Raw genomic sequence first — 44,459 nt, forward strand, 5'->3', positions numbered from 1 at the left:
ACACGGAGAGCGCGGCCACGTGGCTGCGCTCCCTGTGCGACGAGGACACCACCGTCGTCGTCCTCCAGAACGGCGTCGAACAGACGGAAGGCGTCCAGGATCTCGCCCCCCGGGCCTCGCTCGTTCCGGCACTGGTGTACATCCAGGCCGAGAGGCTCGCCCCGGGCCGTATCCGGCTCGGTTACGGCGACAGCTTCCAGGTTCCGCGGGGGCCGTGGGCCGAGGAGCTGGCCGAGTTGTTCGAGGGCAGCGGCATGACAGTGGACGTGGCGGAGGACCTCACCACGGCCATGTGGCGCAAGCTGATGCTCAACATCGCCGTGAACTCCCTCACCGCGCTCACCCTGCGCCGTATGGAGGTGTTCCAGGACGCACACGTGCGTGAACTCGCCCTCGGGCTGATGCGGGAGGCGTCGGCGGTGGGCGGCGCGCTCGGCGCCCGGCTCACTGAGGAGGACGTCCAGCGCACCCTCGCCTTCACGGCGGAGTTCGCCGCGGACAACGGAACGTCCATGCTGTACGACCGGCTGGCCGGAAGGCCGCTGGAATACGACGCCCTCAACGGGGCCGTCGTCCGGCAAGCCGAGAAGCTCGGCATCGACGTCCCGTTGAACCGGGCCGTCACCGCACTCCTCCAGGCGCTGCGCCCCCTGGACACCGGCGAGGCCGGGGTGCCGCGTCTGCCACGGGCCGCGTGACCGGCCGCGCCGCCGTCCCAGGCTGGGGGCCGGCCCGCCGGGGTGCGACGCCGTCCAGGGCCCGCCGGACCACCCGGCGGCGGTGAGCCGGCCGCGCTCGGCATCGGACAGCGCCCCGGACGCCGTACGCCCGCCTCCCCGTGTGTGCCCCCATCCGGTCAGCCACCGTGGGCGTCCCCTGCCGGCACCGGCTCGTGCGGCATCTTCGGCGGAATCCGAGGCAACCCGAGGGCCACCCTTCCCTGTTCACCTGTCGGGACACATGTCCCCGCCCCTCGACCACGGGGCGCCGACAGGAGGATTGCAGTGACACGACACAGAACAGCGGCGCTGTTACTGGGCGTCGGCACGCTGACGGGAGCGCTCGTCGCTCCGGCCGGCGCGACGCCCACGGACGCCGCCGCCCGGCCGGGCACACCCGCCGCCGGACCGGTCGAACAGGTCACCCTGGTCACGGGGGACACCGTCCGCTACCGCCGCACGGGCGACACCGTGCGGGTCGTGAGCGCCACGGCCGGCACGGAACGGCGCCAGACGGCGTTCGCGAACTACACCGAGGGTGGCCACACCTACGTCGTGCCCCGGGACGCATGGGGTGCGATGGCGCGCGGCCAGGTGGACAAGGCGCTGTTCGACATCACCGAACTCGCGCGGCAGCACCTCGACGACCGGCACACCCACGACATCAAGGTGATCGTCACCGGACGACCGGGCACCGCCCCGAAGACGGTGACGCCCTCCACCGCCAGGGTCACCCACACCCTGCCCCGGCTGGGCGTACGAGCGCTGAGCACCGGCAAGTCGCACGCCACCGCCCTGTGGCGGTCCCTGACCGGTGAGCGGGCCGGCGCGGCCGACACCGGCCGGGCCGCCCCGGCGCACGGCACGAAGATCTGGCTGGACGGCGTCGTACGGCCCACCCTGGACGTGAGTGTGCCGCTGGTCGGCGCGCCCACCGCCTGGGAGCACGGCCACACCGGCGAGGGGGTCAAGGTCGCCGTGCTCGACACCGGCATCTCCTCCACCCACCCGGATCTGAAGGGGAAGGTCGACGCGGCGGAGAACTTCTCCACCGCGGCCGACACCGACGACCACGTGGGCCACGGCACCCACGTGGCGTCCACCATCACCGGCAGCGGCGCCGCCTCCGGCGGCCGGTACCGGGGGGTGGCCCCCGGGGTGAGGCTGCTCAACGGCAAGGTCCTCGACGACGAGGGCCGCGGCACGGACTCCGGCGTCCTGGCCGGCATGGAGTGGGCCGTCCAGCAGGGTGCCGACGTGATCAACATGAGCCTGGGCGGCGACGCCCCGAGCGACGGCACCGACCTGCTGTCCACCTCGTTGAACAGGCTCTCGGCCGCGTCGGGCGCGTTGTTCGTGGTGGCCGCCGGCAACGCCGGCCAGCCGCACAGCGTGACGGCGCCCGGAGCCGCGGACGCGGCGCTGACCGTGGCGAGCACCACCAAGCAGGACACCCTCAGCCGGTTCTCCAGCCGGGGGCCGCGCGTGGGGGACTTCGGACTGAAACCGGAGATCTCGGCGCCCGGCGAGAACATCGTCGCCGCCCGCGCGCCGGGGGCGTTCCCGGACGCGCCGGGTGACGCCGACTACGTGTCGCTGTCCGGGACGTCGATGGCCACCCCGCACGTCGCGGGCGCCGCGGCGATCCTCGCCGGCGAACACCCCGACTGGAGCGGCCGGCAGATCAAGGCCGCGCTCACGGGGTCGGCGACCGTGCTGAAGGACGTCGACGTGTTCGGCAACGGCGCGGGCCGGCTGGACGTGGCGCGGGCCGACGCGCAGTCCGTGCGCGCCGTCACCCCGTCGCTCGGCCTGGGCCGCATCCCGTGGCCCCACGACCCGGCGCGGCCCACCACCGGCCGGGTCACCTACGCCAACGACGGCGACGCTCCGGTCACCCTCGCCCTGAGCATGTCCGTGACCGACGAGCGGGGACGGCCCGCGCCCGACGGCTTGTTCTCCGCCGACCCCTCCGTCACGGTTCCGGCTCACGGGACGGCCACCACCACCGTGCGGCTCGCGGCCGGCCCCGACTCCGCGGGCTCCTACGAGGGACGGCTGACGGCCACCGCCGGGGACGCCCGGGTGGTCACCCCGGTCACCGCCCAGGTCCGGGAACTCCTGCGCACGGTGACGGTCCGCGTGCGCAACCACGCGGGGGAGGCGCTGGGCCTCGACGACGCCTGGGTCGCGCTCCAGAACGAGACCACGGGCGCCGTCTACCCCGCCGACTCGGGTGACGAGAACGGCCTGCGGGCAGAGGTTCCCGACGGGGACTACCGCGTCGTGGGGCTCGGCACGATCTCCGGCCTGCTGCATGTGACGATCACCTACTACCTCCAGGGCGGACTGCACGTCGACGGCGACCGCACCCTCGCCCTCGACGGGACCAAGGCCCAACCGGTCACGGCCGACCTGGACGATCCCGCCGCGCGCCCCGATCCCTACTCGGCCCACGTCACCCTCTCGTCCACCGTCACCACCGGCGACGGCACGGACGGCATCGCCCTGGACAGCAACTACACACCCCGCTACGTGCTGTCCGACAAGGCCGTCCCCGGAACGGCGCTCTCGTACGGCGGGGCCTGGGTCCCGCCGCAGAACCGGGTGACGACGGTCGGCGAGCACCCGTTCGAGGTCAGCTATGTGGAGGACCCCCAGTCCGCCGGTTACGAGGGCGACATCACCGCGGACCTGGTCGACATCGGCGAGGAGACCGACCCGGACCAGGTCGGAGACGTCCGGGGCAAGGTGGTGCTCGTCGCGCCGGAGCACTACGCGCCGGATCCCGTCGGCACGCCGTCGCAGGAGCAGTTCGCCACCCTGGTGACGGGGCTGAAGGCCAAGGGCGCCGCGCTGGTCCTCACCTACGACTACATCGCGCGCCTGACGGAGGTGCCGATCCTGCAACTGCTGCGGTACGAGGACGTCGAGGGGCTGCGGGAGCGGCTGGCGGCCGGTGCGCGGCAGGTGCACGTGGTCGGCACACCCGCCACCCGCACGCAGTACAACCTGTTCGGCTCGGTGGGCCTGGATCTGCCCGAGGGCCATGCCTGGCACTTCCGGCGCGCCGCGCTCGCCCGGACGAAGGCCGTCTACCGCAACCCGGCGGGGGGCCGGCACGTCATCGTGCAGGGCCTGTTCTACCACGACCCGGTTTCGGGCCTGTGGGGCAGGACGGAGCAGCGGCTGGCCGTCCCGCAGACCCGCGTCGAGTACTTCACGCCCGGGGTGTCCTGGGCCGTGGACGCCGGCGCCGGGCTGAACGCGGACTGGACGTACGGGGCGTCGGAGCGGACCGCGTGGACCACCTACCGCACCGACCGGCGCACCTCGGCCGCGTGGAGCACGGCGCCCTTCGCGCCGCGGCTGCCGAACCCGCTGACCAGTGACGCGGACGGCCTGCCGGTACCCGCGGCCTACCGGTCCGGCGACCGGCTCGTGACCGCGATCCCGGTGTTCAACGACGCCGATCCGAACCACACGACCGCGGCCGGTACGGACGTCGACGGCCAGGTTCTGGAGAAGGGCACGACGGAACTGTTCCGGGACGGGACGAAGGTGGACGGCAACGGCACACCGGGAGCGGGGACCTTCGACCTGCCGTCGGCCGCGGGTACCTACCGGCTGGTCGTCAGGGCCACCCGCCCGTCCGCGCTGTCCCCGAAGGTGCGTTCGGAGTGGACCTTCACCACCGGCCGCACCGAGGACTCGGTCCGCACCCCGGTGGACCTGCTGGACCTCGGGTTCGCCCTGCCGCTCGACGGGCACAACACCGCCCCGGCCGGCAAGGAGTTCACCGGTTCGGTCACGGTACGGCACCAGCCGGGCGCTTCCGGCACGTCCCCGGTCCGCAAGGTCACCGTCGATGTGTCGTACGACGACGGCAGGACCTGGAGCCCGGCGGCGGTCACGTCCGCCGGCCGGGGCCACTGGTCGCTGGTGATACCCGCCGGCGGGCAGCCGGGCGGACACGTGTCCCTGCGGGCGAGCGCCGTCGACCGGGCGGGTGACCGGGTCCGGCAGACCGTCACCCGGGCCTACGGGCTGCGCTGAGCCGGGCATCGGGTGTCCGCCACTGAGATCGCCGGTGGCAGGCACCCGTGTCGTGACTGATCACAGAAGGGAGCGCTCGCGTTGCGCGAGCGCTCCCTGAGCGCCGGTCCGGGGAACCGGTGGGGACCGTCGGGCCACGGCGACGACGACGCCACGGGGGATGTGCACGCCGCCCGGTTCCAGGTCCTCGGCCGCGTAGCGGTTCGTCGTGCGCTCGACGGAGGTGTCGCAGCGAAGTCCGGCGTGTGCCGCGCAGTTCCCTCCCGCGTCCCGAACGCCGAGGCGAAGGGTTGCGACAGCACAGCCGTAGGCGCTGTCCGCCGTGGCCGGCCGCTGGTGCGGTTCCGTCTCGGCGGTCCGCTTCGGGGAGAAGGCACCGGAGACCGGACGCGCGCAGCCGGGTGTGCTCGGGCGGGTCCGCCTCCAGCATCCGGCCGCCGAACCCGGTGCCACGCTTGTGGCCCGGGAAGCCCGCCGCCTCCGGCATCTCCGCGGCCGGCTCCGGGTCCTTGAGCGGCGCCGGACGGGTCAGCGCCTCGCGGGCCAGGTCGTGGTCGACGACCACCCAGCCCGTGACGCCCGGAAGAACCGCGCCGGGTGGACGGGGCCCTTCGCGCGCAGCCGCGCGTACTGCCGGTGGGCGTCCGCCTCGTACTCCGGCCCCATGACCACTGTGCGTCCGCCGGGTTCACCGGGCGTCCGGTCCTGCCGGTACCCGTCCGTCCGTCGTTTCCTGCCGGGTGTGCCGAGACAGGGCGGGACCACGGCGAGGACCACGGACGTTCACGGGCGGAACCCTGCGGGCGCCCGGCAGGTGCGTGCGGCTCGCGAACGCAGTTCGTGCTGAACGGCAGACACGACCTGGCCGGCACGCTCGCCGACCGGTGCACGGACGTCCGGGACAACGGCACCCGGCTCCCGCTGTGGCCGGCTCCGGCAGCCCCGACCAGAAGGGGTCCACGTTCTGAGCTCCGGCGGGCCGCCGGGCGGCCCGCCGGAGGAGGGGGTCAGCCGTGGATGCTGACCAGGGTGCCGGTACCGTCCTGGTAGCCGACGTAGGCGGTGGCCGGAGCGGAGGTGTCCACACCGGACCACGTACCGGTGACGGGGAAGGGGACGCCCGGCTTCGTCACAGGACGCTCGGGAGACACGTTGAAGGTGCCGGTCGCCGGCGCGTCCGTGCCCACCACGTTCGCCCGAAGGGTGAACGTGATGTCGGACGAGAACGGCGCCCCCTCGTACCAGGCCGACATGACGGTCACCGCGTACTTGCCCGGCTTCAGCGTCCCCAGGCTGACGTGCGCCTGGTGCTCGTACTCGCTCAGCTGGCCGCTCGCGGCGGGCGAACCGTCCTCCCGCAAGGGCGTGACCATCAGGTACAGCCTGTCACCGGGATCGTCCCCGACGGCGAAGAACTCACCGGCCTTGCTTCCCTCCGGCACCGTGAGGACGAAGTCCTGGGCGTTGCCCGTCTCGTTGGACATCTCACCGCGCACCGGGGCGCCCACCACGGGGGCGTAGGCGGTGAGCTTCAGCTTCTCGGTTCCCGGGGTCACGGAGTACGAGACGCTTCCCGCGCTCCCGCTGCCTTCCAGCCGGCCGGGGGCCAGCAAGCTCTGCGGTGTCACCACGATCGGGCTGCGTACCGACACGTGCCCGCTGCCCGCCCAGGTCAGGGAGCCCGTGACGGGGACGTCGGAGACCGCGGTGGTGCGCGTCAGCTTGATGCTGACCTTCGCGGTCTGTCCGGTACGGGTGAAGCGCAGGGTCGAGGGCTTCACCTCGGCCTGGAAACCGGGCAGCTTGACCGACGCCCGGTACACACCCGGCCTGACCGCGGTCAGCGTGCGGGTGAGGGTACGCGAACCGAGCAGTCGGTCCACGGAGAGGGAGGGGTAGTTCAGGTCGCTGGGTTCGATGGGAGCCACGCCGGTACCGGTGTCGATCCCGAGGCCCTCCTCGTAGGCGAGCCAGTCCCGGTTCGACGAGTCGTAGACCAGACCGGGGTTGAGCATCGCGGCGGGGTCGACCTCACCGGAACCCTGCGCGTACACGTCGGTGTTGGTGCCGCCCGACGCGGTCTTGGTGTCCACGGCGGTCGTCATCAGGGCCGACTTGACAGCCATCGGGGACCACTTGGGGTGCACGCCGAAGTAGAGGGCCGCGAGGCCGGACACCTGCGGCGCGGCCATCGACGTTCCCGACATGAAGTCGAAGTCGTGCCCCTGGTTGCCGGGCGGCGCGACGGCGGCAAGCACGGCCACGCCCGGTGCGGCGAGGTCCGGTTTGATCAGCGCGCCCTTGTTGTCTTCCGAGGGTCCCCTGCTGGAGAACGGAGCGATCTGCGGGTACGGCGTCCCGGTGGAACCTCCCGGCTCCAGTGAGACGGTGGCGCCCGGCGCCGCCGCGTAGCCGCGGACCGTCGTGGCCGCCGCCCCGTTCAGGTGTACGGTCGGCACCAGGTGGATGTCGCCGTCCGTGTCCTGGTCGCTGGTGTTCACCAGGACCATGCCGACGCCCCCGGCCCGCGCGACCTCGGCGGACTTGCTCACCCGGGTGTTGACCCCCCGGTCGCACACCACGACCTTCCCGGCCGTCTTCGCCGGGTCGAGCGTCCCGTCCTGGCACAGCTGCGCTGCCGTCTCCGTCGCCGAGGCGGCCCGCACGTCGGTGGACAACGCCAGCGGTTTCGGCCCGAGTTCCGTGTCCACGGTGACGCTGGCCCCGACGAAGGTCCGGCCGTCGCCCAGCTTCACCGTGGCCTCCGGGGTCGCCATGGTGCTGGCCGCGACGGTGGTGGTCCACGGGGCGGTGTTGTCTATCCACGACCTCGACGGGCCGTTGTTGCCCGCGGACGTCGACACGAACACGCCGGCCTGTGCCGCCGCCCGGAAGGCCTGCTGGACGGGATTGTCGAGCGGGGTCTCCAGGAGCGCCCCCGCGGAGTAGTTGATGACGTCGACGCCGTCCGCCACCGCCTGGTTGATCGCCGCGACGATGTCGGAGTCGGCGCCGCCCTTGTCCTTCCACAGCGCCTTGTACACGGCGACCGCGGCGCCCGGTGCCACTCCGGAGATCCTCCCGAAGTCCTTCCCCTCCACGGTCACCCGGACGTTCGCGTTGCCCGCGGCGGTGGACGCGGTGTGGGTGCCGTGGCCCTCGCCGTCGCGCGGTGACACGTAGTCGTCCCGCTGCTCCGGGGGCGTCTCGGCGAGATAGGCGTCGCCGAAGTACCGGGCGCCGACGAGCTTGGTGTTGCAGGCGGCGGCGGTGAACTCCTCACCTGTCTGGCAGACGCCGGTGAAGGTGCTTCCGTCGGCCTTCTTCATCACGGTCACGTCGCCCTTGCGGTAAGGGCGGTAGGGGTCCTTGGCCGTGGGGGGCGCGGTGCCCAGCGCGGGGGCGGCGAACGACGCGCTCTCGGGCCAGACGCCGGTGTCGATGACACCGACCACCACGCCCTTGCCCGAGTTCGCGGTGCCGCCGAGCCTCGACCACACGCCGTGCGGCCCCGACAGGCCCATGAGGTCGGTGGACCGGGAGTCGTCCGTCGGCTTGTTCCATCCGTCCGGGCTGACCTTGAGGACGCCCGGCTGCCGGCTCAGAAGCGCCGCCTGAACGGCCGTCAGTTTCGCGGTGAAGCCGTTGGTCACCACCGTGTAGCGCCCCCGGACCTTGGCGCCGACCGAGGCGGCGACCTTGCTCTGCCGGTCCTGGAGATAGTCCTGGTAGCGGTGCGCGGCGGTGCTGGAGGTGTCGACCCTGGCGCCCGGCTTCGGTGCGGTGCCCGCGAGGCCGGCCACGCCACCCTGGTAGAGGGCGACGGGCGCGTCGGAGAGGGTCACGATGTAACGGCCGGCCGGGAGGTGCCCGGAGCGGGGGACGGGGGTCAGCGGGTCACCGGCGGCCTGCGCCGGTATGCCGGTACAGACGGCGGCCAGGGAGACGGCCAGAGCCGCCGCGCCGCAGGCGAAGGTTTTTCTTCGGAGCGTCAAACTCACACGTTCCTCCACGGGGAGTGGGCCGAGCCGGATGGTGTCTCCAGCACCTTCGGGCTGGTGCTGCACGTGCGGGGGTGGGGAGTTGACGACGGCGGGAGCCGGACACCTAAGCAACCACATCGTCCCGGCGAGAAAGTGAACGCTGTTCCTTGGAGAGGTGTCCAGATACTCTGTTGGCGCATTTGGACGGATGGCCAACCGCGCCAGGAATGTCACACACCGATCCGACGGAGGTATGCATACGTGCTGTCGGTCCTGGGCATAGCCGAGCCCGACGAAGAGGTGTACCGGTGCTTCGTGGACCGCGGTCAGGCGACCGTCGCGGAGGTCTGCGCGTCCCTGGGCCTTCCGGAGCAGCACGTTGTGCGGTGCGTCGCCCGCCTGCGGGACCTCGGGCTCCTGTACGTGACCGGCCTCAGCCGCTACCAGGCGACGAACCCGCAGACCGCGATGCTGCCCCTGCTGGCCAGACGGCAGTTGGAGACGGAGATGGCGCTGGCCTCGGCGCGCGCGGAGATCGACCGGATCGCCGAGCGCTACCGTGAGGGGCGGCTGCGGTCCGACCCGCGCAACCTGGTGGAGGTCCTCTCGGACCGCAGGCTGATCCTGGAACGGGTCGAGGAGCTCAGCAACTCCGCGACCTCCCACATGTGGGCCCTGGACCGGCCGCCCTACGTGGCCCGCCCGGACGGCCGGCACCACAGCAACGAGGACGAGTTCGGCCTCACCAAGGGGTGGCTCGAACGGGGCATCGACGTGCGGTCGATCTACTGTCCGCAGTCCATGGAACGGCCCGGACGGTTCGCGATGCTGCTGAGACTCGCCGAACTGGGCGAGCGTTCACGCATGCTGCCGTCCCTGCCGTTCAAACTCCACATCATCGACCGGCGGGTCGCGCTGGTCCCCCTGTCGGGGCCGGTCTACGACGACCTCGTCGTCATCCACCCCTCCGCCGTGCTCGACGCCCTGATGGAGTTGTACGAGGCCTACTGGATCCGCGCCGAGCCGATCACCGGGGCGGCGCCCGCCGGGGACGACGGCCTCGACGAGGACGATGTCCTGCTGCTCCGCATGCTCAAGGCCGGCCTGAAGGACCAGGCCATCGCCCGCCAGCTGGGGTGCAGTACCCGTACCGCCACCCGGCGCGTCGCAGCCGTCCTGGCCAGGCTGGGCGCCGACACCCGTTTCCAGGCGGGGGCCACGGCCGCGGCACGCGGACTGATCTGACCGCCGCTCGCCCCGCACCCCGGCTCCCGTGGGCCGGCGCCTCGTCCCGGCGAAGGGCGGGCGCCCGGACCGAAGGCGTCGCGGGTGCGGCGAAGTCGACCCGGGTCACGGACAAACGCGCAGGTCACTTCCTGGCACCGGGGGGTGACGCGGAGTGAGACAGGGGGGCGGAGTTCGCCGACGCGCTCCTACAATGGCCGGGCACGGTGGGAGATACGCATGGCACGGTTGCGCGAGGCCGGGGCCGGAGGAAGGCGGTGGCCGGTGGCGCACACCGACGTGCCGAGGATCGGCCACACCGAGCTCCTGGTGGGACGCGAGCGCGATCTGGACCACCTCTCCGAGATGCTGGAGCGGCATGCGAGCGGTTTCCTGCTGCTGTCCGGGGAGCCCGGGGTCGGCAAGTCCGCCCTGCTGGACGCCATGGCCCTGGCCGCCGTCCAGCGGGGGACCCGCGTCCTGCGGGCGGCCGGCGCCGAGTTCGAGGCCGACGTCGGCTACGCGGCACTCAACCAGATCCTGCTGCCGTTGCACGGCCTCCTCGAACGGCTCGACTCCCCCAGCCGCGAGGCCATGCGGATCGCCCTGGGATTCGGCGCCGGCCCGCTCCCCGAGCGCATGGTCGTCTGCAACGCCGCGCTGGCCCTGCTGCGGTCGGCGGCCCAGGACACTCCCGTCCTGCTGATCGTGGACGACCTGCCCTGGGTGGACCGGGCGAGCGCCGCGGTCTTCGGCTTCCTCGCCCGACGGCTGTCCGGCACCCCCGTCCGTTTCCTCGCGGCCTCCCGGACGGGCGTGCCCAGCTTCTTCGACGGCGGCGGACTGCCCGCCCACCGGTTGCCCGCCCTGGACGCGGACGCCGCCGCCCGCCTGGTCGACCTGCGCTTCCCGGACCTGGCGCACCCGGTGCGCCGACGGCTGCTGGACACCGCCCAGGGCAACCCGCTGGCCCTGCTCGAACTCCCCGACGCGCTGGGCGCGGACCAGCGCCGGGCCCGGGAAGTGCTGCCGGCCGTCCTGCCGCTGGGCGAGCGCCTCCAGTCCGTGTTCGTCTCCCGGGTGCGCTCCCTGCCCGCCACGACCCGCACCCTGCTGCTGCTCGCCACCCTGGACGGCACCGGCGACCTCGGTGTGCTGTCCGCCGCCGCACGGGAGAGCGACGCCGACGCGGACCTGCACGACCTGGACCCGGCCGAGCGGGACGGGCTGGTACGCGTGGCCGAGTCACCGCGCCGCCTGGTGTTCAGGCATCCCCTGATCATGTCGGCCGTGGTGGCGGCGGCCACCAGCAGCGCCCGCCGCGCCGCGCACCGTGCCCTGGCGCAGGTGCTGGCCGGCAAGCCGGAGCGACGGGCCTGGCACCTCGGAGAGGCGACCCTCCAGCCCGACGAGGAGGTCGCCCTGCTGCTGGAGCGCACCGCCCGGCGCATCCTGGACCGCGGGGACGCGGTGGCGGCGATCGCCGCCCTCATCCGGTCCGCCGACCTCAGCCCGCTGGACACCGACCGCGCGCGCCGCCTGTCGGAGGCCGCCTACGTGGGCGCCGAGGCGATCGGCGCGCTGAGCAGCGCCTCGGCCCTGCTGGAGGACGCCTCCCGGGCGGATCCCGGACACAGCGCGTCCCTGCGCTCCGCGACCGCCGCCGTCCAGCTCGTGCTGAACAGCGACGGCGACCTCACGACGGCCCACCGGCTGCTGGTCGGCGCCATCGAGGAGGGCGGCCACGGCTACGACGCCGAGGATCCGGCGCTCATCGACGCGCTGCACTTCCTGCTGCTGTTGTGCAACTACGGCGCGCGTGCGGACCTGTGGACGCCGTACTACACGGCCGTCTCCCGGCTGCGCCCCACTCCCCCGCGGCTGCTGTCCGTGGCCGCGCGGACATGGGGCGACCCGGCCCACGCGGACGCGGAGACGCTGCGGGAGCTGGACGAGATCATCGAGGGCACGACGCGGGAGACCGACCCCGCGCGGGTCGTCCGGGTGGGAACCGCCGCGGTGTACCCGGACCGGCTGGCGGCGGTGCGGGACGCGGCCTGGCGGCTGGTCGGGCAGGGGCGCGAGGGAGGCCCGGTACGGCGGCACATCGGCGCCCTGCTGCACCTGTGCCTGGACGACTACCACCGCGGCGAGTGGGCGGAGGTCCTGGAGCTGTCGGAGGAGGGCCTGGCCCTGTGCGCCGGCTCGGGGTACGCCGTCTGCACCTGGTTCTTCCAGTACACCAAGGGGCTCGTCACCGCGTCGCGGGGCGACACCGGGACCGCGCACGCGCTCGCCGAGGCGATGACGAACTGGGCGGCGCCGCGCGGTATCCGGGAGGCCGTCCACTGCGCGCTGCACGTGCACGCGCTCGCGGACATCGCCGACGGTGACTTCGACGGGGCGTTCGCGCGCGTCAACGCCATCAGCCCGGCCGGGAGCTTCCCGCCGTACGTCGCCCACGCGGCATGGGTGTTCTTCGAACTGGTGGAAGCAGCCGTGCGCACCGACCGGCGGGCACAGGCGGTCGCGCATGTGCGGGCCCTGCGCGGGACGAACGTCGCCGGGCTCTCGCCACGGCTCGCCATGCTGGCCACCGGAGCCGAGGCCCTCGTCGTGGAGGACGACGCGGAGGCGGCCCGGCTGTTCGCCGCGGCGCTGGCCACCCCGGACGCGGAGCGGTGGCCCTTCGCCCTGGCCAGGGTGCGTCTCGCCCAGGGCGAGCGGCTGCGCAGGTCCCGGGCGCTGTCCGGCTCCAAGGCTCCGCTGACGGCCGCGCTGGAGACCTTCCGGCAGCTGCGCTCCACGGCCTGGGCGGAGCGGGCGCGCAAGGAACTGCGGGCGGCCGGACGGGTGGTGGGCGGCCCCGGCGGCAGGGACGTGACGGCGCTCACCCCGCAGGAACGCGAGATCGCGGAACTGGCCGCGACCGGGCTGACGAACAAGCAGATCGCCGAGCGGCTGTTCCTCTCGCACCGTACCGTCGGCGCACACCTGTACCAGATCTATCCGAAGCTCGGCATCGCCTCCCGGGTGGCGCTGCGGGACGCCCTGCGCCCACCGGACACGGACTGACGGGCCTCGGGGCAGGCGGACCGGGCGCCGGTTCCGCCCCGCCGGGCCGGGCGCGCCGGGCAGCACAGTCACCGCGCCCGGCCGGCGCCGCCCGCCATGGTGTCACCGCACCTCATCCTTCCCCGCCCGGCAGCGCCGCGAGCGCTGCCTCGGGCAGGTCCTGCGGGAGGAGGGTGGTGAGCGCCTCCAGGTCGGGTGCGGGCAGGGACGCCAGCCGGCCCGCCTGCCGGGTCATCATGGTCTCCAGCAGCTGGCGGGCGAGGCGCGCGTTGCCGAAGCTCTTGGTGCGCGGCAGGCCGTCGAGGTGGAGGCGCAGGGCCTCCCTGGTCTGCGGCGCGCACACGTATCCCGCCGTCGACGCCTGCTCCTCCATGATCGACAGCAGCTCGTCGGTGGAGTAGTCCTCGAAGGTGACGTGCCGGGAGAAGCGGGAGGCCAGGCCCGGGTTGGACTCCAGGAACCGGTCCATCTCCGCCGGGTAGCCGGCGACGATCACCACGACCTCGTCGCGCCGGTCCTCCATCAGCTTCAGCAACGTGTCCACGGCCTCACGGCCGAAGTCCTGCGGCGAGTTCTCGGGCGTCAGCGTGTACGCCTCGTCGATGAAGAGGACACCGCCGACGGCCTCCTCGAACTTCTCGGTGGTGAGCTGCGCGGTGTGACCGATGTAGCGTCCGACCAGGTCGGCCCTGGCGACCTCGACGAGCTGGCCCTGCGGGAGCACTCCGAAGGACTTGAGCAGGTCCGCGTAGAGCCGGGCCACGGTGGTCTTGCCGGTGCCGGGCGGGCCGGAGAACACCGCGTGGTGGCTGACCGAGGGGGTCGGCAGTCCCAGCGCGGCACGCTGCTGGTAGTTGGTGAGCAGGTTCACGATGCCGCCGACCTCGCGCTTGACCGCCCCCAGACCGGTCATCGCGCGCAGCCGGGCCAGCACGTCGGACTCGCCGGGCTCCTTCTTCTTGACCTCCGTGCGCAGTTCCTCGGCGAGGTCGGCGCCGACGTCCTCGGGCAGCATCAGCATCAGGTCCGCCTCGCTGGCCTCGGGCAGGGTGGCCAGCCGCAGCGACTGCCGGTCGACCATCTCCTCGAAGACCTGGCGGGCGGCCCGGCCGTTGCCGAAGGTCGCGTCCCGTCGCATCCGGGAGAACCGCAGCCCCAGCGCCTGCCTGGTCAGCGGGTCCAGTACGTAGCGGTGGCCCGCACACATGGACTCGGTGATGGTGACGAGTTCGTCCACCGAGTAGTTCTCGAACTCGATGGTCCGGGTGAAACGCGAGGCCAGGCCGGGGTTGGCGGCGAGGAAGTCCTCCATCTCCCGGGGGTAGCCCGCGACGATCACGACGGTGTCGTCACGGTGGTCCTCGATCAGCTTCACCAGGGTGTCGATGGCCTCCTGGCCGAAGTCGACGCTGGAACCCTTGCTGTCGGACAGCAGGGTGTAGGCCTCGTCGATGAACAGGACGCCGCCCTGCGCCTGTTCGAACACCTCGGTGGTCTTGATCGCGGTGCCGCCGATCACCTGGGCGACCAGATCGGCGCGGGCCACCTCGACGATATGGCCGGACGACAGCATCCCGAGGCTCGCCAGGATGCCGCCGTAGAGCCGGGCCACCGTGGTCTTGCCGGTGCCGGGCGGGCCCGCGAAGACCAGGTGACGGCTCATCGGCGGGGCGGGGATGCCCAGTTGGGCCCGTCGCTGGGCGAGCTTGCCCAGGCTGACGAGCATGTTGACCTGCTCCTTGACATTGGTGAGACCGACGAGGTCGTTCAACTCGGCGACCAGGGCGTTCTCCGGCGCCCCGCCCTCCGTGCCGCCGGCGGCACCGGTCCCGGCGTGCTCGGGTACGACCGGATCGGCGGCCGGGTCGGTGCCCTCGTCCGGCGACTTGTTGTCGACGCTGGTGAGACCGGAGAGCGTGAACTCGCCCCGGGACGGCGCGCGTTTGATGCCGGCGCCACGGTTGGAGCGTACGGTGCAGTCGGTGACCTCGACGGAGCGGTCGGTGTCGATCCGGATGCCGTCCCCGGCGTTCCCGCTGAACTCACAGGACTTCAGCGCGGCCCGGCCGCCCGAGCCGACGAGGGCACCGTGGCCGCCGCTGCCCAGCACCCGGGTGCGGACGAGCGACAGGTCGCCGTCCTCCTCGACCGCGGCTCCCGAGGCGGAGCAGCCGGAGATCTCGCAGTCCCGCAGCGTGACCCGCCCGTTGCCGCCGACACAGACCCCGGACCGGCCCGCACCGCGCAGGGCGGAGGTTCCCATGTGCGGATTGCCGCCGCCCTCGACGCGCAGGGCGTGCCCGGCGCAGTCGCCCACCTCGCAGTCCTCGAACCGGCCGCGGCTGTTCCCGGCGACCAGGATGCCCGCGCCGCGCGCCTCCGTGATCCGGGCCCGGCGCAGCAGCGGATTGGCCCCGGTGGACAGCGACACCCCGTTCCCGCCGGCCCGTACGACGTCCAGCTGGTCGAACTCCGCGGCGGACTCGCCCTCCAGCAGCACGCCCACCGTCTTGCTGTTCGTCACCCGGGTCCCGGTCAGGGACGGGCTGCTGGACTCGTCGACGTACACGGCGGCCTCTTCGGCGGCGTCGAACGCGCAGTTCACGTAGTAGCCGCGGGAGCGGCCGGTGACGTACAGGCCACTGCCCCGGGTGCGGGCGGTCTCGCAGTACGACAGCTGCGGGTCGGAGCGCTCCGCGACCACGAAGCCGTGACTGCTGGAGTCGTACACCTGGACGTGGGACAGCTCGGTGCGCACGGAGCTCGCGAGATGCACGCCCACCGAGCACTCGCGCAGCGTCGTGCGCACCACCCGCAGCGACGTACCGCCCTCCAGAGCGAGTCCGGGCTTCTCCACGGCGGTGATCTCGCAGTCCTCCACGACGCCCCGGGACTGGCCGTTGGCCAGCACGCCGTTGCCGCGCGCGTCCCGGATACGGCAGTTGCGCACATCGGCGCGGCCCTGCTCGCTGATCACCACACCGGAGGTGCCCAGGTTCTCGATCAGGCAGTCCGCGATGACGCTGCCGGTCGTGCCGGCCTCCACCACGCCCGCTCCGACGGGGTTGGTGATCCGGCAGGACCGTATGGCGAGGGAGCCGCTGCCGCGGCTGAGCAGGGCCGTCCAGCCCGCTCCGAGGACCTCGCAGCCGTCCAGGGCGACCTGGCCGCGGACCGCGTCGATCACCGGCAGCTCACCCGCGCCTCCCCGCAGGAGCAGGTCGGTCAGCATCACGGCGTCGGCGGCGAGCGTGACGGCGGCGCCCTTGTCCGGGGCGATCTCGACGCTGCCGCGCGGGCCGTCGGCGACGATGGTCACCCGGTTGTTCACCACCAGGGTCTCCCGGTAGCTGCCCGGCCGGACGCTGATGACGGCTCCCGGCCGGGCGTTGGCGAGTGCCGCGCCGATGGTGGTGTGGTCGCACCCGTTCTCCTGGCCGACGGTGATCAGATGGCGGGCCACGCCTGCTCCTTCGTGTTCGCGGTGTTCGCGGTGGGCTCAGTGCTGGGTGCCGGCGGCCCAGAGGGTCTGATCGCCGGAGCTCAGGATCGTGACGTTGCCGTCGTTCTGGATGACCAGCTTGGCGCCGGTGTGGCCGCCCGTCCGGGAGGACCACAGGGTGTGCTGGTAGGCGGACCGGACGACGAGTTCGCCGTCCGCCTTGAAGGTGGCGTAGTTGTTCTGCCCGGTGGTCCCCGACGACCAGCGGACGGTGCCGTTCTCGTCGGAGATGACGAGGTCACCGCCGGCACGCATGGTGATGCGCATCCGGTCGGAGTGCACCGACTCGCCGGGGCGCAGGGTCAGCGTCGAGGTGAAGACCTTGGTGCTCCACTGCGGTGCGGGGGCCGCCTCGGCCGGAGCGGGTGACGGATCGGCGGGCTGGTCGGAGGGGGTGTCGGCCGAGGTGCCGGTGTCGGTGGCGGTGTCCGTGGCCTTGGTGGTGTCGGTCGCCGTGTCCGTGGCCTTGGTGGTGTCGGTCGCCGTGTCCGAGGTCTTGGTGGTGTCGGTCGCCGTGTCCGAGGTCTTGGTGGTGTCGGTCGCCGTGTCCGAGGTCTTGGTGGTGTCGGTCGCCGTGTCCGAGGTCTTGGTGGTGTCGGTCGCCGTGTCCGAGGTCTTGGTGGTGTCGGTCGCCGTGTCCGTGGCCTTGGTCGTGTCGGCCGCCGTGTCCGAGGTCGTGTCCGTGGCCTGCTGACGGGCCTCGGCCTTGGTCTCGTCCGTCGTCGTCTGGGTGCCCGCGGGCTTCGCCGTGGTGGCGGCGCCGGCACCGGCCGAGGCCGTCGCGGCCACCCGTGCGGCGACGGGGGCGTGGTCGGTGCCGGACTTCACCGTGCTGCCGGTACCGGACTTCACCGTGCTGCCGGTGGCGGGCTTGGCGGCGGCCATGACCGTCGTCTTCGCCGGGGTCTGAGTGCCGGTCGTCGTGGCGGGCGCGGACGCGCCACTGTCCTTGGCGGGGGCGCCCTTGGCGCCGGTGCCCTTGGCGGGGGTGTCCTTGGCGCCGGTGTCCTTGGCGGGGGCGCCCTTCACGGGGGCGGCGGCCGCCGGGGACCCCGGCGTGTCGCCGGCGGTCGAGGTCAGGGCGTGCGCGCCCGGCCCCTGCTGCGCGGGCGTGACCACCGCACCGGAGGCGGGCGTGTTGGCCCCGGGGGTCTGCACGGCCAGGACCCCGGGCACCATCGGGGCGTCCGCCGCCGTCTGCGTGTCACCGGCCGCCGAGGTGCCGCCCGAGCCGTGCCAGGCCCTGGCGGCGGGGTCCAGCAGGTTGTCGGCGGACGGCGCCTCGCCGCCGGTGCCCGGCTCCTCGATGGGCAGCTGGCTGGAGTAGGCGTCGGGGCGCTGGTCCGCGCTGCCGCCCTCCACGGCGATCGGGTCGGCCTTGCCGAGGCCCTCGTAGGTCGTCGTGTGGTTCTTGGCGCTGGTCGCCAGGAAGGGGGTGGCCGCGACGACGGCGCCGGCCACGGCGGCGGCGACCAGGAAGGGCCGTTCGGTGACCTTCGACACCAGCCGGCCACCGCCGGGACGGCGCGGGGGCCCACCGGCCGTGGCCGCCGCGCCGCCCGCCACGGACTCCTGACCCGCCTCCTCGGTCCCCTGGGGACGCCACGCGGCCGGGTCGGGCTCCGGCTCGCTCTCCGCCGTACGGGACGCGGCCAGCACCGAGGAGAGGGACCGCAGCGTGCTCTCGTCCTGCCCGGTGCCCAGCGGGTCCGCCGGGGCGAGGGGGGTCATGCTCGCTCCGTCGGGCATGGGCAGCGCCGCGGCGCGGCGGACGCGCCGTCCGGACTGGGTGGTGCCGGTCGTCGCTATCGGCTCGGCGGTGGACCTCGGCGTTCGGGGGGTCATGACGCTCCTCGCGGCGGGAGATGGACGTGGACGTGAAGATCGGTCGGTGCTGACTACTGCTGAGGGGTGACGGCCCGCTGGGTACTCGTCGTCGGCAACGGCACAGCGCGGGACGGTGTGTCCGGCGGATGGCCCTGCCCGGGGGGCGGGGCGGTGGGCAGGTCGAGCACGGCCCGCAGGCGGTTGAGCAGAGCCGCGTCCAGGTGCGGGGTGGAAGTGTGCGCCTGCTGCGGCATCTCCTGGAGGAGACCGACGGTGGCCGGTCCGTGGCGGACGACGCCCAGGACCCGGAACCGGGACTCCCGGGCGAAGAGGATGTCCTGGGTGTCGTCGTCGGCGCGGGTGCCTGTGCGGCGGCCGGTGACCGACCAGATGAGGAGGTGATCGGCGGCCGAGTCCGGGTATGTGCGTCCGACGGACACCGCGCGAACCGGAACGGTGCCTTCCCATTCCTCGCCCACCGCGTCCGGGGTGAGGCGCTGGACGAGTTCCCCGGCGGTGCTCATCGCGGCGCCCCGGTAGGAGGGCAGGCGGCGCGCGCCGGACCGCAGACACCGCAGCAGGATCCGGCTCTGTTCGTCGCCGTCCGCCAGCGCGGCCCGCAGCTGTGCGTCGTCGACCGCCGTCATGTAGACGTGCACGGCGACGAGTTCGGCGATGGCGGCGTCGGACTGGTCACGCGGCTGCGTCTTGAACAGCCGCCCGGTGATCTCCGCCACGGCGGCGCGGTGCTGCTCCCAGAAGGGGCCCAGCTGGGCGCGGAGCTTCGCGTGGTCGGTGTCCGGCGTGCCGCGCTCCGCCGGCGTGTCGGTACCGCGGGCGCGGCTGACCGCGCGCGGAACCGGATCGGGCCGGGAACCGGGGGCCGGGGGCACGGCGCCGTCCCCGGCCGTCCCCGACGCCGCGGCCTCGAAGGCTCCGCCCCGAGGCGCCGCAGGCCCGCCCGCCATGGACGCGGTCGTGTCCCCGCCGGGTGCCGCGGTCCCGCTCGCCGCGGGCGAGAACGCCTCGTTCTCCCGCGTCACGGACCCGCCCACCAGGGAAGCGGCCACCTTCTCGACCGTCGCCGCGGGCCCGCTCTCGGCGGGCACGGGCGACGCGGGCGCAGGCGACGCGGACGCAGGCGACGCGGGCGCAGGCGACGCCTCGGCGTCCCGTGTCGCGGCCTCGTCCGTCGACGGCACGGACGGTTTACCCGTCGGTGTCCCGGACGGGCCGAGGGGTGCCCGCTCGGCCGGTACGGGTGCCGGTACCGCGGAGGGGCCGGGAACGGGAGATGGACGGGCAGCGGCCGACGGCCGTACCCGTTCCCGCGGTCCGCCCGGTGCCTGCGCGGGAACCTGCTCGGGAACGGGTGCCGGGTCGGGGTCCGAGGACCTGGTCTCGGTCACCAGTTCCCCCGCACCCGCCGGCACCTCCGGTTCCGGCTCGCGGTCCGGGAGATCGAATTCCGCCTTCGCCGCCTGCGCGGCCTCGGTCCGCCGCGCAGGCCTCCCCAGCGAAGGGAAGACCTCGGCGGCGGGCGGCTCGGCCTCCCCCGGTGCTTGTGGCATCAAGGAGAAGTTGTGCCGGACCGTCAGCCGCCGCAGGTTCTCCATGCCCTTGCTGCCGAGGACGCCGTGGACATGGACGACGGCCCGTTCCCGTACCTCCGGGCTGAGCTCGCCGAACAACCGGTCGAGTCCGGGCCAGAGCGAGTCGTCGATCGCCCGGCGCGGTGCGCCGAGTTCGATGGCGACGGTGTCCGGATCCGCCGTACGGGACGCGGCGACGAGCGGGGGCTCGCTGCCGCGCGGGCCGGCCCACAGTCCGGCGGGAGTGATCGCGACCTTCCAGGTCTGATCGAACGGCAGGCCACGGGGGTCGGTGCCCTCCAGCAGCGCGGCGGGAGCCCGCCACTCGGTGACCCGGGCGCTCCCCTCCCGTCCTTCGGCCCCGGGCTCGCACACGAACGCCTGCGCGAACGGCCGCCAGGTCGGCGTGCCGTCGGCGTCCACCATGTACAGCTCCGTCGAGGACTCGCCCGCGGCGTCGTCACCCGCGTCGTCGCCGTCGACCACCACCGGTACCCCGTTGGCCACCTGCACCCCGGTCCCGAGCAGGTCCGCCACGGCCTGCCCGGTCTCCAGCATGGAGCGGCCGTCCAGGGACACCAGCCGGATGTCCTTGCGCACGCGGCCCGGCAGCGCGGCGAGCATGGTCGCCAGTCCGGCGGCGGGCACGTTCGGCGCGTCGATCAGCAGGTGGGGCCGGTCCGGGTCGGGCGCGACGGCGTACGGCAGGGTGTCCACGGCGGCGGAAGCGGCGCCCGCCGAACGGATCATCAGGCCGGCCGGGACCGGCTCCACGACATGCCCGGGGACCGGGCTGTGCTCCAGCCGCCGCAGCGCGGACTCCCAGTCGGGGATCGGCAGCCGGCTGCCCACGGACCGCGGCACCTGGCCGACGGAGAAGTGCCACCAGCCGCCGGGCGCGTCCGGGAGGTCGGGCGAGAAGAGGGTGCCGTCCGGGACGACGACCGCGGGGCCCGCGGTCGCCAGTACGTCGAGTTCCCACCGTTCGCAGATGAGCCTGGCCGTGGAAGGGCGGCCCTCGGCCTCGTCGGCGCCCGCCGACATCACCAGCCGCAGCAGCCGTACGTCCTGCTCCTTGGACTCCTGCAACACCGGGGCGAGCCGTTCGCACAGTCCCTCGACGCCGTCCTCACCGAGTGCCGCGCCGACCAGGACGACCGCTTCGTTGGGGCGAGCGGGGCCGAGCCACTCCGAGATATCCGTGAGCCGCCCCGGCGGGGTGCCGCCCGAGTGCACCAGGTGCACGTGGTCGCGGGCACGCGAGACCGTCAGACGGGTGGCCGCGTGCCGGTCGGAGTGTCCGCCCCGCCGACCAGTGCCGCGCCGGATCATCGCACGCTCCTCACGAGGACGGCAGTCATCCGATCCTCACAGTCTTCTGGTCACATCCCCGCTCACGTGGCGTTGGCACACTCCCGAAGCGGGAGGTGTCAGACACTGCGCGGGACTGCGCCGAGCCAGCACCGAACGGTAAACAGGTGTTTTGCGTACGGTCGCACGCGGCTGGGAAAGGCGCCCGTCCGCTGCCACACGTATCTCTTGTGCGCAGCTTACCCGCTGGCAAGGGCCGGCGAGCGAAGGTGTCCTGGTTGGGACACGATCGTCATATCTCCCACCGAGCGGCCGACGTTGACTGACTAGCATGTCCTTGCGTCCCGCCCAGCGGGACACCGCAGCCGCGAAGAAGGACCGGTCGGCTTCCGCCCGTGCCCTTGCTCCCGCCCCGCCTCCGCCTGCCCCACGGCATGCCAACCGGTCACCACGGCCAGGGAATTCGACGACATGACCGACGACAACCCCTCCCTCCTGCGTCTTCCTCCCAGCAAGCGGGGAGGACGCCTGCACCGGCCACGGCCAGGTACGCCACGCCTGACGGTGCTGGCCCCGCTCCTCGGGGCGGCACTCACCGTGGTCCCTACGGCGAGTGCCGCGTCCGCGGACACGGCGCCCACACCCTCCGCGACAGCCTCGGCCGGACCGAAGCTGCCGTTGATACCCCCATCCCTCGGCTACAGCTCCGACACATGCACCAAGGCCTCACCGACACAGGTGAGTGCCGTGCCCTGGGCACAGCTGACTCTGAACCTGGCACAGGCCGGCCGCTACACCCAGGGCTCCGGCGTGCTGGTCGGCGTGGTGGACACGGGCGTGTCGCCCCAGGCTGCCGGTCTCACCGGACGCGTCCAGGCGAGCGGTGCCGCAGCGCAGGACTGTGTGGGGCACGGGACGTTCCTGGCCGGGGTGATCGCCGCGTCGGCCGTACCGGGCAGCGGGTTCGCGGGGGTGGCGCCCCAGACACATATCATCGCCGAACGGGGCACGGACGAGCGGGGCAAGGCGAGCGCCGACCAGGTCGCCCAGGGAATCGAGTCGGCCGTCACGGCCGGCGCGCAGGTGGTGCTCGTCTCCGCCGCCCTGCCCAAGAACACCCCTTCGCTCCGGGCGGCCGTCAAGCACGCGGCGGCCAAGGACGTTCTGGTGGTGGCCCCGGCCGCCCCGGACACCGATCCCCAGAGCACCACCGGACAGGCCTCCGCCCCTCCGCCTTCCTCGTACTGGCCGGCCTCCGCGAACGGGGTGCTGTCGGTGATGGACGTGGACATCACCGGGAACCGCCCCGACGGCGTACCCGAACCCGTGCACGCCGACCTCGCGGCGCCCGGCGACGGGATCACCGGCATCGGACCGAAGGGCACGGGCAACTACGTCTCCGGGGGCGCCTCCGTGGCAGCCGCCTTCGTGGCCGGCACCGCCGCCCTGGTCCGGGCCCACCTGCCGCATCTGACGGCGGCCCAGACCGCCGCCCGGCTCAAGGCGACCGCCTCGCACGCCTCGGTGCCGCTGCTGGACCCCGTCAGCGCGCTCAACTCGGTGCTGCCCACGGCCGCCCCGGCGCCCTCACCGAAGCAGGACGTCGTGCACCTCGCGGACGCCGCGCCCAGGAGCGCCGCCGTCCCCCGGGCGTGGGCAGTGACCGGAGCGTGCCTGCTGCTGGGCGTGCTGGCGATCGGCGCGATGACGCTGGCCCGGATCCGGGCCTCCCGCCGGGCAGCCGGCGGCGGGTCGGCCTGACGAGCCGGTGCGTGACAGTGCGTGGGGCGGGTGCCGCCTGGTCGTGGTGCGTTCCCCGCTGCTCATGACGCGGCGCGGGAGAGGTTCGCGACGGCCGGGTACGTGCCGGGCGTCGCGTCCCGGGCCGAGGCAGCCGTCGTCGACAAGAACCGTCACGCACGTGCTGGACGCGGACCCCGAGGCCCTCGTCGCGGACGGCGGTGGGGTCGCGCGTACGGCCGGGTCACCGGGCGTCGGTCCCTGACGTGCGCCGCCCGGCGGCAGCTCGACGGCTTCGCCCCGGGACGAAACGAACACGACCGTGGGGGAATGCGGCCGCGGGCCGGGCGTGCGACGACCGCACGACCCGGCCCGCGGTGACGACACGGGCGGGGGACCGGTCACCGGCCCGTGGGCACCTCCGCCGGCACGTCGTCGAGGAAGGCGGTCTGGATCTGCGTCACGCTGCGGCGCGTGATGTAGCTACCACGGCCGGCCGGCAGCAGACGCGGCTTGACGTTGCCGAACACATAACCCTCGGTGGGCGGGCAGGACATCAGCAGACCTGGCGAGTTGACCTCCAGCAGGCGCCGGACGAGCGGGTCGTTGAGTCCACGCATGGAGTTCGCCGCGGAGCGGGTGACGATCACGTGCAGGCCCACCTCGTAGCCCAGCGGCAGGTGTGGCAGCAGCGGGTCCAGCGGGCTGCGGCCCGGGGAGGCCACCAGGTCGTAGTCGTCGACCAGGACGAACAGCCGTGGCCCGACCCACCAGTCGGCCAGACGCATCCGGGCGGGTGTGATGTCCGCGCCGGGCGCCCGGGTCGTCATGGCCCGGGCCGCGCCCTGCACGTACTCGTCCAGCTGGTCCACCGACACCGCGTGTCCGAGCCGGTACTCCTCGGGCACCCATTCCACCAGTTCGCGACGGAAGTCGACCGCAAGAATGCGGGCTTCCGCCGGACTGAACCGGTCGGTGACCCCCTTCGCGATCAGCCGCAGCAGGTTCGTCTTGCCCGACTCGGTGTCGCCGAAGGCCACCAGGTGCGGTGTCTCGGCGAAGTTGTGCCAGGCCGGGGCGAGTTGCGTCTCCTCGACACCCAGCGCGAACTGGAGCCGGCGTTCCGCGGGCGCGGGGGCGAGATCGCGGGCGCTGAGCATGGTCGGCAGCATCCGCACAGGCGGCGCGGCGGGGCCGTGCCAGCCCTCGGCCACGGCCGCGACCAGGTCGGCGACGCCGTCGCTGAGATCGGCGGTGTCGTCGACGCCGTCGATGCGCGGCAGGGCGGTGAGGAAGTGGAGCTTCGAACCGACCGTCAGGCCGCGCCCGGGAAGGCGCGGGACGTTCTTGGAGAGCCGGACGTCGATCATGGAGTCGAGGGGGTCGCCCATCCGCAGTTCCAGCTTCGTGGCCGACTGGTCGCGGACGGCGGCGGTCAGTTCCACCCAGCGGGTGGTGGTGGTCACCAGGTGGATGCCGTAGTTCAGGCCGTTCGTGGCGAACTGGCCGAGCAGCGGTACGAGGTCCTGGAACTCCTGCCGTACCGTCTGCCATCCGTCGATCACCAGGAAGACGTCGCCGTGCCGCTCCTCGGGGAACTCGCCCGCCGCGCGGCGCCGGCGCAGCGTGGCCATCGAATCGATGCCGTGCTCCTGGAAGAACCGCTCCCGGTGCGCGAGCAGCGTCGAGATCTCGGCTATCGTCCGCGCCACCCGTTCGCCGTCCAGCCGGCCCGCGACGCCGCCGACATGCGGCAGGCCGGAGAGCGAGCTGAGCGAGCCACCGCCGAAGTCCAGGCAGTAGAACTGCACCTCGCGCGGCGTGTGGGTGAGGGCCAGCGCAGTGATCAGATCGCGCAGCAGGGTGGATTTGCCGCTCTGCGGACCGCCGCCGATGGACACATGACCACCGGCACCGCCGAGGTCCACCATCAGCAGGTCGCGGATCTGCTCGTACGGCTTGTCCACGATACCGAGCGGGACCCGCAGCTTGCCACGGCCCTCCCAGTCGGCGGTGGTGAGCCCCAGTTCGGGATCGGGGACCAGCGGCGGCAGCAGCGCGTCGAGGGTCGGCGGCGCGCCCAGCGGCGGCAGCCAGACCTCGTAGGCCGGCGGTCCGGCGTCACGGAGCCGTTCGATGGCCACGGCCATCAGGCTGGTGTCGTCCGCGTCGTCGCCCTCCGCCGCGGCGGCGGTCTCCGGTTCCTGGGCCGGTTCGTCCCGCACGTTCACCCAGTCGCCGGTCCACGGCATCACCTGGTTGGCGATCTTCTCCTGGGCCAGCGCGCCGACCCGCTGCCGGTAGGCGCCCGACACGTAGGCGGCGCGGAAGCGGGTGAGCGGCTCGACACCGCTCTTCAGGTAGCCGGCACCCGGCTGGGAGGGCAGCTCGTAGGCGTCCGGCACTCCGAGCACACCCCGGCTCTCCATCGCGGAGAACGTCCGCAGACCGATCCGGTACGACAGGTGGCTCTCCAGCTGGTGCATGCGCCCCTCGTCGAGGCGCTGCGAGGCGAGCAGCAGGTGCACGCCGAGTGACCGGCCGAGCCGGCCGATGGCGACGAAGAGGTCCATGAACTCGCGGTGCGCGGACAGCAGTTCGCTGAACTCGTCGACGACGACGAGCAGGCTGGGCAGCGGCTCCAGCGGGACGCCCGCGGCACGTGCCTTCTCGTAGTCCAGCGCGGAGGTGTAGTTGCCGGCGGCGCGCAGCAGTTCCTGGCGCCGCTGCATCTCACCGCGCAGGGCGTCCTGCATACGGTCGACCAGCGCCGCCTCGTCGGCCAGGTTGGTGATGACGGCCGAGGTGTGCGGCAGCTCGTCGAAGCCGAGGAAGGTGGCACCACCCTTGAAGTCGACGAGGACGAAGTTCAGCGTCTCGGACGAGTGGGCCAGGGCGAGTCCCAGGACCAGGGTGCGCAGCAGCTCGCTCTTGCCGGAACCGGTGGCGCCGATGAGCATGCCGTGCGGGCCCATGCCGTCCTGCGCCGACTCCTTGATGTCGAGTTCGACCGGACGGCCGTCGGCGCCGACCGCGATGGGCACCCGCAGCCGCTTGTTCTGGGCGGCGCGGCGCTCCCAGTACTCCTGCGGGGAGAACCGGTGCAAGTCGGTGATGCCGAGCAGGGTGGTGAGCTGGATGTCGGTGGACAGCGGCTGCGCGACCTCCGCCGTGGCTCCGGTACGCATCGGGGCGAGCTGGGCGGCGAGCGCCCTCGCGGCGGCCGGACCGAGCCGGTCGGCACGGCCCAGCGGGATGGAGATCTCCTTGCGGTTGCGGTCGGTGCGGACGACCTTCACCTCGTCGTGCGTCTCGGTCGCGGCGGCATCGCCGGCGTTCTCGGCCTCCTCCACCACAAGCCGCAGCACGGTGCGACCGGGCTTCCAGGGCAGGGTGCCGGAAACGTCCAGGACCACGGAGTTGCGGTAACCGGCGCGCTCGAAGCGGTGCCCGGAGGGCACCTGGCCGCCGTCCAGGACGACGACCACGTACGGCTCGTCCTTGTGCGGCGAGGCGCCCGCCTCGAAGAGCGCGCGGTCGGTCAGCTCCTCGCCCAGCAGGTCCTCCAGTTCCGCGACCGTGGAGGTGATCAGCCGGGCCGGTCCCGCGCCGTCGGTCTCCTGGGCGTGCAGCGCGTGCGGGAGCCATTTGGCCCACTCCCACTCGGCGCGGTTCTCCGGGGCCACACAGAACGTGATCAGCAGGCTCTGCGGAGTGTGCAGCGCCGCGAGTTGCGCGAGCAGCGCCCGGACGGTCCCCAGCACCTTCACCCGCTCGCCTCGGAACAGGATCCGGGACCACGCCCGCAGGAAGATGGCGATGGGCTGGTCGGGCACGGTGGAGTAGGCGTTGATGAAGGAGCGCAGCGCGTGCGCGGTGAGCGGGTCGAGGTCCTCGACCGGCTTCTCCGCCTTGTTCACCAACTGCATCGCGAGTCGCTGCTCACCGACCGCGACGCGTACCTCCGCGAAGTCGTCGTCGGAGGTGCGGCGTTCCCACAGCCGGGTCGTCTTCACGAACGATGACAGGGCGGTGGGCTCGGGATGTTTCCAGGCCAGCGCTCGCTGCTGTTCGGCGACGGCCACCCGGACCCTGCGCCGGACACCGCCGAGGTAGCGCAGGTAGTCCCGGCGTACGCCCTGCATCTTGTGCTTGCGCTCGGAGCCGGACTTCACCAGCTGCCCGACCAGCATCATGATCATCGACAGCAGCATCAGCCCGACCACCAGGTAGATGGTCGGTCCCGTTCCACTGCCGATGCGTGTGTAGAGCAGCACCATGCCGACGGACATGCCCGCCATCGGAAGATAGGTGAGCATGTTGGCCGCAGAGGAGGGCGGCGCCTCGGCGAGCGTCGGTGGTTCTTGCAGCGTCAGCTCACCGTCCGGCAGCTCCGGGCCCCGGCGGCGGGCCGGCCTGCGGAAGAAAACCACACTCAACTGGCTCTCCTTAGAATGTGCACAGGGAGGTTCGACAGGGCCCCACCCGAGGGTGACAGGAAGATACGTGTGACCTCGGGGCTCCGGTGAAGCGACGCTTGTGGACATGAGAGTATCTGCTGCCATGTGCTTCTGGCGAAGGCAGCGGAAGCCGCGAACAACACGCTCCACCCGGCAGATCGGTGTCCGCGCCCGTGCGGACAAACATCCTCGACCGTCTCGCCGTGCCACGACATGGTCCTCGGACCACGACGTGGGACGGCCGTACAACTTCCTCCGGAAGGCTGTTGCCCCATGAGCGAAGGCTCGCTGAACGGCCTGTGCCGTCTCACGGTGCGCGCCCCTGACAAGGTGCTGGACCTCGCCGTCCCGGCTGATGTCCCGATCGCCGACCTGATGCCCGTGATCGTGGAGCACGCGGGTGAGGACCTGGCCGAACACGGCCTGGAACACGGTGGTTGGGTCCTGCAACGTCTCGGCGGGCACCCTCTGGACATCGAGGGCACACCCGAGTCCCTCGACCTGCGCGAGGGCGAGACACTGGTGTTGCGCCCCCACACCGAGGCGCTTCCCCCGGTGCGCTACGACAGCCTGCTCGAGGCCGTGTCGGCGGTGGTCCAGGGGTTGCCGCACGCGTGGAGCCCACAGGTCAGCCGGTGGGTGCTGCGTCTGGTCATGGCCTCGGCCCTGCTGGGCTGCCTGGCACTGCTCGTCGTGTCCGACGGCGACCTGGGCGACCGGGTGATCCTCGCGACGGGCGCGGCCCTGCTCGCGCTGTCCGGGGCGGGTTCCGCCGCCCGGGTGCTGGACGACCCGCAAGGCGGCGTGCTGCTGGGCCTGTTCGGCGCGGCCTTCCTGGCGGAGTCCGGCCTGCTGCTGGTGGGCGGCGGACAGGCCGGGGGCAGCTCGGCCCGGGCCGTGGGCGCCCATCTGCTCGCCGCGGGTGCGGCGGGCACCGTCGGGCTGATCCTGGCCACCGCGATGGTCTCCGGCTACCCCGTGGTCTTCGCGTCCTGCGGGGTGCTGTCGCTGGCGGCGGTGCTCGGCGGCGCACTCATGGTGGCGCTGGACGTCTCGGCCCACCAGGCCGCCGCCGCGGTCGCCTGTGCGGCCGTGCTCCTGGGCGCCTTCATCCCGATGATGTCCTTCTCGCTCTCCGGTCTGCGCCTGCCCCCGCTGCCCACCAACCCCGGCCAGCTCCAGGAGGGCATCGAGCCCCGCACCGAGAACGACGTCGCTGACGGCGGCCGCGCGGTCGACCACTGGATGACCGGTCTGTACGGCGCGGTGGGCGTGGTCTGCCTCGCCGCCCTCGTGGCCATGGCCCGCCGCCCCGGCTGGCCCGAGACGGTCACCGTGCTGGTCCTCGCCATTCTGCTCGCTCTGCACGGCCGCAGCCTGGGGACGTCCTGGCAGCGGATCGCCCTGAGCCTGCCGGCGGGCATCGGCACGGTGCTGCTGGTCTTCGAGCTCGCCGTTCAGCACGGCGAGAGAGGGGAACTCCTCGGCACCGCCACGCTGCTTCTGGGTGCGGCGCTCACCGCGGTCGTCTCCTGGACGGTGCCCGGACGGCGGCTGCTGCCCTACTGGGGACGGGCGGGCGATCTGCTCCAGTCGGGTGCCGCCCTCGCCCTGCTTCCCCTGGCCCTGTGGGTCCTCGACATCTACCAGCGCCTGCGCAGCATGTTCGGCTGAATCTGAGGAGGTGTCATCATGCAGTCCCGACGCGACCAGGTCGTGGCGCACCAGTTCCTGGTGTCCCGGCTGACCTCGGGTCTCCTGCGCGCGGACCCCGACGTGGTGGAGCCGCCCACCCGGCGGACCAACCGCGGAATGACCTACGGACTGGTCATCGCCGGCGTCGTATCCGCCGGGTTTCTGGTGTTCGGCCTGGTCAAGCCGGGCGGCAACACGACCTGGCAGAGCGGCAAGGCACTCATCGTCGAGAAGGAGACCGGCACCCGGTACGTCTATGACGGCCGGCTGCACACAGTGCTGAACTACCCCTCCGCACGGCTGCTGCTGGGTGCCGACATGTCGACCGTGTCGGTGTCCGCCAATTCCCTCGGCTCGGCCCGGCACGGCACCGAGGTCGGCATACCCGGCGCTCCCGACTCGCTGCCCACCCAGGACAACCTCAACGCCCACCCCTGGCAGGTCTGCGCCGCCACCACGGCGACCGACTCCGGGTCGCACAAGCCGCTGACCGTGCTCGCCGTCGATACCGAGCAGGACGGCTCGGGCGTACGGACGGACCAGGCCGTCCTGGTCGAGGGGCCGGACGGCGACACGTATCTGCTGTGGCAGGACAACCGGTTCAAGGTGACCGGCGGCAAGGCGGCGCTGGCGGCGCTGGGTTACGGAGGCGTCAGCCCGACCACCGTGTCCGCCGCGTTCCTCGACGCCGTGCCCGCCGGCCCTGACCTCGCGGCTCCGCCGGTGACCGGGCTCGGCGACAGCGGCCCGAAGCTGGACGGGCAGTCCACCCGTGTCGGCCAGGTGTTCACCGTCGAGACGCCCGGGTCCGCGAAGCGCTACTACGTACTCGGTGCAGACGGTCTCACCCCGATCACCCCGACCCAGGCCGCGCTTGCCCTCAGCGACCCCGCCACGAAGCAGAAGGCCTATCAGGGCGCGGCGCCCAAGGAGTTGGTCCTGTCGGCGCAGGCGCTCAGCGGCGCTCTGGCTCCCACCGGTTCGGCAACCGGCTCCGCCGTACGGCAGTCCGGGGCACAGCTTCCGTCGGCGCCGCCGACGCTCCTGAGCGTGCCCGGCTCCACCGGGGTGTGTGTCGGCCTGGACCCGCAGGGCACCAAGAGCATCAAGGTGACCTTGTCGCTGGTGCCGGCGAAGACGGTCATCGACGAGGCTCTGCCGCCGCTGAAGGCGCTGGCACCCGCCTGTCTGCCGGTCGACGGCATCGCGGTGGCGCCAGGGAGCGGGAGCCTGGTGCGCGCGCTGAGCAGCTCCGGGAACGGCGCCGGCACCACCACGTATCTCGTGACGGACAACGGCGTGAAGTACCGTGTACCAACGGCCAACGCGGCCAAGGACCTGGGGTACGACCTGTCGGCGGCGGAGGGCCTGCCCGCCTCCCTGCTGAACATGCTGCCCACTGGCCCTGATCTGTCGCCCGAGGCTGCGGCCAGCGGTCGGGCGGCTGTCACCGGCACACCTGTGTGCGGATCCAGCAACAAACAGACACCAAAGACAGGCGCGTAGCCCACGAGTTACTGTGAACCACACGGGCACGTATCTCGTCATTATGTGATGACGAGGGTTACGGCTTCACGAAACCTGTCGCGCAGCGCATCCCGGCTCCGGCTGCCGGAGCCCACACCACACCGGGAGAGAGACCATGGCAGACTCTGGCCAGCAGAAGTCATCAAAAGAGGCGTACATCAAGTCCATCGGCTTCCTGGAGCAGGCCCGCCAGGGTCTGACGAACACCCAGGACATCGTCCGGTCGCACCGCCAGGCGCTCGCCACCCACTACCAGGGCGAGGACGGCAACACGATGGGCCAGGTGATCGACACCTGGCTGGCCGAGGTCGACCGCATCAAGAACACCTGCGTCGCGATGGAGAACACGCTCGGTGAGAGCATGCAGCGCGACGAGCACGTGCAGGAGGCCAACCTCCAGGCGGTGGTGAACAGTGGCGGTGGCCTGACCGGTTACGGCCAGGGCGTCATGAGCACAGCCACCAGCACCGGCACCACCGCGGACAACACCTACGGGGCGCTCAACCCTGCCGGCTGACACAGCCGCACCGCCCACTCACGGGGCGCCGCCTCGCAGAACAACCAGACTTCCAAGGAGACCTCATGATCGACATCGATCACCTCCAGGTGGGCCAGTCGGCTCAGGCCATGGAGGAACAGACCAAGGCGATCGCGCAGACCATGAACGAGCTGGAGCAGAACATCCAGCAGGTGATCGACGCCTGGCAGGGTGAAGACAAGAACGTCTACTACCAGAAGGTTCTGCCCACCTGGCACCAGGAGGTGAACAACCTGTCGACCATCCTCCAGAGGTTCTTCACGACGCTGACCGACGTCTCGGACAACTACAAGAAGGTGGTCCAGACGAACGCCGAGGGGTTCATGGACATCAAGATGTAACCCCCTTTCACCACGACACGTCGAAGCGGGAGGAAGACGCCCATGCCCGGTAGCGATAACCATCACCTGGATCAACTCGATTTTGCGGCTCTACAGAGCTTCATCGACACCGACGTCAGCGGCTTCCTCCGCAGACTGGACGACATTCGGTCGCCCGACGCGCACCCGACCTCGCTCTACGACGTCAGCAAGAAGCCTCAGATTCTGGCCATCGGCCCCATGGCCGGTGACGACCAGACCGGCGGAAAGAACATCTGCGCGAACGCCCAGAAGGCCGCCGAGGCGATCGACAACGTGTTCAGCCGTCACAAAGCCGCCTTCACGAAGCTCCAGGCCAATCTGGAGAGTGTGATCAAGGACATGAAGCAGGCTCAGGAACACAACCTCACAGAGGTCAAGTCGCAGAAGTTCATGCACGCGATCAGCGACTATCAGACGGCACTTGGCGGCGGCACGGGCTCCGGTTCCGGATCGGGCACCGGCGGCGGCCAGAATTCCCTGGGGCTCTGACGGCCCATGACTTTCCCGGAGCAGTAGGACGATGGCCGCACAGAGCTGGGAAGACATCCTGCACCTGCTGACCGGCTGGCCACCTGTCAAGCGCGATGACGTGACAAAGGTCAGCGGCGACAGTGGCATCCCCTGGATCAATTACTCGTTCAAGCCAGGGGGGAAGCAGTTTGACAGCGATGACGACTTTTTCGCCCTGATCGTGCCGAAGGAGCCCAACAAGGGCTGGCACTTCGAGTTCTTCACGAGTGGCGGCGGCAAGGCGGCACGCAAGTGCCGGGTCGATATCAGCTACCTGGACGATCCCTCGTTTCACGGGTACTGGGGCAGATCGGACGCTTCTCTCAGCAACCTGCTGACGAACTACTCCTCGGTGAAGGGCGATCTCGGCGCCGGGGCAGACGGTGCGCCCTCGGTGGACGGTGTGCAGCTCAAGTCGTTCGCCGAGCTGGCCTGGTCGTTCGACGCGGCAGGGGATTTCTTCAGGCAGCAGGCCGCGGTCCTCGCGGACTGGAAGCATCAACTCGGCAGTGAGCGTGCGGCCTGGAAGGGGAACGCCGCAGGCGCGTTCTGGCTCCTGATCGACGACATCCACAAGAAGTACGAGAACTACATCTCGCAACTCCAGCCGCCGGGATTCAGTCCGCAGCACCGGTCCCCTTCCACGGGATTCGTCAGCAAGACACTGCACGGGGACGACCTGATCGGGGCTGAACAGTCCCTGTACAAGGCGTACACGGACCTGCACAAGATCTACTCCGATTTCTACTGGCAGCAGGGAAAGCCCATCACCACCTCGCTGCCGGACGGTTCGAAGACGGAGCAGCATATTCCCGCCGATCCACTGGACGTGCTCAACCAGGTGTTCGTGGAGGTGGGGCGTTGGATCATCGATCACAACTCTCGCCAGATCCTGGAGAGAGTCAACACACAAACCAGCCAGATCATCGGCGCGGCGTTCACGTCGGACTTCTCGGAGGACACCGCGTTCGGCGGACTGACCGCCACGTCCACCTGGCACGCGATGGTCCAGGAAGCCCAGAACCGCTGGATCACCAACATCGAGACCAATCTGGACGCACCTGCCCGGCAGGTGCTGGAGACCCTCCAGAAGGACTGGTCACGTGTGCTTGACCCGTCGTGGAATCCGGCGTACTCGTTCAGCGACACGAGTTCCACACTGACCTCGGATGTCCAGCAGGAGAGCAACGACTCGAGCAACAGCAGCCTGGACGACAACCTGAAGAAGCTCGGCGACGGTATCCACAACCTCGGTGACGGTCTGAACAACGGCTTCAAGGGCCTGGGCGACGGCCTCAACAACAGCTTCCAAGGCCTGGGCGACGGCCTCAACAACAGCTTCCAAGGCCTGGGCAACGGCCTCAACAACATGGGCAACGGCCTCGGCAACAGCCTGGCGAACCTCACCGGCAACGGTGACGCCTCGCACGGGCTGGGCAACGGGCTGGGCAACGGGCTGGGCGACCAGTTCACGACCAAGGCACCGGACTTCACCGGCAACGGCGGCTTGGGCGGTGACATACCGAACGTCACCATGCCGGCGAACGTCGGCGGCCTCACGAACTTCGGCTCCGGACTGCCCATCAGCAACATCGACGGCAGCACCACCACCCGTACCCCCACCGGCGTGACGACCAGGTACCCGAACGGCAACGCGGTCACCCGCAACGCCGACGGCAGCATCACCTCGGTGTTCCCCGACGGAACCAGCCGCACGATCTCACCCGACGGCAACGTGACCACCGTGGACCCGCAGGGGCACTCCACCACCAGCCATCTCGGCGTCGGTGAGTCGCTCAGCAACCCGGACGGCACCAGCATCACCCGCAACGCGGACGGCAGTCTGACCCAGACGGCACCCGACGGCACCAAGACGACCACGTTCGACAACGGTGCGTCGGAGATCGTCAAACCTGGCGGCGAGACACAGCTGACCTCGCCCGACGGCACCGTCTCCCACATCAACCCCGACGGCAGCCTCACCACCGACAACCTGGACGGCTCCAAGGTCACCGTGCACCCCAACGGGGACGTGACCAGCGTGGACGCGCAGGGGCACACCACCACCAGCCACCTCGACCCCGGAAAGAGCATCACCACGGGCGACGGCAGCACCATCTCCGTCGACGGCAAGGGCGACATCATCACCCACAACCCGGACGGGAGTACCACCACGCTGCACCCGAACGGGAGGATCACCACCACCGAGGCCACGGGATACGGCACGAGTCCGCGCCCCGGCGGCAGCAAGCTGGACATGCCGTCCGTCCACGTCCCCACCTACAGCGGCGGCGGGGTCACCACTCACACGCCGGACGGCACCACCATCACCAGGCACCCCGGTGGCGTCACCGAGTTCAAGCACACGGACGGCAGCGGACTGGTGACCACCTCGGACGGGCGGTACCAGACGATCCCGAGCCCGGAGAGCGCGGCGGCGACGGAGGCCAACAAGGCGCTCGCGGCAGAGGCGGGGAGCATCGCCGCGGGTGCGGGTGCGGGTGCGGGCGTGGGTGCGGCGGCCGGTGGAGTTTCGGACAGCCAGAACGCCATGGGCCTGCTCTCGCCCATGATGATGATGGCCGGCATGAACCGCATGGGCGGCCAGCAGGGGAACCAGCAGGGCGGCGGCGACCGGGAACGCCAGCTCTACGACGGCAACGACATGGACGGCGCCGTTTACGCGCACGGCGGGCCCGTGTTCGCCCAGCAGGGTGCTCCCGCCGAGGATCCCGAGGAATGGGAGGAGGAGGAGACCGACTCCGACGAACTCCTCGGCCCTCGCCGGCCCTCCACCGAGTCCGCCTACGGTCCCGGCGGCCCCCGGCAGGCGACCCAGTCCTCCACCTGGTCGGGCAACGGCAAGGACGTGTGGGGCACGGAGGAAGGCGGCCTCCCCGCGTCGATCGGCCACTGACCCCGGCATCCGGATCGTCATACCGTCTCCCGCAAACGGCCGCACCGGCACAGGAGCACTCATGAGTTCATCGCTGGAAGAACAGCAGCAGCAAGCACTCGCCCAGTTCATGAAGAAGCGCGAAGCCCTCATGGAAGCCAGGCAGCAGATCAAGTCGATCTCCGTCACGGCGCGGTCCCGGGACGGCGCCGTCGAGATCACGATCGGCACCGACGGGACGCCGTCGGGGCTGCGCTTCCCCAACAACAAGTTCAAGGAGATGACCGGGCAGGCGCTCGCGGCCAGTGTGCTGGAGGCCATGGCGGCCTCCCGGGCCCAGGTGACCTCGCGGGCCACGGCCATCATGGAATCCGTGGGCGGCACCGGTCCGAGCGCCGCGGGCGGCGGCGTCCTCGACCGCCTCAACCTGGACAGGCTCCTCGACGGCGGAACGCTGGAAGAAGTGCTCGCCCCGCCGGCCACCGGGGGTGACAAGCGTGGCTGACGACGCCGTCTTCGCCGCCGACCCGCGACGCATCCAGGTCGGCGGTGATGCCACCAGCCAGGTCGCGGAGAACACAGACAGGGCGGCGGAACAGTTCGCGGACGCCACCGCGTTCGACCCGGCCGATCCCCCGTGGGGCAATGACTCCTACGGGCACCAATATGTCCAAAACTACGTCCAATACCACACCCCGCTCCGTGAGGGCATACGTATGCTCGCCCAGGCCATGCAGAATGCCGGCGACATGACGTACAACGCCGGCCGGAACTTCGAGAAGACCCAGACCGACAACACCGAGGCCATCAAGGACACGTCGCACTTCCGCCCGCACATCTGAGGCGACTTGGGAACCGGTCCGAAGGGCGTCACCACACGAGGAAGGACCTCACCACGCGCCGATGGCAAGGGCGCGTGGTGAGGTCCTTCTCGTTCTGTCCCGCTCCGTTACCTCTTGGACCACTTCTGGTTGTCGAAACCGTTGCAGTTCCACAGTTGCAGGCGGGTGCCGTTGGCCGTCTGCCCGTCGGTCACGTCCACGCATTTGTCCGCCGGGACGTTGACCAGGTCGTGCCTGTAGTTGAGGTCGAATCGCTGAGCGGGACCTCCGTTGCAGTAGGCGAGCTGGATGACCGTGCCGTTGGCGGTCGACGCGCCCGCCAAGTCCATGCACAGCCCGAAGGCACGGATCGTTCCGTCGGAACGGATGGTCCACTTCTGCGCCGCCGAGCCGGTGCAGTCCCGGATCTCCAGCGGCGAACCGTCCTTGCCCTGACCGCCGACCACGGTGATGCAGCGGTTGGAGTCGTGGCTGTACACCTCCACACCCGAAACGCTCGGTGCGCTCGAATGTGCGGGGGCGGCCGGAGCCGTCGAGTGGGGCGTGCTGTGGGGAGTCTGACTCTGCTGGGCGGCGGGCTGGTCGCCGGCCGTCGAGGACGAGGTGCTGTGGCCCTTGCCGTGGCCGTGCGCACCTGAGGGGGCGCCGTGCGAGTCTGCCTTGCCCGAGCCGGATCCAGTGTCCTTGCCGCCTGCCGAGTCGCCCTTGCCGACGTGCCCGGCCGAGGTGCCGTCGGGCGTGGGGCCGTCGGGCGTGGGGCCGGACGTGTGACCGGACGGAAGCGGCAGTGCGCCGGGCACCGCTCGGGAACCAGAACCCGAGTCCGGGTCGAGCAGCGAGGCGGCTGCGTCCGGCGTGGCGGTGTCGTGGGCGGCGCCGCCGCTGCGCAGGCCCACGAGAACGCCGGCCACGAGGACGACACCGGTGACCGCCGCCACGGTGAGCACGGTGCGGTGGCTGCCGCGCAGAAAGGCACGGGCGCCGCGACGCCCCACCGCTGCCTCGGCGCCGGCGGAACCGGTCCCGGCCGCGTCGTGGACCGAGGTCACGCCAGTCAGCATCTCGGGCTCACGGCCGGTTCCCGCGGATGCCTCCTCGGCCTCCAGGCCCGTGGTGACGGCCGGCGTGCCGGGCATCTTGGCCTCGTCGGTCTCGGCGGCCTCGTCGGCCTCGGCCCGTCGCCGGGAGCCTCGCGGCGAGAGCAGCGACAAAGGAGAGGGAGGGGTGCCACGCTCCGCCGACAGCGCCGTGTGGGGAACCTCGGCCTGGGGCTGCGGACGGCTCTCCTTCCCCTCCTCGCCCGGCTTCTGCTCGTGCTTCTGCTCGTGCTTCTCCTTCGCGCCCTCCTCGCTTCCGCCGTTGTCCTCCTTGGTTTTGCGTTCGGCCCCCCGAGGTCCGTTGACGGGCTGGACCGCTGGTCCCGTCCGCCCGTCCGACCGCGCGGCAGACGTCCGTGACGCGGCCCCTGACTCCGTGGGCAGCGGAGGAACTCGTTCTTGCCCGGCGACGCTTGGACTGGGTGCCGCGCCGGTGGCGACAGGTGTACTTGCCGGAGCCGCGCGGGCGGGCCGCGGCGGATCTGGAGACTTCATGTGCTTCCTTCCGAGGGAGCCCAGGCCGGATCCGATGCACCAGGTTTTCGGCACACCTCGCCTACTCCCACACCTGCATAACGGATTCGAGTACCGCAGGGTACAGCACGTGTGAGTTAGGACTCATCAGGCGGCGGCGCACCAAGAGTTGTCCGTATATGAACACGTTTTTACGCATCATCGCCGGACCGTGAGGCGGACTCCCGGTAGGGCGGACGAACCTGACACACACGTCTACACGTATAAAAGATGGTAGGTCCCCGTCCTGCGCGAGGTGTCGCGTGCGTCGGGTCCACGACCGGCGCAGGCGGGCGCCGATCGGCGAGTGTGCACACATGGGGATGTCGTGACTGAGGAGCCCTGGTACAACCCGATCGTGGTCTTCGTGGCCGGTATGTCTGTGCCGCTGGGCTCGTCGCAGCGTGTGCGTGATGAGGTGGAGCAACCTCATCTGGAGCTGGTCAAGTATCTGGACGGTTTCCAGAGTCTGGTGGCGGAGATCACCGGGGGGACCGCGCAGGGCGCGAGTGGCGACTGGCCTCAGGCGTACGTGGACGCGATGAAGACGTTCATGTCGGGGGACGGGGCGGACTACATCTCAGGGCTGCGGGACACGGCCGCCCAGCTGGCGGACGGCGCAAAGGAGTTCGCCTATCAGCTCGACTACACCAACATGATGATCGTCCTTCAGGTGCTGGCGTTCCTGCTTGAGTGGGCGATCACCCTGATGATGTGGGAGTGGAACCCGATCGGGGCGGCGATCGAGCAGGGCATCCTGCTGGATATCTTCGAGTTCCTGTTCGGCAGTACGCTGCGACGGTTCCTGACGCACGCCGCGATCAACATGGTGACCAACCTGACGCTGTCCACGGCGCTGGACGGGCTGGCCCAGTGGATCCTGGCGTTGAAGGGCGAGCACACCAACTACGCGTCGCAGTACCACCACAGCGCGGTGCTGTCGGGGGCGATCCAGGGCGCGATCGGATCCGTGGTCCCGGCGATCACGGGTTCGATCAACAAGCTGATCTCCAAGGGTTTCTCACCCACCGCGATCAAGTCGATGCAGGAGTCGATCGAGAACTCCCTGAAGCATCCCGCTCCTTCGACTCCGGCCAAGTCCGCCCCGTCCGTTCCGGACGGGGCGCCGGCGCCGGGGGTCAAGACAGGCAGCGGGCTCGCCGACGCTCCGCTGGACAAGGACCTCGCCCACCTCTCCGGCTGGTTCGGGCCCGAGCTGGCGAAGCTGTCCGTGCCGATGCGAATCGAGCTCGCGCACAGCGTGGTCGGCAAGGACACTCAGCAGGCGTTCCGCACGGCGGTCGGCGACCAGTTCGAGCGTGCCTTCGGCTCTCGGCTGGGGGCGGACCTCGCGCGTGAGATGGGAACCGACTGGGCGAGTGCCTTCCTGGCGCACGCCAACAGCGGCACTCTCTCCAAGGCCCTCAAGGCGTCGCTGGAGCCGATGGAGAAGCTGGGGGCGAAGTACGAGCCGCTGCGTTCGGCCCTGTCCACCGGCGTCGGCAAGGCGATGCCGTCGCTGTGGAAGCAGAAGCCCGCGCACCTGCTCGTCGAGCTCGGGTTCGGCGCGGGGTACCAGAACCTGTCCGAGGGCATCGTCAACTACATCGAGCAGGGCCAGTTCACCACCAGCAAGGAAACCACCCTCGGCGCCCTGGGCGGCGATATCCTCGGCCGCGTCAAACACCCCATCCTGGGCGCCGTGCACAGCGGGATCAAGGGCGCCCTCCACCTGAACGTCAAACTCCCCCAGTTGCTGCTGCCGGGGCAGGCCAACACCCACACCGCCGACGACCCCGCCTTCACCGCGCCGCCCCGGTACACGCAGTCGCCGGGCGCGAACGAGGTCACCCTCGCCGGTGGTCCGAACGCGGGAGGGTTCACAGCACCGCCCGCCTACGGCACGTCCACCGGCGCCTCGTTCACGGCGCCTACCATCAATGCGCCGTCGTTCCACGTTCCGACGCTGAACGCCCCCACCGTCAACATCCCGACCGTCAACGCCCCCACGGTCAACGCCCCCACGGTCGGCACCCCGACGCTCGGTGCCCCGTCGCACGGCGGCCCCGAGGCCACGGCAGCACAGACGTCGCCCGGCTCTCCCGTCCCCTCCCCCGCCGCTCGACCGACGGCGACGGGCACTCCCCTGCCGACGAGTTCGAACGCCGGCCCCACCCCGGCGACCGGCTCCGGCGCTCCCGTGGCCGGCGCGGGAACGCAGAACCCCGTCGCGGCGGCCACACCCCCCACGACCGGCGGGGCCACGGCCCGACCCGGAACCGCGCCGTCGGCCGGCCAGACACCGCCGTCCGCCCCGACCCGGATCAGCACCACGAGCACGGCCGGCGGGGAACCCGCCCGACCGGGCACCGAAGGCACCACCCAGAACCCGTCCGCGGGTACGTCCCGTGCGCAGACCGGCACCTCGCAGCCGGACCCGACCCGGTCCGACCGCATGTCCACCGTCTCCTCGGGCGAAACCCGGGCGCCTGGACGCCAGGCGCCGGACAGCACGGAGTCACCGGCCACGGGGCACGTGCGCGAGGACGTCGAGCGGGCGCTCCTCGGCGCCGACACCCAGCACCCCGAAACCGAACCGGCGCTCCTCGGCACCGACACCCAGCACCCGGGGACCGACGCGGCATCGCCGCACGAGGCCACGGTGGCACCGCACGAGGCCACGATGGCGCCGCACGAGGCCGCTGGACATCTCGACGAGCCGGCGAGGCCGGGTGACGGGTCCCAGCCGGTGCGCACCGACGTCCCGACCGGCTCCGACACGTCCGCCCCGGGCAGGCCCACGGACCAGGACGCCGGACTCGAACAGGACGGCGCAGGACGTCCTGAGGAGGACACCGACGCGCTGGGATCGTTCCACCGGCTGTGGGGGAAGACGTCCGCCGATCACGAACTCCCCGCACCGCTGCACACCGCGGTGACGGAGGCTTACGTACGCCTGGGCGGGGCGCCCGAGCACGCGGACCTGCTGATCGCGCGCTTCGGCCAGCACATCGACGACTTCGGCGCCCTGGTCCCGGCGGACCGGCACGTGGCGATCGTCGCCCAGAAGCTGTTGCGGGGGACGCCGCAGGACGTCGACGCCGCCGTGCAGCATGCGCGGTCCGCCGGCATCACGGTCTCCGAACCGGAGCGCCCCGTCACGGGGGCGGCCACGCATGCCCGTCCCGGGGACGAGGCGGCGCTGAAAGTCGAGGACCGGCCGGCGCTGGACACGGCCAAGACGTTCCTGGGGACCGTGCCGCCGGAGGACCTGGCGAGGGCGGAGCAATGGGCGCGCACCCAGGTGTCCAACGATCACACCTGGTTCCTCGACGGTCACCACCCCGACGCGGCCGAGCGCCGGGAACTGCTCGGTGCGTTCGTCACCCTGCTGAGCCACAGCCTGCTCACGGACAGCGTGGACGCGGCCCGCGCGCTCTCCCTGGACCTGGCCCGGCGGTACGGGACGCGACGGACCACGGGCCTGCCCGGCGGTGTCGACCTGGACGAGGCAGATTTCCTTCAGTCGCCTGAGCGGTTCCCGACGGCCGGTCCGAGCCGGGACGGGAACACCCTTGAGCAGTTGATGGAGGACATCCAGCGTCGTTTCGACGAGCTGAATTTCGACGACCTCGATTTCGAGGACCGGCCGGAGACCATGGTCGGTCATGTCACGGAGGCGGACGAGGTTCTTCCCCCTGTTGTCAGGAACGTGCCGGAAGACGAAACCTTCGTGGTCGAGGAACTGTCCGACGACGACGTGGAGCTGCACGAACTCCCGAACGGTCACGATTCCGGCCTCGACGAATCCACGGAGCATCCCTTCGTGGTCGAGGTGGAGTCCGACGGCCACAGGGGCCCGGACGAGGTCCTGACCGGGCACGTTTCGGAGCCGGGTGAGGAACTCCCGCCGCACGCGGCGACCGTCACGGACACCCACGACGACGCCCCGGAACCGATTTTCGCGCAGGCAGCGGACGAGAACCCGAACCTGCCGGAGGACTTCCGCGAGTTGACGCGGCCCATCCGGTCGTACATCGCCCGGGCCGCCGCGCAGAAGGCCGAGAAGGCGAAGGGTGTGAAGGGCGCGAAGGATCCGGAGGACGCGGAGATCATCCTGATGTCCTATCCGGGCGCCCATAACATCGTGGAACTCATCAGGACGGCGGGAACCGGGCACGCGTTCGTCGCCGTGCGGCTGCCCGGACGCGAAGCGCCGGTGAATCTCGGTTTCCGGGTCATCGAGGACGTCTCCCACGGGCGTCTCGTGGACGGCACCGCACCGGGCGGTGTCACGCACGAGGCCGCGGACGCCTTCGATCATTTCTCGGCCGAGATCCTCAGGTCGTACAAGGTCGACGCGGAACAGCTGGAAAAGGCGTACCAGTACGCCGAGGAGAAATCCCGGGCGACCTACAACCTGATCAAATACAACTGTGTGGTGTTCGCGCAGGAGTTCGTGCACGCCGCGACCGGCGCGGACATGCCCAAGCTCACCGTGAACGCACCGAACTCGCTCATCGAAGAGATGCGCGTGGGTACGCACCGTGACTGGGTCGAGAATCCTCGGTTCCTGGAGCTCACTCCGGAGGACCGGCTCCACCTGGAAAGGGCCAACGCATGGCTGAACAACCATGACCGCACGTCGGAGATGCGTTGGGCCCTGGACCGGGTGTTCATCGACCACCAGCGTCCCGTGGTGTCGGGCACACCCAGCAGGATCCAGCAGCGGCAGCTGGACCTGCTCGCGCACATAGGGACTCTGGCAGCGGAGAAATACCACCACGCCGGCGAAGCGGCGGCACTGGAACTCCTGCACGACCTGGGCGTGAAGTACGGCACTTCCCGCCATGACCACCCACAGATCCGGCAGACGGTCGAGCACATGCTGGAACCCTTGCGTTCCTACGCCGAACACGCCGTCGACCCGGGTGCCAAGGACGCCGAGGTCGTCGTCATGGCCGACCAGAACGGCCAGCCCTCGCTCGGGATCAGACTGCCCGGGAACCCACGGCTGATCGGTATGCGGTTCGGGGTGGGACGGCAGGACGCGGGCACCCTGGGATGGGAGATGAAGGAAGGCTCCCTCTTCCTCGAACATTCCGACCGCCCGTTCGACCCCGACATCGAGATCCTCAAGACGTTCCCGGTCAGCGCCGCCCAGGTCCTCACCGGCTACCAGTACGCCCTCGACAACATCGCGACACCGTACAAAGCCTCCTCGTACAACAGCTTCACCTTCACCCAGGAATTCCTGACGAAGGTGCTCGGCAGCGACCCCGTCGCCTCCCGTCCGACGAACTTCTCCTTCTCCAAGACGTTCAACGCCGTCTTCAAACCCGAGACCCACGCGTCGTCCGCATTCCACCAGACGATGCAGGCCGACGTGGACCGTTCCTGGAGCAAGGCGAACACACCCGTCACCGAACTGACCGACACACACAAAGAATCACTCGACCGACTCGCCCACGAACCGGTCTACAACACCCGGGAAGAATTCGACGCCGCACAGGCATGGGCGAAACTGCGCGTAGCCCTCGACCACCAGAAACCGTCCAACGAGCAGGACCCCGAAACCGGTGCAGCCATGCACGACCTGCTGCGCTCCTTCCGCTACCTGATCGCGGCCACCTACCACACACAAGGCGAACACGCCGCCCGGCAACTCTCCTGGCAACTGGGAACGGAACACGGCACCTGGCGCCCCACGGACAAACGGCCGCCGCAACCGCAGCAGCCCGCGCACGAACCGGTGTCCCAGCACCAGCACACCACGCCGGAGCCGCTCGCCACACAGCAACCCCTACCGGAACGGCCCGCCACGCCGGAACCCCTCACCACGCCGCACCAGCACGACGTGCTCCTCGGCGACGCGTCCCAGCCGATGACCGACGAGAACGGCTTCCACCGTTTCGACACCGCCGACGGCGGCACCGTCTTCATCAGCAACGCCCACATCAACGCCCAGAACGCCGTCACCCCCGCCGTCGCGAACCTGGTCACCAAGTTCCTCAACGGTGGCCTGCCCATCCACCGCGTCCACCCCGTGACCGCACCCCGGAGGGGGTACCAGGGAGAGCCGGTCACCATACTCCCGGCAGGCGAAGCGCAGTCCCCACGCCACGACGACGTCGAGTCGACCTCCTTCGTCACCTTCTCCACCACCCCCGAAGGCGCCGAGCACGACTTCCGCATGTCGGGCGCCACCCGGTCCGGCCTCTCCGCCGGTCTCCTCGTCGACGCGTTCGTCGGACCCGACCAGACCATCGCCGTCATCGACGACAAGACCATCCAGGTCAGAGACCTGACCGTCGCCACATTCGCCGACCGAGGCCCCATCACCGTCTTCAACCGGCCACCCCAGCAGTCCCCCGACATCACCGTCCTGAACGTACGAGTCGACGAAAACCCCTACAAGCAAGCCCTCACGCAGGAACTCACCAGGACCGACCTCTCCCCCGAACACCGCGCCCGGCTCCAGGCGGCCCTCAACACCTACGACACGCAGATCACCGACGTCGCCTTCGCCCCGCAGACTCCGCTACGGCCTGACCACACTGACGCCGGCGCCACTGAATCCACGACCACCGGCCCGGACACCCACATCGGTGACCGTGTCTCCGACACGGAGCGAGCCGCGCACCTGGAAGACTTCGCCGGCCATTGGCGGCGGTGGGAGAAGTCCCCGGTCCGTGACGGCGGACCGCAGGAACTGGTCGCTGGGGTCCCCATCCACGACGCGCTACTGACCGCCGTCCGCCTGCTGGGCCACTCCCCCGAGCCCGGTTTCACCACCCGCCTGGACGAGACGACCGATCCTGCCGAGCTGTCCCGGCTGGAACAGGACGCCCTGATCGTCGCCGACCACCTCCTCCAGCACCCCGCAGACCTGCCCGGCGCGATGACCCTCGGCCTGCGCCTGCTCAGCGACGCCCCCTACCGGCACGACACCCGTCTGCCCGGCGGGGCCCGTCCCGAGGACAGCGGCGG

19 protein-coding genes and 1 pseudogene (1 of these 20 running past the window's edge) are annotated in these 44,459 nt (G+C 71.2%); 14 read left to right on the plus strand and 6 right to left on the minus strand.

Going from position 1 to position 44,459, the window contains the following annotated elements; translation table 11 throughout:
* Positions 1-698: the 3' portion of a 2-dehydropantoate 2-reductase gene (locus IE294_RS21285; protein ID WP_189888461.1), read on the plus strand. 244 nt of this gene lie to the left of the window's left edge; the window shows 698 of its 942 coding nt (coding positions 245-942); its start codon lies beyond the left edge, outside the window; it ends in the stop codon at positions 696-698.
* 306 nt (positions 699-1,004) lie between these two features.
* Positions 1,005-4,775, plus strand: a complete 3,771-nt coding sequence (locus tag IE294_RS21290) for a S8 family serine peptidase (RefSeq protein ID WP_189888464.1) — start codon at positions 1,005-1,007, stop codon at positions 4,773-4,775.
* Between the two features lie 1,007 nt (positions 4,776-5,782).
* On the opposite strand, the gene IE294_RS21295 is transcribed toward IE294_RS21290, so the two are convergent.
* The gene (locus IE294_RS21295; protein WP_229917262.1) at positions 5,783-8,776 is read right to left on the minus strand and encodes a S8 family peptidase; all 2,994 of its coding nucleotides are present in this window, start codon (positions 8,774-8,776) and stop codon (positions 5,783-5,785) included.
* A 243-nt stretch (positions 8,777-9,019) separates the two neighbouring features.
* Between IE294_RS21295 and IE294_RS21300 the strand changes: the two genes are divergently transcribed.
* Positions 9,020-10,003: a helix-turn-helix domain-containing protein gene (locus IE294_RS21300; protein WP_189888466.1), complete on the plus strand. Its 984-nt coding sequence runs from the start codon at positions 9,020-9,022 to the stop codon at positions 10,001-10,003.
* A gap of 219 nt (positions 10,004-10,222) precedes the next feature.
* Positions 10,223-13,057, plus strand: a complete 2,835-nt coding sequence (locus IE294_RS21305) for a helix-turn-helix transcriptional regulator (RefSeq protein WP_229917263.1) — start codon at positions 10,223-10,225, stop codon at positions 13,055-13,057.
* A 112-nt stretch (positions 13,058-13,169) separates the two neighbouring features.
* On the opposite strand, the gene IE294_RS21310 is transcribed toward IE294_RS21305, so the two are convergent.
* From IE294_RS21310 to IE294_RS21320, 3 genes are read right to left on the minus strand one after another with little or no spacing between them, the layout of a single operon-like run.
* Positions 13,170-16,520, minus strand: coding sequence for a right-handed parallel beta-helix repeat-containing protein (locus IE294_RS21310; protein ID WP_189888467.1), 3,351 nt, complete (start codon positions 16,518-16,520; stop codon positions 13,170-13,172).
* A 36-nt stretch (positions 16,521-16,556) separates the two neighbouring features.
* The gene (locus tag IE294_RS47715) at positions 16,557-18,404 is read right to left on the minus strand and encodes a hypothetical protein (RefSeq protein ID WP_229917264.1); all 1,848 of its coding nucleotides are present in this window, start codon (positions 18,402-18,404) and stop codon (positions 16,557-16,559) included.
* Between the two features lie 53 nt (positions 18,405-18,457).
* Complete coding sequence (locus IE294_RS21320) at positions 18,458-21,310, minus strand: hypothetical protein (RefSeq protein ID WP_189888469.1); 2,853 nt, start codon at positions 21,308-21,310, stop codon at positions 18,458-18,460.
* Between the two features lie 726 nt (positions 21,311-22,036).
* Between IE294_RS21320 and IE294_RS21325 the strand changes: the two genes are divergently transcribed.
* Positions 22,037-23,050: a S8 family serine peptidase gene (locus tag IE294_RS21325; protein ID WP_229917265.1), complete on the plus strand. Its 1,014-nt coding sequence runs from the start codon at positions 22,037-22,039 to the stop codon at positions 23,048-23,050.
* A 380-nt stretch (positions 23,051-23,430) separates the two neighbouring features.
* Here the strand turns inward: IE294_RS21325 and eccCa are convergent, their stop codons facing one another.
* The gene (gene eccCa, locus IE294_RS21330) at positions 23,431-27,462 is read right to left on the minus strand and encodes a type VII secretion protein EccCa (protein WP_195827021.1); all 4,032 of its coding nucleotides are present in this window, start codon (positions 27,460-27,462) and stop codon (positions 23,431-23,433) included.
* Positions 27,463-27,762: 300 nt separating this feature from the next.
* Here eccCa and eccD point away from each other — a divergent pair, with 300 nt between their 5' ends.
* From eccD to IE294_RS21370, 8 genes are all read left to right on the plus strand, one after another.
* Entirely contained in the window at positions 27,763-29,163 is a 1,401-nt protein-coding gene (gene eccD / locus IE294_RS21335) for a type VII secretion integral membrane protein EccD (protein ID WP_189888475.1), read from the plus strand.
* Positions 29,164-29,181: 18 nt separating this feature from the next.
* Positions 29,182-30,690, plus strand: a complete 1,509-nt coding sequence (eccB, locus tag IE294_RS21340) for a type VII secretion protein EccB (RefSeq protein WP_189888477.1) — start codon at positions 29,182-29,184, stop codon at positions 30,688-30,690.
* Positions 30,691-30,826: 136 nt separating this feature from the next.
* The gene (locus tag IE294_RS21345; RefSeq protein ID WP_189888480.1) at positions 30,827-31,228 is read left to right on the plus strand and encodes a hypothetical protein; all 402 of its coding nucleotides are present in this window, start codon (positions 30,827-30,829) and stop codon (positions 31,226-31,228) included.
* 65 nt (positions 31,229-31,293) lie between these two features.
* Entirely contained in the window at positions 31,294-31,590 is a 297-nt protein-coding gene (locus tag IE294_RS21350) for a WXG100 family type VII secretion target (RefSeq protein WP_189888482.1), read from the plus strand.
* Between the two features lie 42 nt (positions 31,591-31,632).
* Positions 31,633-32,100, plus strand: a complete 468-nt coding sequence (locus tag IE294_RS21355) for a type VII secretion system-associated protein (protein ID WP_189888484.1) — start codon at positions 31,633-31,635, stop codon at positions 32,098-32,100.
* A 31-nt stretch (positions 32,101-32,131) separates the two neighbouring features.
* Positions 32,132-35,038, plus strand: a complete 2,907-nt coding sequence (locus IE294_RS21360) for an AAWKG family protein (RefSeq protein ID WP_189888486.1) — start codon at positions 32,132-32,134, stop codon at positions 35,036-35,038.
* Between the two features lie 61 nt (positions 35,039-35,099).
* Positions 35,100-35,522 carry a YbaB/EbfC family nucleoid-associated protein gene (locus tag IE294_RS21365; protein WP_189888488.1) on the plus strand — a complete coding sequence of 141 codons (423 nt, stop codon included), beginning with the start codon at positions 35,100-35,102 and terminating at the stop codon, positions 35,520-35,522.
* On the plus strand, positions 35,515-35,859 hold the full coding sequence (locus IE294_RS21370; RefSeq protein WP_189888490.1) for a hypothetical protein: 345 nt from the start codon (positions 35,515-35,517) through the stop codon (positions 35,857-35,859). Before IE294_RS21365 ends, IE294_RS21370 begins: the two co-directional genes overlap by 8 nt.
* 107 nt (positions 35,860-35,966) lie before the next feature.
* Here the strand turns inward: IE294_RS21370 and IE294_RS21375 are convergent, their stop codons facing one another.
* Positions 35,967-37,070 (minus strand): RICIN domain-containing protein, encoded by a 1,104-nt coding sequence (locus IE294_RS21375; RefSeq protein WP_229917266.1) that lies wholly within the window; start codon positions 37,068-37,070, stop codon positions 35,967-35,969.
* Between the two features lie 727 nt (positions 37,071-37,797).
* Between IE294_RS21375 and IE294_RS21380 the strand changes: the two are divergent.
* Positions 37,798-44,459: pseudogene (locus tag IE294_RS21380) on the plus strand (hypothetical protein); the annotation flags it as partial.

Source organism: Streptomyces canarius (genome assembly GCF_014650735.1).
GTDB lineage: Bacteria > Actinomycetota > Actinomycetes > Streptomycetales > Streptomycetaceae > Streptomyces > Streptomyces olivaceoviridis.

Bases quoted from the DNA above. Each gene is read 5' to 3' on its own strand.
- IE294_RS21305 (WP_229917263.1), top strand. From the start codon at position 10,223: ATGGCACGGTTGCGCGAGGCCGGGGCCGGAGGAAGGCGGTGGCCGGTG.
- IE294_RS47715 (WP_229917264.1), bottom strand. From the start codon at position 18,404: ATGACCCCCCGAACGCCGAGGTCCACCGCCGAGCCGATAGCGACGACC.
- IE294_RS21320 (WP_189888469.1), bottom strand. From the start codon at position 21,310: ATGATCCGGCGCGGCACTGGTCGGCGGGGCGGACACTCCGACCGGCAC.
- eccD (WP_189888475.1), top strand. From the start codon at position 27,763: ATGAGCGAAGGCTCGCTGAACGGCCTGTGCCGTCTCACGGTGCGCGCC.
- eccB (WP_189888477.1), top strand. From the start codon at position 29,182: ATGCAGTCCCGACGCGACCAGGTCGTGGCGCACCAGTTCCTGGTGTCC.
- IE294_RS21345 (WP_189888480.1), top strand. From the start codon at position 30,827: ATGGCAGACTCTGGCCAGCAGAAGTCATCAAAAGAGGCGTACATCAAG.
- IE294_RS21350 (WP_189888482.1), top strand. From the start codon at position 31,294: ATGATCGACATCGATCACCTCCAGGTGGGCCAGTCGGCTCAGGCCATG.
- IE294_RS21355 (WP_189888484.1), top strand. From the start codon at position 31,633: ATGCCCGGTAGCGATAACCATCACCTGGATCAACTCGATTTTGCGGCT.
- IE294_RS21360 (WP_189888486.1), top strand. From the start codon at position 32,132: ATGGCCGCACAGAGCTGGGAAGACATCCTGCACCTGCTGACCGGCTGG.
- IE294_RS21365 (WP_189888488.1), top strand. From the start codon at position 35,100: ATGAGTTCATCGCTGGAAGAACAGCAGCAGCAAGCACTCGCCCAGTTC.